Here is a 57,671-nt window from a genome sequence, read left to right as displayed (position 1 = left end):
CGCTGGCCGAGGCCGAAACGCAGCTTACCATGATGCGACAGCTTTGCTACTACACGCTCGATCTGCGCGACCGCGGCCTGCCGCACACCAAGGAGGCGGCGATGTGCAAGTGGTACGTGCCGAAAACCGCGTGCGAGATCATCTATCAGTGCCTGATCCTGCATGGCCACTACGGCTACACCACCGACCTGCCTCACCATCAGCGCTACAACGATGTTCTGGGCCTGCAGATCGGCGACGGTACCGCGCAAATCCAGAAGCTCGTCATCGCGCGCGAGAAGGTCGGCCGCATGGCGCTGCAATACGACAAGAAGGCCAAGGGAGGCGCGAGATGAGCGTTCCCGTCAATGTCAGCGCCGAGGGCAGCGTCGGCATTATCGAGCTCGCCCGCCCCGACAAGTTCAACTGCCTTTCGCTGGAGGTCCACGAGTGTATCTCCAGGGCCCGCGAAAGCTTTGAGGCCGACCGCGACATCCGCTCGATCCTGATCTGCGCACAGGGAAAGCACTTCTGCACCGGCGCCGACCTGACCGAGGTGAAAGGCAAGATGAGCGATGCGCAGACGCTGGACCACTTCATCGCCTTTGGGATGGAAGGGCTTCGCAGGCTGGAACAGAGCCGTCTCCCCGTGGTCGTCTCGGTGCAGGGCCTTTGCCTGGCCGGCGGGCTCGAGCTGATGCTGTCCTGCGATGTCTGTTTCGCTGCGGAAAGCGCTCAGTTCGGCGACCAGCACGCGCAGTTCGGGCTGATCCCTGGCTGGGGCGGCAGCCAGCGGCTGACCCGGCTGATTGGCTTGCGCCGGGCGCTCGATCTGATGTTCTCGGCCCGCTGGCTGACGGCGGCAGAGGCGAAGCAAGCCGGACTGGTGAATTACGTCGTACTGGACCAAGAGCTGCGCCAGGAGGCGTTAAACTACTGCCTGACGATCGCCACCCGCTCACGGCCCGGCATTGCCGAGATGAAGCGCCTGGCACGCGAAGGCGCCGACATGGGCCTCGACCAGCAGATGCGGCTGGAGCGCGACGCTGCCGTGCGTGCGCTACGAAGCGACGACGTGGCCGAAGGGCTGGACGCATTCGAAAGCCGGCGCGCGCCGGCCTTCAAAGCCTGACAAGAGGTGCGGGAATGGACTTCACGCTCAACGATGAGCAGCGCCAGATCTACGATTACGGCGCCCAGCTCGCGCAGAAATTCGACAACGCCTACTGGCTGGATCACGCCCGCCGGCACGCCTTTCCCAAAGAGATGTTCCAGCAGATCGCCGAGGACGGCTTTCTCGGCATCATGGTACCCGAGGAATATGGCGGCGCCGGTCTCGGCATGACCGAGATGGCGCTCTTCATGGAGGGCACGGCGAACCACGGCATCCCGCTCCTGATGATGGTGGTCGGCCCCACCATGTCGCTGGCGCATATCGCCAGCCACGGGACCGAGTTCCACCGCAGGGAACTCCTGCCGGCCGCGTGCCGGGGCGAGATCCAGTTCTGCTTCGCGATCACCGAACCGGGCGCCGGGTCCAACACGATCAAGGCCACGACGCTTGCCAGGCGCAAGGGCAACCGTTTTGCGCTAACGGGGGAAAAGACCTTCATCACCGGCGCCGACGTCTCCGACTACTGCCTCGTGGTGGCGCGCACCAAGCCTCACACCGAGGTCTCCCGCAAGACCGACGGCTTCACCCTGTTCGCCGTGGACCTGAAGAAGAACGGCGTAGAAATGCAGCGGGTGAAGGTTTCAATCCCGCTCCCGGAAGAACAATGGACGCTGTTCTTCGACGAGGTGGATCTCGGTCCCGAGGATGTCGTGGGCGAGGTGGACGACGGCTTTTCGATCCTGTTCGATTCGCTCAATCCCGAACGCATCATCCTGGCGGCGCTTTGCTGCGGCATTGGCCGGTTCGCCCTACGGAAGGCAGTGGCCTATGCTTGCGAGCGCAACGTCTTTGGTCAGCCGATCGGCGCGCACCAGGGCGTGCAGCATCCGCTGGCCAAGGCCCACACGGCCGTGGAAATGGCGAGCCTGATGACCCGCCGCGCGGCCTGGGAATTCGACAACAAGCTTTCGGCCGGCGCCTCGTCGAACATGGCGAAATATGCCGCCGCCGAGGCCGGGATCGAAGCCGTGGACGCCGCCCTTCAGGCGCATGGCGGGTCGGGTTTCACGGAAGATACCGGGCTGTACGAGCTTTATCCGTTGGTGCGCCTGCTACGCACCGCGCCGGTGAACCGTGAACTGTGCCTCAGCTTTATTGGCGAGAAGGTAATGGGTCTGCCGCGGTCGTACTGATCGCGAAAACCCAGGGAGGAAAGCATGCAACACGGAATGCGCTTCCGGCGGGCCGATGCCGGCGCGAAGGCCAACGACCGGTTCTGGCACGAGATCGAGGGTATGCCGCTCGACGAGGTGCGCCGCATCCAGGAGGAGCGGCTGGTCGAGCAGATGGCCTATCTCAAGGCCAACTCGCCCTTCTACCAAGACAAGTTCGATGCGGCCGGCATCGATTTCGATGAGATCCGCACCATTGAGGATCTGCAGAGGCTGCCCTTCACCTACAAGACCGAGATACGCGAAAGCCTGTCGGCCGAGCCGCCTTTCGGCCGCCACCGCGCCGCGCCCGTGGAAGACATCATCCAGATGCAGGCGTCCTCGGGGACGACCGGCAGCCCCTCCTACGTGGCGTTGACAGAATCCGATGCCGAGATGTGGCACGAGATGACGGCGCGCTGCTTCTTCGCCAACGGCGTGCGGCCCGGCGACATGGTGCTGCACGCCTTCTCGCTCGCCAAGGGCTTCGTAGGCGGCATCCCGGTGATGCAAGGCCTGCAATATATGGGCTCCATCGACGTGCCGGTGGGAGCCGACGGCGGCGCCGACCGGCTCCTGCGCGCCTGCGCCGACACGCGCCCGCGCTGCGTCGTCGGGGCGCCGAATTTCGTGATCCACCTGGCCGAAAAGGCCGAAGAGGTGCTGGGCGTTCCAGCGAGCAGACTGGGCGTGGAACGAGTCGTCGTCGGCGGGGAGCCGGGCGGCGGCATTCCGGCGATCCGCGCCAAGATCGAAAAACTGTGGGGCGCCAAGTGCACCGAGATGCTGGGCGGTACCGACCTGGGCGTGACCTACTGGGCCGAGTGTGACCAGCAGTCGGGCATGCACATGGTCAACATGGACTACGTTTTGACCGAACTGCTCGATCCCGAGACCGGCAAGATCATCCCTTGGGCGGAGGGCGCCAGTGGCGAGATGATCTACACCGCCCTCGGCCGCCGGGCGAGCCCGCTGGTGCGCTTCCGCTCTGGCGATTTCATCGAGGTCTTGGGCACGACCTGCGCCTGCGGCCGGTCGGGTCCCAAGATCCGCTGCACAGGGCGCACCGACGACATGCTGATCGTGCGCGGGGCCAACGTGTTTCCCTCGGCGATCAACAGCATCGTCAACGAGATGGTGCCGCAAACGAACGGCGTGATGCGTGTGGTGGCCGATTTCGAGGGCCACACCACGCAAGAACCACTGAAGATCATCGTCGAACGCGGTCCCGACCGCGACCGAGATGGTGACGCGAACCTGAAGAAGAAGATCGAGCAGCGCCTGCGCGACGCCCTGGTGTTCCGGGCCGATGTCCGGATCGTCGATGCCAACACCTTCGAAAAGCCGGGCGCGGCCAAAGTGGCCTTCGTGTTGAGAAAGTACCCCGATCTGCCATGACGAAGCTGAAATCCGTGGTCGACACCGGGTCGGAAGACTTCCGGGCCAATGACACGCATTACCGCGCCAAAGTGGCCGAGCTGCACGCGCTGCGGCTCAGCCAACGCGTCGGCGGGCCGGAAAGCGCACGGGCGCGCCACGTGAAGAAGGGCAAGTTCCTGCCGCGCGAGCGCGTCGAGCGGCTGATCGACCCGGGCACGCCGTTCCTCGAGCTCGGCGAACTCGCCGGGCTCGACAAGTACGACGGCGTGCCGCCCGGCGCGGGCATCATCACTGGCATCGGCGTGATTGAGGGCCGCCACTGCATGATCATCGCCAACGACGCCACGGTGAAGGGCGGCACCTATTTCGGCATGACCTGCCGTAAGCACGTGCGCGCCCAGCAGATCGCCTGGGCCAATCGCCTGCCGGTCGTCACACTGGTCGATTCCGGCGGCGCGTTTTTGCCTGACCAGGAGAACATCTTTCCCGACGAGGGCCAGTTCGGCTCGATATTTCACAACCAGGTCGGGATGTCGGGCGACGGCGTGCCGCAGATCGCCGTGGTCATGGGCCCCTGCACCGCCGGCGGCGCCTATATCCCGGCGCTTTGCGACGAGGTGGTCATCGTGCGCGGCCAGGGCTTCATGTATCTCGGCGGGCCGGAACTCACCTTCGCCGCCACTGGGGAGAAGGTCGACAACGAGACCCTCGGCGGCGGCAAGATGCACTGCTCGGTCTCGGGCGTGACCGACCATCTCGCCGAGGACGACGCCCACGCGCTCGCCATTACGCGAGAAATCGTCAAGCACCTGGGCGAGAAGCACTCCCCGCGCAAGACGCCGGCGTCGCCGCGCGACCCGGCCTACGCGGTAGAAGAGATCTACGGCATCGTCAGCCGGGACCCCAAAGTACCCACCGAGAACCGCGAGATCGTGGCGCGGCTGGTCGACGGCAGCGATTTCCACGAGTTCAAACCGCTCTACGGCGACACTTTGATGACCGGCTGGGGCCGCATTCACGGGCACGAGGTGGGGATTCTCGCCAATACCGGCGTGCTGTTCGTCGAAGCGGCGCTGAAGGCCACGCATTTCATCAATCTCTGCGTGCAGCGCGATATTCCGCTGCTGTTCCTGGCCGATGTCAACGGCTTCATGGTGGGCCGCGAGGTCGAGCAGATGGGAATCGCCAAGGCGGGCGCCAAGATGATCACCACCATGTCCTCGGCGCGGGTGCCGAAGTTCACCATCATCACCGGGGGTTCTTACGGAGCAGGATACCTGGCCATGTTGGGCCGCCCCTTCCAGCCCGACGCGATGTTCGCCTGGCCGACCGGCCGCGCTGCGATCATGGGGCCGGAACAGGCGGCGAGCGTATTGGCCCAGGTGCGCGCCCAGATCAACGAGCGCGAGGGCAAGACATGGACGAAGGAGGAGGAAGAGGCCTTCAAGGCGCCTATCCGCAAGGAATACGAGGATTTCCAGGGCGCCTACAACTTCGCCTCGAACCTCTGGGTCGACAGCGTGATCGAGCCCTGCGAGACCCGTGAGGTCATGGCGCTGCTGCTCGACATCACCTCACGGCGACCAAAGGTCGAAACCCATTTCGGCGTGTTCAGGATGTGAGGCGGTGACAGTGAAGATCAAGACGCTTCTCATCGCCAACCGCGGCGAAATCGCCTGCCGGATCGCCCGCACGGCGCGGATACGGGGCGTCCGGCCTGTCGCCGTACATTCCGAAGCCGACGTAAACGCGCTCCACGTGCGCGAGATCGGCCACTCGATCTGCATCGGCGGCGGGCCGGCCTCGGAAAGCTATCTACGCATCGACGCCGTGCTGGCCGCGGCGAAGGCCACCGGGGCCGACGCCGTCCATCCCGGCTACGGTTTCCTCGCCGAGAACCCCGAATTCGCCCGCGCGGTCGAGGCCGCCGGTCTGATCTTCATCGGACCGACGCCGGAAACCCTGGAACGGTTCGGCGACAAGGCCAGCGCCAAGGATGCCGCCATCGCGGCCGGCCTGCCGGTGATCTCGGGCGCCGCGGGCGCCCTGTCCGATCCCGATCAAATCGCCGCCGAAGTGCGCCGGATGGGGCTGCCCGTGCTGCTCAAGGCCGTGGGCGGCGGCGGCGGACGTGGACAGCGGTTGGTGGCAGACGAAAAGACCCTGATGACCGACATCGAGGGTGCGCTGCGCGAGGCGAAGTCTACCTTCGGCTCGGAAGGTCTCCTGCTGGAACGGTTCCTCCCCGAGGCCCGCCATGTGGAGGTGCAGATCGCCGGCGATGGCAAGGGCCACGTCGTGCATCTTTTCGAGCGCGATTGCACGCTGCAGCGCCGGCATCAGAAGGTGATCGAGGAAGCCCCCGCCTGGGGGCTGCCCCGCGACCTGCTCGAACGGATCGCCCAGGACGCCGTGCGGCTGGGGGAGACGCTCGACTACCGCGGGCTCGGCACGGTGGAGTTCCTGGTGGCGGGCGAGGATTATTTTTTCCTCGAGGTGAACCCGCGCATCCAGGTGGAACATCCCGTGACCGAGGCGATCACCGGGCTCGACCTCGTGGCGTTGCATCTGCGTATTGCCGAGGGTGCGGGCCTTGGCCTGAAGCAAGACGATCTGACGATTGACGGTCACGCCATCGAGGCACGGCTCTATGCCGAGGACCCGTCGATGCAATTCGCTCCTTCCACCGGCACGCTGACCACGTTGAGCCTGCCCGACGGTCTGCGCATCGACAGCGGCGTCGAGGTAGGCGATGCCGTCACCCCCTACTACGATCCGATGATCGCCAAGCTGATCATCCACGCGCCCGACCGCGAGACAGCGCTGGCGCGGCTCGCGCTGTCGCTGGATCATGTCGCGGTCGAAGGCGTCGAGACCAACCGCGCCTTCCTCGCCGCGCTCGCCCGCAACGCCGATTTCGGGAAAATGAACGTCCACACCCGCTGGATCGACGAGCGGCTGGACGATCTGACCGCGGCGGCGAAAGTGCCGGGCGCCCGGCTCTGGAAGGCCATGGCAGCGGTGCTTTTCGTCACCCGCGGGCGCTCAGACGGCGCCGCCGAACCTTGGTCGAACCGCGACCTCTTTACCAACTGGCGGCTCGGCCTTGGCGGCGACGCAATGGAGGCGGGCCAGCGCGTGATGCTGACCGACGCAGCGGGAAGGTTTGAGGAGCTCTGCGTCGGTCCGGTCCGCTCCGGCGACACCTACACGGTCTACGGCAGCGACGGTACCGCCCTCACTTTCTCCTGCCGTGAGATCGCGCCGGGCCGGTGGCGCGTGGCGCGTGGCGAGACGGTAGACATGGCAACCGCGCGCCTTCATTCCGAGGTGATCGAGATCGACGCTGCGCCGGGCCGGCTTGTCTTCCGCCCGGCACCACCCTTGGCCTCGGCCGGCGGCGACAGCGCTGCCGAAAGGATCGTCGTCTCGCCACTAACCGGAATGATCGTCGACGTCAAAGTGTCCGAAGGCGACGCGATAACGGAGGGCGATGTCGTAGCGGTCCTGGAATCAATGAAGCTCGAGATCTCCATCAAGGCATCTGCCTCCGGCATGGCCGCGAATGTTGCGGTGTCCAAAGGCATGATGGTGGATCGCGGTCAGATGATCGCCGAGATCATACCACCCGAAAAGGAACAGGCATGAGCGATTTTCCCAAGTTCGTAGAGTTTCGTGAAGAGGGCCCGCGCGAGGGCTTTCAGATCGAAAGCAAGACCTACCCGATCGAACAGCGGATCGAACTGATCGACATGCTCAGCGATACAGGACTGAAGCGCATCCAGGTGGGCAGCTTCGTCAGCCCCAGATACGTGCCGCAGATGTCTGATACGGGCGAGCTGTTCCAGCGCATCAAGCGCAAGTCCGGTGTGAAATACACCTCGCTCTGGCTGAACGAGAAGGGGTTCCGCAAGGCGTTGACCGCGCATGAAGTCGATATCGACCCGCGTCTTTTATTCTATCCGTCTGAAGCTTTCGCACAGGCAAACAACAACTGCTCCTCAGCGGAGATGCGCGAGCGGCAGCGCGAGTGGGTGCGGCTCTACAAGGAAGCGGGCTACACCGTCGATGCGGCCTATGTGATGACCGCGTTCGGCTGCAACCTGCAGGGACCGATTCCGCAGGAGCAGGTCCTGAACGACTTCCGCTTTGTCCTCCAACTTTGCGAGGAAGAGGATATTCCGGTACCTATCCTCGTGATCGCCGACACGATGGGCTGGGGCAACCCAGAGGCGGTCAAGCGCATGGTCGGCGCCCTGCGCGAGCTTGCGCCCGGGGCGCGCATCGGAATGCATCTTCACGACACGCGCGGGCTGGGCATCGCCAACATCCATGCGGCGTTGTCGATGGGGGTGGATATGTTCGAAAGCTCGGTCGCCGGCCTTGGCGGCTGCCCCTTCGCCGGCCACGGCAACGCCCGCGCCGCAGGCAATGTCTGCACCGAGGACGCGGTTTTTTTGTGCCACGAGCTGGGCATCGAGACGGGCATCGACCTGGACAAGCTGATCGCCGCCGCGGTCAAGGCCGAAGAGATCATCGGCGCGCCCCTGATGGGCCGGGTGATGCATTCCGGCGGACTCGACAAGTTTCGCAAGGCGAAATGAGGAGATTGATATGGGAAAAACGCTGGACGGAAAGGTCGTGCTGGTCACTGGCGCGGGCGGCGGGATCGGCCGCGAGATCGCGCTGATGGCGGCAGCCGAGGGAGCGTCGGTCGTAGTCAACGATTTGGGCGCGTCACTGAAGGGTACTGGCCACACTCTCACTGCTGCGCAAACGGTGGTGGACGAGATCAAGGCCGCCGGTGGCGACGCCATCGTCGATGGCGGCAGCGTAACCGACCCGGACGCGGCCCGGGCCATGGTCGAGGCCGCCGTGAAGGAATTCGGCCGCATCGATGCAGTCGTGAACAATGCCGGAATCCTGCGCGACGGCTTCTTTCACAAGATGAGCCACGAGGACTTCGATGCGGTGGTGAAAGTACACCTCTACGGCGCCTTCAATACCTCGCGCGCCGCGACTGATTATTTCCGCGAGCAGGAAGGCGGCGCGCTGGTGCACATGACCTCGACCTCGGGCCTGATCGGCAATTACGCCCAGGTGAACTATTCGGCGGCCAAACTGGGCATTGCGGCCTTTTCGAGATCCGTCGCGCTCGACCTCAAACGCTGGAACGTGCGGTCCAACTGCATCGCGCCCTTCGCCTGGAGCCGGATGATTTCCTCGATCAAGACCGACACGCCGGAACAGGAGGCGCGGGTCGATAAGATCAAGAAGATGACGCCCGCCAAGGTCGCGCCGATGGCCTGCTATCTGATGAGCGATCAGGCCGCAGAGATCTCGGGCCAGATCTTTGCCGTTCGGATGAACGAGATCTTCCTGATGAGCCAGCCGCGGCCGGTGCGTTCCGTGCATTCCGGCGACGGCTGGACCGCCGAAACGATCGCCGAGCATGCCATTCCCGCGCTCAAGTCGCATTTCACGCCGCTTGAAGTTTCGGCGGACGTCTTTTCCTGGGATCCGGTTTGATGAGCAAGCGCAAACAAAAAATTACGTCGAATATCGGCTGGAGCACACCCGATAAGATCTGCGTGCGCGGACTCGACCTGCCGAACGAGATCCTGGGCCACATGAACCTCGGCGATCTGGCGTTTCTCCAGTTGACGGGCCGCAAGGCCACGCCCGACGAGAGCCGGGTATTCAACGCCATCGTCATCACGCTCGTGGAACATGGTATCACGCCGTCCGCCCTGGCCGCGCGCATGACCTATATGGGCGCGCCGGAATCGCTTCAGGCCGCAGTCGCGGCGGGGCTCTGTGGGTTGGGCACGGTGTTCGTCGGCTCGATGGAAGGCGCCTCAAAGATGCTGTACGAGGCACTGCCGCAGGACAAGCTGGGCACCGGCGCAGATCTGGATGCTATCGCCGCTGAAACGGTCGAAAAATTCCGCGCCCGCAAGGCGATCGTGCCGGGGCTGGGCCATCCGGTGCACAAGCCGGTCGATCCCCGCGCGCCGCGGCTTTTCCAGATTGCGGCCGAGAACGGCAAGTCCGGCGAATATGTCGCGCTGATCCAGAAAATTCAGGCCGTGGCCGAAGATAAGTCAGGCAAGATGCTGCCGATCAACGCCACCGGCGCAATCGGCGCTATCTGCTGCGAGTTCGGCTTCCCATGGAAGATCGTGCGTGGCTTCGGGGTGATGGCACGCGCGATCGGGCTGGTGGGCCATATCCTCGAGGAGAGCGAAAATCCGATTTCCTACGAAATATGGCAGCGCGCTGAAGAGGAGATCCTGGAGACTAGCGGCACTGGCGCGCACAGAGCTAGGTGACGAATGCAGACCTCCGCCCCCGAAAACCATGACGATCTGCGCGCGGCGCTGCGCGCGCTCTGCGCGCAATTCCCACCCGAATATCACCGCCAGCATGGTGCGGATGAGACCTACCCCGAAGAGTTTGTTGAGGCGCTGACCCGCGCGGGCTGGCTTGCCGCGATGATCCCCGAAGAATATGGCGGCTCGGGGCTAGGGCTAACCGAGGCCTCGATCATCATGGAGGAGATCAACCGCTCGGGCGGCAACGCTGGCCATTGCCACGGCCAGATGTACAACATGGGCACGCTCCTGCGGCACGGATCGGGAGAGCAGAAGCGGAAATACCTGCCCGGCATCGCCAGCGGCGAACTGCGGCTGCAATCAATGGCCGTGACCGAACCCACCACCGGCACCGATACTACCAAGCTCAAGACCACCGCGGTCAAGACGGGCGACCGCTATGTGGTCAACGGTCAGAAGGTCTGGATCAGCCGAATCCGGCATTCCGACCTAATGATCCTGCTGGCGCGCACGACGCCGATCAATGAGGTCAAGCGCAAGGCGCAGGGCCTGTCGATCTTCATGGTCGATCTGAAAAAGGCGATTGGCAATGGCATGAGAGTAAGCCCGATCGCGAACATGCCGGGGCACGAAACCTACGAGGTTTTCTTCGATGAGCTCGAGATCCCAGAAGAGAACCTGATCGGTGAGGAAGGGCGCGGCTTTTATCATATCCTGGATGGCTTGAATGCTGAGCGCACCCTGATCGCTGCGGAATGTATCGGCGACGGCTACTGGTTCATTAATAAAGCCCGCGCCTATGCGGGGGAGCGGATCGTGTTCGACCGGCCCATCGGCCAGAACCAGGGAGTGCAGTTCCCAATTGCCAAGGCTTTCGTCAACCTCGAGGCAGCCAATCTGATGCGTTTCGAAGCCTGCCGCCGCTTCGATTCCGGCGGCGATTGCGGGGCGCAGGCCAACATGGCCAAGCTGCTTGCCGCCGATGCGTCCTGGGAGGCGGCCAATGCATGCATCCAGACCCATGGCGGGTTCGGGTTCGCCCGGGAGTACGATGTGGAACGCAAGTTTCGCGAAACCCGTCTGTACCAGGTGGCGCCGATATCGACCAACCTGATCCTGTCCTATGTCGCGGAACACATCCTCGGCATGCCAAGGTCGTTTTGAGGCGCCTCGTGCTGGCGCGGCAATCTGGAACGGGAAGAGCGCGGATGACAACCGAAGTCGACATCGATCATCTGCGAGGCTGGATCGGCACTGAGGAGAGCGCTTCGGAAACCATTAGCGACGTACTGCTGGCACGGTACCGCGCGACCTTGGGCCGGTGGCTCGCGCCCGCCGAGGCAGGGCACGGACCACTGGGCCTCCACTGGTGCCTCACACTGCCTCCAGCCGATTTCGAGACGCTTGGAGCGGACGGACACCCGGCCCGGGGCGGCTTTATGCCTCCTGTGCCTCTGCCTTCGCGCATGTGGGCCGGCGGCGAGTTGCGGCATCTGAGGCCGCTGCCTGCGCTGGGAACCGTCAAGCGCCGGTCGGTCATCGCCGATGTGACCCTGAAACAAGGGCGCAGTGGCCCGCTGGTGTTGGTTGCGGTCAAGCACAAATATGTCGCTGACGGCGAAACCGCGGTTGTCGAGACCCAGAACATTGTTTATCGGGCAAGCACGGTGCCCGGGCCCGCGCCCGCTGTTCCGCCCGAGGCGGCAAAGCGCGTGCAGGAGGTCCTGACGCCCGATCCCATTTTGCTGTTCCGCTATTCAGCAATGACGTTCAACGGCCATCGTATCCACTACGACCGTCCCTATGCCTGCGAAATCGAGGGCTATCCAGACCTGGTGGTTCATGGGCCGCTGCAGGCTACATTACTCATCAATCTGGCCGCGAAGGCATGTGGCCGCATACCGGCAGTTTTCAGCTATCGGGGCTTGGCGCCATGCTATAGCGGCAAGATGTTGATGCTGTGCCAACAGGGGACGCCGACCGAAGGCACGGTGTGGTGCGAGACAGCCGACGGACTGAGAACAATGCAAGGCACATATCAGTCCTGATCGCTTTAACGAACGATCGAATTCACGGGAGAAGATGTTGAGCGGAACGGAGACGAGCCGGAAGCGTTCTGGCGAACATGGCACTGCCGAACTGGCTGAATTCGCGTCAGCGCTGTCCATACGGGATATTCCCGAACATGTCGTCGAACGGTGCGTAGACCTCTTTGTCGATTGGGCCGGATCGGCGCTTTCAGGCGCACGCCATCACGCGATCCTTGCGGTTGACGATTTCGCCAAGGAAATGGGCCCCAACCATGGCCGGTCAGAAGTGCTCATCTCGGGCCGCATGACCTCACCGCTATTCGCCGCGATGGTTAACGCTGCCGCTTCGCACGTCTCTGAGCAGGACGATGTGCACAATGGTTCAGTGTTCCATCCGGGGGCGGTGGTGTTTCCCGCCGCACTGGCCGTGGCCCAGAATATCGGCGCAAGTGGCCGCGACTTCCTGACGGCATGCGTCGCCGGCTATGAGACAGGCATTCGCGCCGGCGAATATCTGGGCCTTCCGCACTACAAGATCTTTCACACCACGGGAACCGCGGGCACTCTCGCTGCGGCCGCTGCTGCTGGCCGGCTGCTTGGGTTGGGCTCTGAGCAGATGCTCAATGCTTTCGGCTCGGCCGGAACCCAGGCCGCGGGTGTATGGGAGTTTCTCAGAGACGCCGCCGACTCCAAGCAGCTCCACACCGGGAAGGCTGCAGCCAACGGGATGACTGCAGCAAGTCTCGCAGCGCGGGGGTTTACCGGCGCACGTCGCATCTTGGAGGGGGAACAAGGCATGGGCGCAGGAATGTCACGAAACTGCGACCCCGCAAAAATCACAGCTGGTCTTGGTGTGAGATGGGCGCTCGCCGAGACCTCCTTTAAGTTTCATGCGTCATGCCGCCACACGCACCCTGCCGCCGACGCTTTGCTAAAAATTCTGCATGAGCACGATCTGCGCGCCGATGATATTCAGCATGTCACCGCTCACGTTCACCAGGCGGCAATCGACGTGCTGGGGTCGGTCGTGCGGCCCGCCACTGTGCATCAGGCGAAATTCTCGATGCCTGCTACGCTGGGGCTCATTGCCGTGCATCGGCGCGCCGGGTTGGACGAATTCGATACGGTCCTGGAGGATGAAGCGGTCCGAGAGCTCATGCGAAGGGTCGACATGATCTTCGACCCGGAAGTGGAGCAGAACTACCCGGCCACCTGGATGGGGAAAGTATCGGTAACGATACGAGGCGGGACGGTTTTGACAGCCCGTGTCGACGAGCCGAAAGGAGACCCCGGTAACACCTTGACGCGCGACGAGATCGAAAAAAAAGCGCGTACTCTAGCACAGTATGGTGGCGCCCTCGATGGCGATGGGTGGACTCGCGTCTCCCGCAAACTTTGGTCGGTTGCTTCACTCGATGAGATCGGATCGCTGCTTCGCTGATTGACTGCTGTTCTTCTTACTTCGGCACCACTGGATACGAATGTCGAACCCAATCAGACTGTGTTGAAGGTCTGGGGGTCTTCCTCAATTTGTGTGGTTCACCCCGCTGTTAGGCCGTGTGGACGAATTGACTCAGATATAGGTTTGAGGGTTCCGTCGCGGAATCCGGTCTGATTCATAGATAGCCGACTGATTCTGGAGGTCGGCGATGTCCACAAGGATGACGGAAGCAGATTGGGCGCACACGCTGGAGGTGTTCCGGGCCTGCCTGCCGCGACGCGGGCGCAAGGCGGCGGACGACCGGCTGTTCCTGGAAGCGATGCACTTCTTCAGGGTGGAGAACGTGCGCTGGCGTGCGCTCCCGGAGCGGTTCGGTCCCTGGAATTCCGTGTGGAAGCGCTTCGACCGGCTGAGCAAGGCGGGCGTGTTCGAGGCCTTCTTCGACACGCTGGCTTCGATGAGCACATCGGCGCATCTGATCCAGAGATCCAGATGTTCGACAGCACCATCGTGCGTGCCCATGTCTCAGCGGCCGGCGCAAAAGGGGGCAGCAGGGTCAAGCGCTCGGCCGCTCGCGGGGCGGGTTCACGACGAAAATCCATGTCAAATCAGATGCATCGGGAACCATGATCGGTTTCGACCTGACTGGCGGCGAGAAAGGCGACGCGCCGCACTTCCCCATCCTCCTCGACATCGGGCCGGACATCGTGCCCCGCGCCGCCATCGGCGACAAAGGCTATGCCAGCAAGGCGAACCGGGCCGCCGCACGAGCAGAGGCATCGCCCCGGTCATTCCCTACAAGGCCAACGAGAAGGACAAGCCCGCTTTCTTCGCAAAGGTCCTCTACAGGGCTCGCGCTCGCATCGAACAGGGCATCGGCGTCGTCAAACGCTTCAAGCGCGTCGCCCTGCGGTGCGAGAAAACCGCCCGTAACTATCGATCCATCGTCAGCTTCGCAGCGGGACCATGCTTGATCAAATTCGTCCACACGGCCTAGCGCCCTGGCGTCTGCTCATGAGCTTGTCCTGCCTGATCGCAATGGACCCGAACGAAAAGAACGTCATGCAAGCCTAGACGCCTTGCTGAGGGCGATTTTTACGCCCTATTCCGAGACCGAGGACAAGGACCGTCAGTTCTCGGAGCGCTTCTACGGCCGCTTTGAGCGCCGCATACCACTCGGCTACGAGGTCGAGGACGACAAGGTCAGCGCCGATTTCAAGAATGGCGTGCTGACCGTCGCCCTGCCCAAGACCGAGCGTGCGCAGGCGAAGGCGAAGCGCATCGCCATCAACGGCAAGCACTGACTACGGTGCTGGAGGCGGTCTGGCCGCCTCCAGCATCTCCTTCTCTTGCGAGGGAAACACGAACTATGCACAACAATACGGTTCCCACGGCGAACAATCACCGGCCCGACAACGACAATTGTCCGGTCGGTTCTTTCGCGTTGTCCTTCGGACGCTCCACTTTCCCGCGCGATGCGGTTGCGCGCATTTACAGGCCGGCGCGGTCGGCGATGACATCCGCACGGCCTCGTCGGGCCTGGCGGCTATCGTTCGAGCGCCGGAGTGCGCCCTTCATCGAGCCACTGATGGGCTATACCGGCTCCAGGGACACGCTCACCCAGGTAGAACTCAGCTTCCCGACCCGCGAGGCTGCGATCGCTTACGCGGAACGTCAGGGTCTCACCTATGTGGTGCAGGATACTTCATGCCCTGATCGGCACGATCCTGCCGCACGGCGGACAATGGAGGAGCAGGCCTTTTTCGACATTGTCCAGAACCGGCTGCAGCATGCCTGGTTGCAGGCAAGTCAGACGTATGGTGTGTCGGCGTGCCGATTCCGACGAAGCCGCCCCTTTGTTCCGATTTGATTGCGCCCCCGGATTCCGAGATGATCTCGCCCCCTGGGGCCGGGGCCTGGCTGGCAGTTTGAGTTGTCCTTTCGTCAGGGGTCCGAGTCAAGCATTTCGGGCTTCCTTCCGGCGCATGCTGTCGCCGGTCAGATCGATGCGATGCGCGTTATGGACGAGGCGGTCCAGGATGGCGTCGGCATAGGTTGGGTTTCCGATTACGTCATGCCAGGCCGACACGGGCAGTTGGCTGGTGATGATGGTGGAGCGCCGTCCGTAGCGATCCTCGAGTATTTCGAGGAGATCGTGGCGGGCCTGGTTGTCGAGCGGCTCCAGACCCCAATCGTCGAGGATCAGCAGATGGACGCGGGCGAGCGTGCGCTGCAGACGCGCATAGCGGCCGTCGCCTCTTGCGAGCGCGAGATTGGCGAACAGACGCGGGACACGCTGGTAGAGGACGGAGCGGTCGTCACGGCAGGCCTTGTGGCCGATCGCACAGGCAAGCCAACTCTTTCCCACGCCCGACGGCCCGCAGATGGCCAGATTGTCATGGGCATCGATCCAGTCGCCGGCGATCAGCTTGACGAACAGGGTCCGGTCGAGGCCGCGGTCGGCGCGATAGTCGACATCCTCGGGGACTGCCTGATGGCGCAGCTTGGCGAAGCGCAGGCGGGCTGCAAGCTTGCGGTCGTGGCGCCAGCTCCATTCCCGGTCGAGCAGCAGCGCCAGCCATTCTGCATGCGAGAGCCGTTCGGCCTCGGCATTGGCGGCCAGTTCATTGAACGCTCTGGCCATTCCGGTCAGGCCCATGTCGTTGAGGCGGTCGAGGGTGGGGTGTGCGAGCATTGCCTTCTCCTTCAGTGGTAGTAGCGGGAACCGCGGATGTTGGGATGGTCGATGGGATCGCGTGACGGCTGTGGTCCTGATGCCGAGGCCCGGTCGAGATGGTTGTCGAGGATGGAACGGACGGAGCCGTAGGTGCGCGCGCCGATCTCCAGCGCGCGGCCGCACGCGGCGTTGACGCGCTCGCGGCCGAACCCCTTGACCAGTCGGATGATGCCGAGGCAGGCGCGGAAGCCTTGTTCGGGATGAGGCCGCTCGGCCAGAATCTTCTCGCACAAAAGGGCCGCGTCCGGGCCGATCGCGGAGGCCTCCCTGGTGATCCGCTCGATCGTCCAGTCGGCGAAGCGGCGGTGCGAGGACGGCATGTGCTCGGGAACCGTGGTGTGCCGGCCATTGCCGCTGGAGCGCATGTGAGCGGCAATACGCTCGCCCTTGCGGAACAGCTCGATGGTGGTGGCAGTGATGCGAGCCTCGATCTGCTCGCGCGCGAAGCGCCAAGGCACAGAGTAGTAGTGGCGGTCGATCTCGACGTGATAGTCGAGCCCGGCGCGCCGCACGCGCCATTCGGCATAGACATATCGCGTCGCCGGCAGCGGCCGCAGTGCCGGACGGTCGATCTCCTCGAACAACTGACGCCGTGTGCGCCCGACCCGGCGCAGAACCCGGCGGTCATTGAGATCGGCGAGCAACTCGCCGATCGCCGCGTTGACCTCGGCAAGACTATGGAACACGCGGTGCCGCAGACGACCCAGCAGCCACCGCTCGACAATCCGCACAGCGGCCTCGACCTTCGCCTTGTCGCGTGGCCGGCGCGGCCGCGTCGGCAACACCGAACTGCCGTAGTGATCGGCCATCCCGGCATAGCTCCGGTTGACCTGGGGATCGTAGCGGCAGGCCTTGATGACGGCGACCTTGGCGTTGTCGGGAACAAGCAGCGCCGGCGCGCCGCCAATGGCTTCCAGCGCGTTGACGTGACAGCCCAGCCAGTCGGCCAGCGTCTCGCTCCAGCGCGCCTCCGCGTAGGACAGGCTTGATGCACCCAGCACCGCCACGAACAGATGCGCCTGGCGTGTCTTGCCCCTCAACCGATCGACGACCACCGTCACCGTGTCGCCGGCATAGTCGACGAACAGCTTCTCGCCCGCGCCATGGTTCTGGCGCATCGTCACCGGCAGGTTCGCCGCCCACCCCCTGTAGAGGTCACAAAAACGGCTGTATCGGTAACCGTCGGGATGGCGCTCGATATATTCGTCCCAAAGGATCTGCAGCGTCACATGCTTGCGCTTCAACTCGCGATGCACATGCGCCCAGTCGGGCTCGACGCTGCGGCGGTGACCCGTCTTCGTGCCGGCCGCCCTGTAAAGCGCGGCTTCCAGGTCGGTGTCGGTGATGTCATCACCCAGCGGCCAGCTCAGTCCGGCAGCCTCAACCCTTCGCAGCGTCTCACGCACCGTCGAGGGCGCTGTCGCTCGGCACTTAATGATGAGAATCATGCTTCAATGATCTCAGATGCTTACGCCGGCACTTAATTTGCGAATGGGCAGTTAATTCGATAATGCCCATTGGCTTTTGCCACTTAATGTGAGAATGAGACTCGTTATGTTTTCCTCGCGAGCCTGCCATGAGCGATCGGTTCCCTGATGAGATCGACGAAGCGCTTTGGGATGAAGCTTGCCGAAGGGCAGATGCGCTCCGTGAATTCCTGAGGCGCAATCCTGACGGCACGACCGCGGCAAACGTTTCGGGGTTCGCTGCCGAGATGGATGTGAGCCAGGCGACGGCCTACCGGCTGATCAAGCTGTTCCGCGTCGGTGGGACCGTTCTGTCTCTTGTCGATCGCAAGCGCGGACGTCCTGTGGGTCATCGTACGCTGGACGAGAAACGGGAAGAGATCGTTAGCAAGACAATCAAAAAGCTCTACTTGAAGCGGACCCGACCGACGATCTCGCAGTTGGTGCGGGACGTGCAGACGAACTGTATTACGGTCGGGCTGAAGCCGCCACATCGCCGAACGATCGTCGCCCGCGTGAAGGACATCGACCTGCAGAAGCGCGCAAATCGGCGTGGCGAACAGAAAATCGTCAAGGCGACAACGGCCGTCCCCGGATCATTCGAGGTCTCCCGTCCCCTGGCAGTGGTCCAGATCGACCATACCAAGGCAGACATCTTTGTCGTTGACGAGGAGACGCGGCAGCCTATCGGACGGCCATGGCTGACGCTGGCTATGGATGTCTGCAGCCGGATGGTGACCGGCTTTTATCTCACGATGGATGCGCCGTCCCGCCTGTCCACCAGCATGTGCCTGCTACACTCCGTCTTCGACAAATCGGCATGGCTGCGGGAGCGCGAGATAACGGAGCCCTGGCCCGTCGCCGGTCTGCCGGACATGGTGCATGTTGACAATGGTGCCGACTTCCGAAGCCGGGCCTTCAAGCGAGGGTGCCAGGACGCGGGCATCGCGATCGAGTGGCGGCCACCCGGTGAGCCGCGTTTCGGCGGTCATATCGAGCGCCTGATCGGCACTCAGATGGGCAGGCTGCATCTCCTGCCCGGAACAACGTTCAGCCACGAACAGGAGTTGGGCGCCTATGACTCGAAGCGACATGCGGCACTGACTCTGAGGGAGCTCGAGCGCTACATCGCTCTCGACATTGTCGGCGCTTATCATCAATCGATCCACAGCAGTCTGGGTCGACCGCCGATCGCGGTGTGGCGGGAGCACGAGGGCGAAATCCCGCTTCGGTTCCCGCAAGATCGAATGCGCTTCTGGCTGACGTTCCTGCCGGAGCAGGAGCGGACGTTGATGCCTGACGGGATTCATCTGTTCAAACTGCGCTACTGGTCGCCGGCATTGAGCGCCGACGTCGGACGTTCTGACCGGCGCCTACTCGTAAAATACGATCCGCGCGACATGGCGCGCATCTTCGTCCGGCGGCCATCTGGAAACTTCGTCGAGGCCCGTTATGCCGACGTGACCCTGCCCTCGATAACGCTGCACGAGGCACTCACCGCCCGGCGTACCTTACGTGCAAAGGGCCGTCGCGAAGTCGACACCCGCGCCATCGTCCACACCGCCGTCGCGCAGCGAGAATTGGTCCAGGCGGCAACCAATAAGACGGCGGCTGCGCGACGCGGGAAGGCTTCTTCGAAATCGAAGGTGGATGACCGGGGATTGGGCTCGCTCCGCGGCGTCGACTCCAGCAAACCTGTACCCTTTGTTGAGGATACAGAATGAGCTGGAGTGAAACATGAGCGATCAAATCTCCCACCTGACCGCCGGCGCCGGCGCACTGCTTGCCGAACCTGACGAGCGGCGCATTCGCGCGATACGATCGCGCCGATGGGTGCTCTACCCACGTGCCAAGCAGGCGCTCGATCGGCTGAGCCGGCTCCTCGACCATCCACGCGGCACACGCATGCCTTCTGTCGCGATCTATGGCGACAGTGGCATGGGCAAGACCATGATGATGAAGCGGTTCCGGGACGAACACCCGCCGTGCTTCAACCCGGTGACGGGTACGCTGAAGACACCCGTTCTGGCCATGGAGATGACGAGCCGGCCCGGCGAGCGGCGGTTCTACGCCGAACTGCTCACCCTTCTCGGCGCACCACAAAGGCCACGCGCCGACATCGCCCAGATGGAACAAGCGGCGCTACGCATCATGGAGGCCATTGGTGTTCAGGTGCTGGTGATCGACGAAGTGCACAACATTCTCGCCGGATCCTATCGCGAGCAGCGCATTGTCCTGAACACGCTGCGTTTCCTCAGCAATCGTCTGCAGATCTCCCTGGTCTGCTTCGGCGTTAACGAGGCGCGCGAGGCGATCGGTGGCGACGTCCAGCTTGCACGCCGGTTTGAGCAGTTCACCTTGAGCAGGTGGGCGGCGAACGAGCAGTTCGAGACGCTGGTGGCGTCGATCCTGCGCAATACGCCACTGCGTCGACCCTCGGTTCTCACGCCGAAATCACTGCGACGGATTCTGCAGATAACCGAGGGCATTACCGCCAGCATCTTCCACATGATCAACGATCTCGCGGTTGACGCCATCGAACGCGGACAAGAGCATATTGCAGACGAAGCTGTCGAAAACTGGGAGCCGGAGTTCGAGGCCGAGGCGGCGTTCGCATGACGGAGACCGCGCCGCCACGGCAGTTGCCGGTGAGATTGCCGCCCTACCCTGACGAGCTTCTGTCGTCCTGGATCAGTCGCCATGCCGCCTTCTACGCGGTCCCGCCGCTCGTCATGCTCCAGCATTGCCTGCCGGAGGCCTCCTCATTGCGAGCAGTCGATCTCCATCTGAGCGGCGATCAGGAAGTCCGCCTCGCCAGTATTTTCGCCGCCAAACCGGCTGTTTTACGTCGAATGACCTTCATCAATGTGCCGAAGTCGTCGCATCGACTAATCGCCGCGAGGCCGGCACAGACCTGTGCACGTTGCAGCCCCGGTAGCGCGGAACCAGCGCCAATCCTGCGAAACCAGCTGCTGGGGTGGCGGATTACCTGCGCGCATTGCGGAACACTACTACGAGGGTTCGGCAAAGATGAACTTCCCTCCCCTTTCCGGCAAAATCACCGTGCGGCTCTGCGGGGTGAAAAGCTGCTCGACGACGAAGCCGAACGCGGTATTCGAACCTGGACATCGGCGACCGAAATCGCCCGGCTTCTGTTGATGCGGCGAGTGATCTGGCCCCTACCGCGCGAGCATGAGCTTTGGCGCTACCGGGTGCTCGGCGCCATCATTCCCGATCTCGACCATGTCGTTGCCAAGCAATTGCAGAATCTGCCCACACCTGCAAAGCCGATCCTGCCGCTTGATATGCGGCCGGCTCTGCTGGCCGGCGTTGCGATCGTCGAGCGCGCCGGCCCGGAAATGCTCCGGATGCTGCGTGGGCACATGATGGGCGACAACCGGGCCCGATTCTCTGACGCCGCAGAGAACATGATAGCTCAAGCCGGCACGCTGCGAGCTTCTAGGCAAATGCAGTTAATTTGAGAATCTGGCTGCAGGGATTCTCACGATTAAGTGCCTAACTCGGGCAAAACCACCGCATTCTTGCATTTAAATGCCAAGCGACAGGTAAACGTGCCGATGATGGATGCGATGGTCAACTTCAATCTGATCGAGCATCTCTGGGGCGCAACGCTCGACCGGCCCGATCTGGGCATGGGTTACAGCCGGGTATTCTCGCCCCATCATCGGCCTTATCCAACGCAGGACGGGCACATCTGTGTGATGGCGGCGATGGACAACCAGTGGCTGCGTCTCTTCGACGCCATAGGCCGGCCCGAGCTGCGCGACGATCCACGATTTGCCACAGCAGAGTTGCGCACCGATCACATTGACTAGTTATATTGGTTCCTCGCCGAGGCAATCGCGGGGAATACAACCGCCGAGTGGCGCCGCCGGTTCGACGCGGCCGACGTGCCGAATGGACCGGCCAACAGCCTGGAGGATCTGCTGGTTGATCCCTATCTGGTTCAAACCGGGTATTTCGAGCGCCACGAGCACCCGACAGAGGGCGCCGTCGTGACGCTCCGGATACCGGTCCAGTTCTCGGACAGCCCCGGCCGGGTGCGCCGGCTGCCACCGCGGCTGGGCGAGCACACGGAGGAGGTTCTGTCCGAAATCCGCCTTCCGCGCGCCGACGCCTGACGGAACCAGGCCAGGCGGGCAGCCGGTGCCCGGCTGGCCAGGATCGGTTCGCGGCCAACCGGACCCGCCTGTCCCAAGCTTCCGGCTCCGCCCATTTTACTGCGCGGTATAGCCGCCATCGACCACCATTTCGGATCCGGTCATATAGGATGCCTCGTCGGACGCCAGAAACGGCACCGCCCCGGCTACTTCTTCCGGTTGGGCCGGGCGCTGCATGATCGTTGTCCCAAGTATATCCTTCTGACCGTCCGGGTCAGCCAGTCTGAAAGGAACCATCGCCGGAATCAAATGTGCGGAAGATCCTGTACGTTATCCATCCAGGATTTCTTTCGAGATGGTCATTCATGCGTCCTTTCGATGAAGCATGGACCGGATCAGTCATACACAAAAGGTCGGACACTCTCGCTGCCGCCCATCTGCGCCATATCGCCGAAACCCAATTCGCCCGCGCCGTTCGCGCATCAACTCGTCGCCGAGATCGGGACCGGCGAGGCGCATCTACGCCAGATCAATGTGGCCGAACGTATGCACGGCTCGCCCGGACTTCAGCTGCATAACGGACGACCAGGCTGAGTGTCGAAGGGCAGGATTCAGATGCACCCACCGGCTGACTTCTGCGCGTTTTTGGTGGCCTGGCCCGACACAGGAGCCGGGCCGACCACGATCTGGTATCAGTTCCTTTTCAGCGCGGACCGGAAGGCTTCCAGGATCTCGGTTCCGGGCTTGCCTTGGGCATCGAGTTGCTCGGCCCATTCGGACCCAACCGTCGACAGGATCTGGTTCAGCTTTTCGACATCTCCGGCGGGCAGGTCAACGAAGGTCACGCCCGCCTCGGCGATCTGCTGCTTGACTTCAAGGTTCTGGCGGTCGGCAGTTTCGCATCCTTCCCTAGTCAAATCTTCGCCGATCTCGGTGATCGCCTGCTGGACGTCTTCGGGCAGACTGTCCCACTTTTCCTGCCTGATCACGTAGGTCGCGACAAAGGAACCAAAGTTCATCCCCTGCGTACCCCAGTCAAGGAATGTTTCCATTCCGTAAGGGGTGACACTGGGATAGGGGAAGAGCCCGGCGTCGATCGTCCCGCGCGACAGCGCCTCGCGCACTTCGGGCGCCGGCATCTGCACCGGCACGCCGCCGATTTTCTGGACGGTCAGGTCAAGCGCGCCGCCAGTGCTGCGGATCTTCAGGCCGTCCATGCTGTCCAAACCGGTGATCTCACGGCTCGACGTCAGCAGGTTGTAGGGCGGCAGCACCATCGCCATCAGCAGGCGCACGCCGTTCGGCGCGAATTCGGCCTGGTCTAGCGCGCCGCCGGGCTTGGCGATCTCCCAATAGGCCATCGTGCCCTCACACGACGTCGAAAACGCCTCGGGCAACTGCCCGACCGCCGAAAGGGGCATCTTGTCGCTGACATAGGAGGGGCCGACATAGCCGATATCGGTCACGCCGGTCTGGGTCAGCGAGAGCAGGTCCTTGGCCTTGCCGAGTTGCTGAGCCGGGAAGTACGCGAACTCGGTTTTCCCGGTCCGCTCGCTCACCCGTTCCATGAAAGGTTCGATCAGGCTCTGGGCAATGTAATGGCCGGTGGGCAGGCTGTCGGCCGCGCGCAGTTCGATCTCCTGCGCTGCAACCGGCTGCACGGCGAGCGGTAGCAAGGCAACGCTCAGGGCCCAGCCCGCTGTCCGTAAGGGCGATGGGAATTTGGATATTCTGGTCATGATTTCATTCTCCTCCTGTCTTTTAGGGTTATGGACTGGCGCTATTGCGCAGGCCGACGTCGTCAGTTCATTGTCGAGGGCAGCCACAGCACCAGCACGGGAAATGCAGTGAGCAACGCGATCACCAGCAAATGCGCCAGAACATGCGGAAACGTCCCGCGAAAGATTTCGCCCAAGGGTCGCCGGGTATATCGGGCCACCACAAAGACATTCATGCCCAGCGGCGGAGTGACCATGCCGACCTCGGCCGTCACCACGACGATCACCCCGAACCAGATCGGGTCGAAGCCCAGCGACAGGACCAGCGGCAAAAGCACCGGCACCGTCAGGATGAGGATGGCGATCTGGTCCATGAAGGCACCCAGAAAGACGTAGATGATCAGGATCACCACCATCACCCCCATCGGCGAAATACCAAGGCCGCCGATCCATTGGGTCAAATCGTTGGTCACCCGCGTGAGGGTGAAGAAATAGCCAAAGATATGCGCGCCGAGGATCACGAAAAGGATCATGCAGGTGGTCTGCGCCGCCCGTCTCAGGCAACCCCAGGCTTGGCTGAATCCCAGTTTGCGCTCGTGCAGCGCCAGCAGCATCGCGCCGAAGGCGCCGATCCCCGATGCCTCGGTCGGCGTGGCAATGCCCGAGTAGATCGTGCCGGTGACGGCCAGGAACAGCAGCAGCATTGGCCCGACACGCGACAGCGACGCAAATTTATCGCGAAAGCTGTAAGGCTGGCCGGCAGGCGCGACCGAGGGATCAATCCGCACCAGAACCGCGACCGTGGCCATGATGGTCAGAGCGACCAGAATCCCCGGTATCACCCCCGCCACCAGCAGCTGTCCGACCGAGACATCGGCAATGATCCCATAGAGAATCAGCGCCACAGATGGCGGAATCAACATCGCCAGTGTGCCCGAAATCGCCACGACGCCGCTGGCCAGCTTGGGGTCGTAGCCTTCGTCGATCATCGCCGGGATCGAAGTGGATGCCAGCGTTGCCGCCGCTGCCGTGCTCGACCCCGAGATCGCGCCAAAGCCCGCCCCGGCTACCGCGGTAGCCATGGCCAGGCCGCCGCGGAGACGGCCGACCCAAATGGTTGCAGCGCGAAAGAGATCTTGCGCCACGCCCGAGATGATCACGAATTCGGCCATCAGGATGAACATCGGGATGGTGATGATTTCGTAGGAATTCGCGGTACTTAGGGGTGCAGTCTTCAGGATGCCGCCCAGTACCGCCATGCCGCCGAACAGATAGAGCCCTACAGACCCCGAAATCGCCATTGCCAAGGCCACCGGCAGCCCGATCACAAGCAGCCCGGCCAGAAGCGCAATTACCAGAGCCACCGTCACAGGACGTCCTCCCCTTGGAGCGCGGTGGTCTCGGGCGGGGGCGGCATTTCAACCAGATCGTGGCGCGAGAAGATGGAAAACGCGTGCCCGACCACCCGGTAGATCAGGCGCAGCGTCAGCAGCGCGGTGCCAATCAGGACGACCAGATAGGCCGGCCAGGTCAGCCATGGGACCAGCGCGGCGATCCGGTCCTGCCCGGCATAGGCGCTCTGGAAGCGGCCCCAGGCCTCGAACGCGATCAGCGCCATGACAACTGCCCCTGCAGCATAGCCCACCGCCTGCCCCAGATGGCGAACCCGTCGCGGAAGTATGTTTTGGAACAGATCGATTGCCACGTGCCCGTGATGATGGAGTGTGTCGGGCAGCATCAGGAAGAATACCGTGACCACAAGGTAGAGACCGATCAGGTCGTAGGACCAGCCCAGTGGCATCGAAAGCGCGTAGCGCATCGCAACATCCACGACCACGATCAGCATGATCACCGCCAGTGCGACACAGGCCAGCGCCGCAAACCCGGTCTCTAGCACGGCCAGCCCCCGCGAAACGGCCAACAGGCCGCGCGCGCCCCCCCTTTTCTTCGGCGGTTCCATTGCGGCCACCCCCCCCCTTTTTTTTGGCGCTATTTCGGGCCATTTCCATCGGCGATTTCCACGCCGGAAACGAGCCGCCTTAGCCTCATTGTGGCGCCAAACTTAGCAAGGCCCCCTTGCATGTCAACGCTCCCCGTGCAAAAAAACTAGCAATACAGTCTTTTAGTCTTTTGTAGCGTGCGGTCGGTGCAGCCGATCCGGTGCCGGGGGGGGGAATCATGTTTCAAATGCTCGACGGGGTGCGCGTGGTAGAGCTGGGCCATATTCTCCTGGCCCCCTACGCCACCCAGTTCCTGGGCGATTTCGGCGCTGATGTGATCAAGGTCGAAGCGCCGGAAGGCGACTATTATCGGCGCCTCGGCGCCTCGCGCGTGCCGGGTATGACCGCTCAGTGGATGGCGGTGAACCGGAACAAACGCAGCATTGCGCTTGATCTCAAATCCCCCGAAGGGCGTGCGGCGCTGCTGGAGATGCTGAGTCAGGCGGACATCGTGGTTCACAATATGCGAGTGCCTGCGATCGAGCGGCTGGGTCTTGGATATGACGCCGTGCGGGAGGTCAATCCGCGCATCGTCTACTGCGCCGCGATCGGGTTCGGGCAGGACGGGCCCTATGCCGACTTGCCCGCCTTCGATGACCTGATTCAGGCCCGGTCGGGTCTGGCCGAGGCCAACGGGCGCAACGCAGGTGCCCCCGCCTTTGTGCCGATGGTGGCCGCCGACAAGATCACCGGGCTGGCGCTGGGTCAGGCGATGCTGGCCGGCCTGTTCCGGCAGCGCACCACCGGCGAAGGGTGCTACATCGAAACGCCGATGTTCGAAACGATGATATCGGTGATGTTGAGCCAGCATTTCAACGGGGCGGCCTTCCGGCCTCCGGAAGGCGGGTTCGGCTATGCGCGGGTCATGAGTCCATTCCGCAAACCAGCGCAAACCAGCGACGGTTTCATCGCGCACGGGATCTACAAATTCGATCAATGGCAGCGGTTTCTGCGTGCTGTGGGTCGCGACGACGTGGCCGACGGCCCCATGATGACCGACGCGGCGACCGCACAGCGGCATTTTCCCGAACTCTATGAACTTGTTGTAACGCATATCCTGCCGCAGCGGACCACCGCAGAGTGGCAGGCGCTGTTCGATGCCCTCGATATTCCCAATGCCCCAGTGATGGCGATGGAGGACCTGCCCGACGATCCGCATGTCCGCGCCGTTGGCCTGATAGAAGATTATGACCATCCCCAGCAGGGGCCGATGCGCCGGGTCCGAAGCCCTTATACGATGCGCGGCGTCGAGATGGGCCCCGATCTTCCGGCACCTGCCCTTGGCGCACAGGGCACGGCGATCCTGGAAGAGTTCGGCTTCTCACCGGAAAGGGTTGCTCAACTGATAAAGGCCGGTGTCGTTGTGCAACCCGAGCAGGACTCGTCGGTAAACGACGGTCTGACAGGAGCGGTGCCTCGGTCCGGCGACCAGCCTTGAGCGGCACCCGGACCACCGGCGTCGGCCACTGTCCCCGCCCGGAGGAAGGCTCGGCCAGGGAACTGCTTCGGCAGCGTGACGGCATCCCCTTGTATCTCAAGCTCGCAAGCCTATTTCGCGAAAAGATTCGCTGCGGCGATTGGCCCATACACAGCCAGTTGCCAACCCTTCCGGCCCTGCGCGACGAATACGGCCTGGCGCGCGAAACCGTCCGCCAGGCTCTTGGGGTTCTGCGCAATGAGGGCATGATCGACAGCACGCGCGGACTGGGCACCTTCGTGACTGCGGCGGCCGAGGAGAGCGAGCCACGTGCGCCCGCCTACGATCCGCTGACGCTCGGGGCACAGGTGCGTATAGATATATTGTCGCGTGCGCCCTGTAAGGAGCTTCCCGATCTTGGCCGCGACCTGACGGGGATGGAAACGCCGCTGGTTCATGTGCGCAAGCGCCATCACGCCGGGCAGCAGCCGTATTCGCTGGTCGATCTGTGGCTGCCGCAACGCTATTTCGAGATGCTGCCCGAGGGCGCTGACGAAACGCAGCTATATTCGCAACTGCTGCGCGACCACACCGGCATGACGGATCTGTCGGGCGACCAGATCATCACCATCGTTCGGGCCGACATCGCCACCGCGCACCTGTTGGGCATCACCCTCAGCGAGCCGGTGGCCCATGTGGTCTCGCGCTTGTTCGATCCCGAAGGCCGCCCGGTCATGGCTCACCTCGTGCAGATCCGCAGCGACGTCTTTTCCGCCGAGCGCCAGTTCGGCAATCTCGCCACAGGAGATCCCGGCTCCTGGCGCCCGCATATGGCGGAACCCGCCCCGCCCGAGCATTCGGGCGAACCACACCCACGTCAGAAGAAGGAGTGATCGCATGGATTTCGATCTCACCGAAGAGCAACGGGCCATCCGCGACGCGGTGGCCAGGATCTGCTCGCGTTTCGACGATGCCTACTGGCTGGAACGCGAACGAACCGGGACCTTCCCCGAAGATTTTGCGGCCGAGATCGCAAAGGGCGGTTTCTATGGCGTCACGATGGAAGAGCAGTATGGCGGATCGGGCCTGGGTATCACAGAGGCATCGCTGGTCATGCAGGAGATCGGGCGTTACGGCGCGGCGGCCAGTTCCGCGGTGCATATCAATATCTTTGGGCTGCAACCGGTGGTCGGCTTCGGCACCGACGAACAGAAGGCTCGAATGCTGCCGCCTCTGATCCGCGGAGAGCACCGCTCCTGCTTCGGCGTAACCGAACCGGACGCCGGCCTTGATACCACGCATATCTCGACCTTTGCGCGCCGACGCGAAGACGGTGGGTATGTGGTCAACGGGCGCAAGGTCTGGACCTCGACCGCACAGCGCGCAGATCACATCCTGCTGGTGACCCGGACCACGCCCATCGAGGACTGCGAGCGACCGACCGACGGCATGTCAGTGTTCTACACCGATTTCGACCGCAGCAAGATCGACGTGCATGAAATTGCCAAGATGGGCCGCAAGGCGGTCGACTCCAACGCTATCTTCATTGATGGGCTGGAGGTGCCCGAAGAGGACCGCATCGGCGCGGAAGGTGAGGGTTTCAAGGTCCTGCTCCACGGGCTGAATGCCGAGCGGATCATTGTCGCCGCGGCTGCGGTCGGGTTTGGGATGTACGTACTGGAAAAGGCGGCCGCCTATGCGCGCGAACGCGTCGTCTTCGACCGTCCAATCGGCCAGAACCAGGCGATCCAGCATCCGCTGGCCTCGGTGTGGATGCGCCTTCAGGCGGCGGAACTGATGACCTACAAAGCCGCCACGCTTTACGATCAGGGCAAGCCCTGCGGGCTGGAGGCCAATACCGCGCGCAACCTCGCCGGCTCGGCGGCCTACGAAGCGGCATTCCGCGCGGTGCGCACCCACGGCGGCTTTGGCTTCGCGCAGGAATACCACGTCGAGCGTTACTTTCGCGAAAGCGTACTGAACTTCATCGCGCCGGTCAGCGAGGAGTTGATCCTCTCCTACGTGGCCGAGAAGGCATTGGGGATGCCCAAGTCCTACTGACTCTTCGCCCGTATCGCGATCACTCCGGGTCGTGCCCACCCTCGACGCTGACGAGCGCCGACGGTGGGGCGGCCAAGGCCCTTTTCAGAACGCGTTAAGCCCGGTCAGGTTGCGCCCGATGACCAGTTTTTGGATTTCGGTGGTGCCATCGGGAATCGGCATGACCTTTGCATTGCGGAAGTGCCGTTCAACGGGGAACTCTTTGGTGATGCCGTTGCCGCCGTGGATCTGCACCGCTTTGCCGGCGATTTCGACGGCCATTTCGGTTGCATACCATTTCGCCATCGAGGTCTGGGTGTCACAGCGCACGCCCAGGTCCAGAAGTTGCAGCCCGCGCTGGCACAACAGGCGCGCGGCATCCAGGTGCGTGGCCATGTCGGCCAGGTAGCCTTGAATCAACTGGTGCCCGCCGATCGGCTTACCATGTTGTTGGCGATCCTGCGCATATTTGACGGCACATTCCAACGCCGCCTGCGCTATGCCAATGCTCGTCAGGCCGACAAACACGCGAGCGCTCTCAAACAGTTTCAATGTCTGGAACAGGCCGCCGCCTGCATTACCCAGAACATGGTCAGCGCTGGTTTCGGCACGGTCGAAAAACAATTCGCAGGTCGATGCACCGACAAGCCCCAGCTTGCGCAATTCGCGGCTCTCGTAGTTGCCGGTATCGCGGTCGACGATGACCATGGAAATACCGTCGTCCAGATTGCAGACAACGATGGCGAAATCCGACTGGGCCCCATTGGAAATCCAGAGCTTCTGGCCAGTGACGAAAATCTTATCGCCCTCGCGGTCCGCACGTGTCTTGACCTCGCGTACGTTCGAACCGACCTCTGGTTCGGAAATACAGGTGGCACAGATCCGTTCGCTGCGCAGGAGCGGCTTCAGATAGGCCTCTTTCTGCGCCACATTTCCCAAGAGGTTGACCGCGAACACGGCATGACCCTGAATCAGCACCGCGATTGCCAGATCGGCCCATATCCGGGCCAGTTCCTCGTATAGGATGCCATAGGTCATGCGGTCGATTCCGGCACCGCCGTCCTCTTCGGGGATCAGGCCGCTGATCAGCCCGAATTCCTCGACCTTGGCGAACAGGGACTTCAGGGTTTTCGCATCGGGGGGGTGGCCGAGGTTCTCGTATTTCTCGGCCAGCGGCGCGAACTCTGCCTCGGCCATCTTGCGGAAGTTTTCCAGCAACATGCGTTGCTCATCTGTATAGATTGCCTGAGCGGCGGCGATCACGTTTTCCATGGTTCGTCTCCTTGTTTCAACGGCCCAGAATGGTGACGCAGGCGGCCGCTTCTTCTACCCCGTGCAACCCCCCGCCGTTTTCGGCGATGGCGTTCTTTGCCCCTTCGACCTGACGCGCGCCAGCTTCGCCGCGTAGTTGCGTGACCAGTTCGAAAACCTGCCCTATCCCTGTGGCACCGACCGGGTGGCCCTTGGATTCCAACCCGCCCGAGGGGTTCACCGGAATGCGTCCACCGATCTTTGTCTCGCCGCGCAGACTGGCGGGACCGCCCTCGCCGAATTCGACAAATCCGAGGTTCTCGATCTGGATCACTTCGCCCACGGCCGTGGCGTCATGCACTTCGGCCACCGATATATCCTCGGGGCCGATCCCGGCCTGTTCATAGGCCTCAAGCGCGGCAAGCCGGGTCAGGTGGTTCTTGTAATCTTCCGGCGGACGATCGGTGCCCGAGCGCAGGATCGCGGCCTTGACCTTGATCGCGCGCGCGGGATCTAGGCCCAGACGTTTTATCCCCTCGCCGGTGCATAAAACGGCCGCAGCGGCCCCGTCCGAGATCGGGGCGCACATCGGCAGGGTCAGCGGATAGGTGATCGGCGGCGCGGCCAATACCCGATCGACGCTCATGGCTTCTCGGTATTGCGCCAGTGGATTATGCACGGAATGCGCATGGTTCTTGGCGGCGACGGCGGCGAACTGTTCCTGAGTTGTGCCAAAGGTCTTCATGTGCAGCCGGGCGAAGCCTGCGTAGACATCCATGAACACGCTGTAGGGCTTGGGCGATTTCGATCCTTCGGGTTCCTCGACCCCTGCACCCAGATCGGCCAGCCGTTGCGCGACCTCTTCGCTGTTGCTGACGTCCCAGCCGCTGTCGAAGGCCGAAAACATCAACGCACGGTCGTCAGAATACATCTTTTCGGCGCCCACGGCGAGACAGCAGTCGCCATTGCCGGCCTTGAGGAAATCGACTGCCAGTTTGAACCCGGTCGAGGCGCTGGCGCAGGCGTTTTCGACATTCACCACCGGAATGCCCTGAATGCCCATTTCACGCAGCGCGATTTCGCCGCGGATCATGTGCTGGCCCTCCATGTGGCCCTGCACCGCGTTCGAGAAGAATGCGCCGTCGATACGATCTGCCGTCACTCGGGCATCGGAAAGCGCGGCGGCGACGGCCTCGCCGGTCATGTCCTTGATGGTTTTGTCCCGGAACTTTCCGAACGGCGTCATCCCGATGCCAACGATGTAAATGTCCTGCATCGTTTGTCCTCCTGACCTAGTATCCGCGAAACTGCGGTTTTCGTTTTTCATTGAACGCCGACAGACCCTCGTGCATGTCCCAGGATCGCATGTGCGCGCGCAGGTTCAGCATCTCTTCGGAAAGCGCGGCGGTTTCGTCCACGTCCAGCGACCGATTGGAAACCGTCTTCATGCGGCGTAAGACCGCCGGGCTTTTTTCTGCCAGCCTGTCGGTAAAGGCCTGCACCGCTTGTCGCAGGTCTTCGTCCGCGACGACCTTGTTCACCAGTCCCCAGTCCATCATGTCCCGTGCCGAAACGTTCTCGCCCGAGAACAGCAGGTATTTCGCGCGGTTCAGGCCAATCCTACGCGGCAGGATCGCCGCACCGCCGGCCCCGGGAAAGACGCCAAAGTTGGAATGTGCGTCGCCCAGTTGCGCGCTTTCGGCGGCAAAGACCAGATCGCAGGCCATCACCATTTCCAAACCGCCCGCCATCGCCAGCCCGTTCACTGCGGCGATCACCGGTTTCGGGCCATGTCGCATAAGCCCAAACGTGTGATCGACAAGATCCAGAAGATCCGGCTCGCCTGGTGCATGTTTGGCGCCAGCAACTTCTTTCAGATCGGCACCGGCGCAGAATGCCCGGCCAGAGCCGGTCAGGACAATTGTACGCACCCCATCGTCGGCCAGCGCCGATTCCAGTGCTGCCGCCATCTCGCGCAGCATCTGCGTTGACATTGCGTTGAGCTGTTCGGTGCGCTGGAAGGTAATCCATTCAGTTTTTGCGACCCGCTCAACGAATAGCGTCTGCTTTGCCTCACTCATGCTAAGCTCCTGATAATTATACATATTATTGGTTTTTCGCCTTGTCTTTTGCGGCGATTTACGCTGCACTCGGGCGGACCCGCACGTGGAAAACAAAAGAACTGGAGATTGATATGAGCACTGCACCCCTGGCCGGCCTGAAAATCCTCAGCCTTGCCGAACAGTTTCCCGGTCCCTATGCCACAATGCTGTTGTCCGACATGGGAGCCGAGGTGATCATGATTGAACGCCCGGGCATCGGTGATCCGGCCCGGCAATTTCCGCCCTTGTTCCGGGCACTGAACCGAGGCAAGCGCAGCGTTGCGTTGGATCTGAAATCGGCCGAGGGGCTGGCACGGTTTCGCGAACTGGCCAAGGAATCGGATGTCATCGTCGAAGGGTTCCGCCCTGGCAAGCTTGCGGCCTTGGGTGCCGGTTTCGAGGACATGCGTAGTGTCAACTCGCGGCTGGTTTATGTATCGATTTCGGGTTACGGGCAGGACGGCCCCTATCGTGACAGGGCTGGCCATGACCTGAGCTATGAAGGGGTTGGCGGTTTGCTGGCCGATCAGGCCGATGCAAAGCAGCCCGGCCCTGTGCCGCCGATCCCCCTTGCGGATGTTGGCGCGGCGTTGTTCGCGGCGATCGCAATCCTGTCGGCGGTGGTGTCGAGCCAGCGCACAGGGCAGGGGCGTTACGTGGACGTGTCCATGTCGGATGCGGTGGTTTCGATGTTGACCGCATTCCTCGTTCCCGCCGCCAATGGAACACCGCTGGGCGAATTTATCGCCGAGCCGGGCTATGGCGTGTTCACCTGCAAAGACGGCAAGCTCTTGACCTTGTCCATCGCGCATGAGGACTGGTTCTGGAAACCGTTCTGCGATGTGATCGACAGGGCGGATCTTGCGCCGTTGACAGGCCGCGACCGTGTCGCCCGCAAGGCCGCGCTGCGCGAAGAAATCGCGGCGATTCTGGTTGGCAAGACGCGCGCCGAATGGGGCGACCTTCTGGATAAGGCGGGGGTGCCATGGGGTCCGGTCAATTCCCTGGTCGAAACGTTGGACGACCCCCATGTGCGTGCGCGCCAGCTGCTGCGCAAGATTACGCATGACGGCGGCAAGGCCGAGACTTTTATTGTCCAGCCGTTGAAATTTGATGGCTTCGAAACCGCAACACCGAATCTGCCCCCTGAACTCGGGGCAGATAATGACAGCGTTTTTTCGGACGACGCCACCTAGAGGCGGCGGTTGGTCGATGTCTACTCTAGCAGGCAAACGAATACCCACCATTCACTGGATAGGTCTGTCCGGTGATCCAGCTGGCAGCATCCGAGCAGAGGAACAGGATCATTCCGGCGGGGTCTTCCGGCTCGCCCAGACGGCGGATCACGTATTGCGACAATGCCCGCTTCTCGGTCTTTGCATCCGGGATCAGGTCGGCGACAGCCGGAGTTCTTGTGCCCCCCAAGGCGACGCAATTCGCGGTGATCCCGAACCGGCCGCCGGCCTTTGCAATTGCCCGCATGAAGCCGGCCGCACCGGCCTTGGCCCCGGAATAAACCGCCAGATGCGGTTCACCGACACGGCCGGCGTCGGAAATGACGGTCACAATGCGCCCATAGCCACTGTTAACCATCAACGGCATGGCGTGACGGGTGCAGTTCAGCACCCCATCGAAATTGGTGGCCATCCAGCGGCGCCATTCATCGGGATCGGATTCCCAAAAAGGGACCAGATCGTCGAGCCGCGATGTCGGCCCGGCGTTGCCCGCATTGTTGACCAGAATATCCACGCCGCCAAATGTGGTCTGCGTTTCGGCAAACGCCGCGCCAACCGCGTCGAAATCCGAGACGTCGAAGGCGAGCGGCAGAGCCTTTGCACCCGCTGCCTCCACTTCCGCGGCAACGCTTTCGGCCCGTTCGGCGTGAAAATCGTTGACAACGATGGCACCGGCTCCGTGTTCCGCCAGATAAAGCGCGACTTGCCGACCAACGCCTTGCCCCGCTCCGGTTACAAATGCGGTACGACCTTTGATGGAAAGCAGGTTACTCATCTTCGCTCCTTTCTATCCCAGCCATCTCTTCCGGCGGCGATAGTGTTTGATATCTCGATAGCTTTTGCGCTCGCCCGATGCGGTTACGCCGAGATAGAATTCCTTGATGTCCTCGTTGTCAGCGAGCTTGTCGGCAGGGCCGTCCATCACGATCCGGCCGTTCTCCATCACATAGGCATAGTCGGCGATCGATAGCGCCGCGGCGCTGTTTTGTTCGACCAGGAAGAAGGTCGTGCCTTCTGACTTGAGCTGCTTGAGCACTTCATAAACATCCCGGACCATCATCGGGGCCAATCCCAACGACGGTTCGTCGATCGCGATGATCTTGGGGCTGGCCATCATGGCCCGGCCGATCAGCAGCAGTTGTTGTTCGCCACCAGACATGAAGCCAGAGGTGCGGTTGCGCAGGTCCGCAAGCCGGGGCATCAAGGTGTAAACATGGTCCAGGCGCTTTTTCAGCTCGGCGGAGTTGGGCACCATGTGCCCGCCGACGATCAGGTTTTGCTCTGACGTCAGATGCCGCAAAACGCGCCGCCCTTCCATCACATGGATGAGACCGTTCTTCACGACTTCCGAGGCTTCCATGTTCTGAATGGGAGTTCCGTCCAGAACGATGGACCCCGCCGAAACGGTTCCATCCTCGGATTTGAGCGTTCCCGAGATGGCTTTAAGCGTCGTGCTTTTTCCTGCGCCATTGCCACCGAGCAGAGCAACACATTGTCCCGCACGGACTGTCATGGACACGCCTTTGAGCGCCAGGATGACGTCGGAATATGTCACCTCTACGTTGTTGAGTTCCAGCATGGTCATATTGCCCGGGGCTAAGGATCAGAACGGGCGCCGCGACTGCGGCGCCCGGATTAATTCACCATTTCTCAACTTGCGGAACGTCGACACCCGTTGCCGCGGTGGTGATTTTCCCATCTTTGACGGTGCCCACATTCACTTTGAGGCCTTCCAATGGGAACGGTGCTTCTGGCGTAAAGGACAAGGTCGGCAGGAACCCATGGGTTTCTTCGGTGGTGATCGGTTTGGCAAAAAGCGCCTCACGTACCATCTCTCCGGTCAGGCCCTCGGCGCCGTTCGCCTCGATCGCGTGATCGATCACGGTCACGGTATAGAGACCCTGAGATACGCCCATTGCGGTCACGACGTTCCAAGGTGCTTCGAGTCCGTAATCGGCAACCAATGTCTCGTAGAATTGTCGCGCGGGAGTGTCCTCATCGGCCGCAATCACCATGCCGTAGGCTTCAAAGTCCCCCTCCATTTGCTCAAGCCCGCCAAGCGCGCTACCCGAGGCTGGAAGCCCGTTATGCGAACTCATCATGATCGGGATGTTCGCCCCGTTGGCCTGCAGCCCACGTTTCGCGGCAACCACGATAGAGGTGTTCGTTTGGATTACCAGCACCTCGGCCCCGGCTCGTACAACGCGGCGCATTTGCCCCGTCAGATCGGTGGGTTGAACTTCGGTATAGATGACCTCGACGAGGTCGATCTCCTCGGGGTGCTCTTCGGCATAGAGTTCAATGCCCTTTGCCATGTCGACATAGGCAGGCGATGCTTCTGAGGCGAGGATCGCAACCTTGAGCGGTTCGTCTCCGCCGCGCTGTTCACGCATCCAGTTCAGAAAGCCGACACTTTCGTGCGAATAGGTCGGGCGTGGGTTGAAAATCCAGGCATCCGGTTGCCAGGCAAAACCGTAGGCCGCTGTGGCCATGAACATCGGGATTTTGTCTTCCGGCAGGCGTTCGGAAAGGGCCGCGACGTCGGGCCCGCCGAGGCCGACAACCGCAATCGGGTCCAGTTCCGATTTGATCCCGGGCCAGAGACTTGCCACCTGTGCCGCGTCATAGCGGGTTTCGTAGTTTTTGTAGTTCAGCGTGACGCCAAGTTCCTTGCCGCGGGTTTCATTCCACCAGGTGAACACAGCCTCACGTCCGCCGGCCAGAATGGGCATGATGTCAGCATAAGGGCCGGAAAAGTCCGACAGCAGGGCCAGATTATAGGTCTCTTCGGCCTGCGCCTTCAAAGGCATGGTCGCCGCGGCCGCCAAGGCAGCCGCAGCCAGAAAGCCGCGAAGACCTCGATTCGATTGGTAAGTCATATTCTTCCTCCCAGGTTTAGAGCCGCTCTATTTCTCAGTAAGGAAACGGCCAGATACGGTATGACGACTTCAGGATGTTCCAGCGGTGCATCAGCCCCTTGGGTTCGAGGATCATAAACAATGCGATCACGCCGCCAAGAACGACATTCATGCCAGCGAACACGATGTCACCGCCAAGGAATGATACCGAGTCGGCGATATTGGGGCCGACCGTCGCGATAATTTCCTGGATGATGCGGATAATGAAGACGCCGATCAGGGCCCCCACGATTGAACCCATCCCGCCGACGATGATCATCGCGACGAAGAAGATCGAGTGAAACAGGGTGAACTGGTCTACCCCCACGAAGCGGATCAGATAGGCCCAAAGCGCCCCGCCGACGCCCGCATAGAAAGCGCCGATCAGGAAGGCATTTGCCTTTGTGGCCGCGACATTGATCCCCATTATACCCGCGGCCACGTCATCATCCCTGACCGCCACGAAGGCACGGCCGAAGCGTGACCGAACGATCCCGAACGCGCCCGCCACCATGATCGCGGTGACCGCGAAATTCAGATAGAACTGCGAAGATTCGCTGACAAATCGCAGCCCGAAAAGCTCGGCCGGGGGCACGGTGATACCGTTCGATCCACCCAGCCAGGTAGACGGCAGGTTCAATACGGCAAAGTGGAACAGGAACTGAGCTGCAATCGTGGTCAGTGCCAGATAGAACCCCTTGATCCGCGCCGCGGTCAAGCCAAAGAGAAAGCCGAACAGCGCAGCCGAGAGCCCGGCCAGAGGAATGGTCAGCAGAAACGTAAGGCCGGTCTTCGAGGCCAGTATCGAGGCCGTATAGGCCCCGACCCCCATGAAAGCCGCCTGACCCAGGTTGATCTGGCCCGCATAGCCGGTGCAGATCTGAAGCCCGACGGCGATGACGGCGCTGATCATCATCATATTCAGGATAGCGATGATACGGCTGCTCACCAGGTAAGGCGCCAACAGCAGTAGAGCCATGAATACGACGAGGGCCAGAAACTGCCAGCGCGTTCGGATCAAACGTCTGTCACTGCGATAGCTTGTCGGGAATACGCCGGAAGGGTCCATGGATTACACCCGTTCAATTGTGCGCCAGCCGAACAGGCCGGTCGGTCGGATCAGCAGAATGGCAAGCATGATGATATAGGGGACAACGCTGCCCAGTGACCCTCCGATCAGCGGGTCAAGATAGTTGGTTGTCAGGCTCTGGACGATGCCGATAATCACGCCCGCAAGGATCAGCCCGCCGATGGATTCCAGCCCGGCAAACAGCGCCACCGGCAGGGCCGCGAACCCGATATCCGAGGCCAGGAAGGTCAGCGATTTGCCGCTGAGAAAGATCATCGCACCAATTGTGGACAGGATTGCCCCGAGAACCCAGGCAAAGGCAATCGAGCCTTTCACCGAAATGCCCATCGAGGAGGCCACGACGTGGTCTTCCGCCACGGCGGTCATCCGCAGGCCGGACCGGGTCCGGTTGAAGAACCACGACAGGCCGACGGCGGCGACAATGGTGATGATCCCGCCTATCAGGAGGTTCATCGGGATCAACATGTCGCCGAGGAACAAGGGTTTCAGCGGGAAAATGATCGGGAAGGGCCGCACGGCGGGACCGAACACAAGCAGCACCAGACCGCGCAGCAGGATCAGAAGACCGACGGTGACCATGACCATCGAGAAAACCGATTCACCGATCAGCTTTGTCAGGAAAATCCGTTCGATTGCGTACCCGACCAGCCCGGCCAGAACCAGCGAAAGGGGTATCGACAACCAAAGGCTAAGCCCCGCTTGCATCGTTGTGAACCAGACGATGAACCCGCCGATGATCACAAGCTCGCCCTGCGCGAAGTTGAACACCTTGCTGGCGCGATAAATCACAACAAAGCCCATGGCCACCAGCGAATACAGAAGGCCGATCAAAGCCCCGGTAATGATGTCATTGATGAAATAGACCATTGTCGCCGACCTCCTTTAAGATTTGGACTGCCGCTTGGCAGCCTTCGATGCGTTTTCAACATCCGACACGCGAACCGTGGTCTTGAGAACGCCTTGACGACCGTCCTGATAGGTCACAGCGATTTCGAGATCTGTCTCGTCATCGCCAGCATAGATCGCCTCGACGAGCTTGGCATACCGTTCCTCCAGAAAGGCCCGGCGAAGCTTTCGGCTGCGGGTCAACTCGCCTTCATCCGGGTCGAGTTCCTTGGGAAAATTCGCAAAACGTGCCACGCGCGAGCCTTCGGGCAGGAGCGCATTGATGCGCGCCACTTCGCCTTTGATAAGGTCCAGAACTTCGGGTTTCTGCGACAGATCGGTGTAGGTCGAAAAGCTGATCTTGTTCTCTTCCGCCCAACGCCCGAGAACTTCCATATCGATATTGATAAGCGCGCTGACGAAATTCCGGCGTTCGTCGCCCAATGTCATGAGGTCCTTGATGAAGGGGCTATACCGCAACCGCGTTTCGATGAACTGCGGCGGATAGCTGTGACCGTTTGCCAGGCGGCGCATGTCCTTGACACGGTCAAAGAACAATAGCTCGCCGTCGTCGGTCATCGAGACCGCATCACCGGTCTTGTACCAACCGTCTTCGGTCAGCACCTCTGCGGTCTTTTCGGGCTTGCCGTGATAGCCGCCGAAGCCCGATCCGCCACGCACCTGAAGCTCCCCTTCGTCCGAGACCCTGTATTCCAGCGGTTCGCCGTAGTTCGTGTTGCTTTGCATCCAGCTGCCGCTGGTTTCCAGCTGATAGCTTTCGCCGACATGCGCGGTCAGAAGGCCGATTTCGGTCGCGCCATACACGTTGCGCAGCTTAACCCCCATCGCGTGGAACATACGAAAGACGTCAGGTGCCATCAGGGCGCCGCCGCTCATTGCGTTTTTGGCCTTACCAAGGCCAAGATTGTCGCGCAGGTGATGCAGCACCAGAGCTTCGGCAAAGGGAAGCTGCAGGCGTGCGGCAAGGCTGGGGCTACGCCCTTCCAGCCGCTCGACGTAAACGTTGCGGCCAACCTTCATGCCCCAATTGTACATCGCATTGCGGAACTTGCCCGCGCCCAGCATCCGGGCCTGAACGATGGAGGCGAGGTTTTCCCACTGGCGCGGACTGAACACCAGTGCATCAACCGCCAGTTCGCGAATGTTGGTCAGTACGTCTTCAGGGCCTTCGGGAAAATTGACGACCATGGGCGCGATCAAACCGATCGACAGGCCGAAAATCTGTTCCGTGACCCAGGCAGGCGAAATGTAGGTCAGGTATTCGGTGCCCGGCGCGATTTCGATTGCCCCCATCACCCGCGAGCAATTGTCGAACAGGTAGCGATGGCTGATGACAACGCCCTTGGGTTTTCCCGTGGTCCCCGAAGTATAGGACAGCAAGGCGGTATCGTCCGCCCGTCCACGTTTTACGTGTTCTTCAAATCTGGCGGGTTCCTTGGCGTGGATCTGACGCCCTGCCGCGCTCACACTTTCAAACGAATGCAACAGGGGATGATCATAGCCCCACAGACCGGAATCGTCCCAGTAAACGACCGCCAGGGCGCCCGAGTACTTGCCCGCAATCTCGATGCATTTATCGACCTGCTCCTGATCCTGCGCCAGAAAAACCCGCGTTTGCGAGTCTTCGGCCAGATACAGAATCTCTTCAGCGTTTTGATCCGGATAGACAGACAGGACTTTGCCGCCTAACGACTGGACGGCGTATTCAGCCCAGAAATGTTCGGGTTCGTTTTCGCCAATCATCATGACGGATTCGCCAGCCGACAAGCCCAGGTTCTCCAACCCGAGAGCCAGGGCGCGAACCCTGTCAAGAACATCGGCCCAGGTGAATTCACGCCAGATGCCCAGGCGCTTGTGCCGTTCGGCGAGGTTGGTCGGTGTGGATGTCGCTCGCGCGAGCAAAACCTGCGGCAGGGTTTCGCTATGTGTCACTGCTGGGTCCGAAAAGACCATTGCTGTCCGTTGTTTGACCATGCCGCTACCCCAGATATGCCTTTATGACAGCCGGGTCCTTCTGGATTTCTTCCGGGGTGCCTTCGGCGATGACCCGCCCGAAATCCAGCACCACGATCCGGTCGGCAAGGTCCATCACGACGCCCATGTCGTGCTCCACCAGAACTACCGGAATCTTGCGCGCCTCGCGCACATCGAGAATGAAGCGCGCCAGGTCTTCTTTTTCCTCCGAGTTCATGCCGGCCATCGGTTCATCCATCAGCAGGATCGACGGTTCCTGCGCCAATGCACGGCCCAGATCGACACGCTTGCGCAACCCATACCCCAACGTGCCCACGGGCCGGTTGCGGATTGCCTCGATCTCGAGAAAATCGATGATCTCCTCTGCGGCTTCACGATGTTCCGATTCCTCGCGCATCACGGGACCGAACTGGAAAAAGGCCTGGACTACATTCGATTTCATCAGCATGTGGCGGCCGATCATAATGTTTTCCACCACCGTCTGCCCGGCAAAAAGATGGGTGCCCTGAAACGTCCGCGCCAGACCGCGCCGGGCGATCTGGTCAACACGCAGGCCGGTCACGTCCTGCCCGGACAATTCGACACGGCCCTTCTGCGGACGGTAGAAGCCCGCAGTCACGTTCAGAAGTGATGTTTTTCCGGCACCATTCGGACCGATAATTGCAAGCAATTCATCGTCGGCCACGGAGATGCTCACATCGTCGAGCGCGGTCACACCGCCAAATTTCAAAGTTGCGCCACGCACCGCAAGCGGTGACGATACGTGCCCGTTATTCGTGGTCATGTTACAACCCGTGCTTTTCCCCAACACCTCATGGAGGCACGCATAGCCTGACCGCACGGTTTTCCGTTGGTTACGAGTTTTCCTCGCATCGTTCCTCCTCCCACCTCTTAATTCAGAGGTTTGCCTGGTCTATTTTACCAAGTCTCTCCGCGCAGCCTAACAGATGTTTGAAAAATTGGTCAACAACTGAATCCGCTACCAAAGGAAACCGATCAGACAGCCGCGTACTCTGCGGAAAAGCTTCGAAGACCGTTTTGATCCTGACACCAGACTGTCCCGGAGGTGCCGGTCTCTTCATTGTGCAGTTGCAATTCGCAGGGCAGGGTGAGTGGCGCGAGGCCGCGGAACGAAAACCGGTGGGGCGATGTTTTCAACGCATCCGCCGCCAGATTCAGAAGCAGCGTGGCCTGCAATGGGCCATGCACAACAAGCCCGGAATAGGCTTCGGTTTCGGTGGCGTAGACGTAATCATAGTGAATGCGATGGGCATTGAACGTCAGCGCCGAATAGCGAAACAGAAGAACAGGATCCGGTGTCAGCGTCGATCTAAGCGTGGTGGGGTCACCCGCGTCAGCTGCGCTCTCGCCCGTGCGGGGGGTGGAAATCTCACGATAAACGATCGTTTGCTGCTCCCGGATACAAAGCCGGTTGCCACTCAGATACTCATGTTCGACGGTCACAAACACCAATGGTCCACTACGGCCCTGCTTGGCCACAATATCCCTGATCGAAGAGCGCCGGGTGATGGTTTCGCCGATTTTCAGCGGCGCGATATGTTTAACATCGCCGCCGGCCCACATCCGGGCGGGCAGCGGGACAGGGGGTAGGAATCCACCCCTTGCGGCATGGCCGTCTTCTGACAGGGCGGTCGCTGGCACGGTATCAAGGGAAATGCACCAATGAATTCCCAGCGGGACATCGCCTGATCCGTCCCAAAGATGCGGACCGAGCGTGGCGCGGAATTTGTCGATCAGCCCCTCCGTCAGAACGTCTTCTTTAGTCTCGGTGCGTCCCAGCCAGGGCGCCAGCGCGTCAAGGTCGATCTCACCCATAATCCTGGCCTTCAGAACGATCTTGGCATGCCGAGGATATGTTCTCCGACATATGACAGGATCAGGTTGGTCGAGATCGGGGCGACCTGATAGAGGCGCGCCTCGCGGAACTTGCGCTCGACATCGTATTCCCGTGCGAAACCGAAGCCGCCATGGGTCTGGATGCAGGCATTGGCCGCTTCCCAGCTGGCCTCCGAAGCCAGCAGCTTGGCCATATTCGCCTGTGCTCCGCAATCCAGCCCAGCATCGAACCGCCTGCAGGCTTCAAAGCGCATCAGATTGGCGGCCTCGATGTTCACATAGGACCTGGCGATAGGGAATTGCACGCCCTGGTTCTGGCCGATGGGGCGGTCAAAGACCATGCGGTCGCCGGCATAGGTGCGGGCCTTGTCGACGAACCAGTATCCATCACCGATACATTCCGCCGCAATCAGGGTACGTTCGGCGTTCAGCCCGTCAAGAATATGGTAAAATCCGCGCCCCTCGGTCCCGATCAGGTTCTCGGCGGGGATTTCCAGGTTGTCGAAAAACACTTCATTGGTTTCGTGGCCGGGCATATTGGCGATGGGGCGGACCTCCATGCCGTTGCCGATCGCCTCTTTCAGATCGACCATGAAGATCGACAGGCCCTGCGATTTCTTCTTGACCTCGGCCAGCGGCGTGGTGCGTGCCAGCAGGATCATCAGGTCGGAATGCTGGATACGGCTGATCCAGACCTTCTGGCCATTGATCTCATACCGGTCGCCCTTTTTCACCGCCGTGGTCTTCAGTTTGGTGGTGTCGGTGCCGGTGGTCGGTTCGGTCACGGCCATGGATTGCAGGCGCAATTCGCCGCTGGCGATGCCGGGCAGATATTTCTGTTTCTGCTCCTCCGAACCATGCCGCAGCAGCGTGCCCATATTGTACATCTGCCCGTGGCAATGGCCCGCGTTGCCGCCGCAGCGGTTCACCTCCTCCATGATGATCGAGGCTTCCGTCAGGCCCAGACCCGAGCCGCCGTATTCTTCTGGGATCATCGCGGCGAGCCAGCCCTCGCGGGTCAGCGCATCGACGAATTCCTCGGGGTAGGTTTCATCCTCGCCGAACTTGCGATGATATTCTGGCGGAAACTGCGCGCAAAGTGCGCGCAAGGCGTCGCGCAGATCGGTGTGAGTGTCTGGGGCTGACGTCTGCATCGGTTACTTCGCTCCTGAACCCGACGTTTCAAGAATTTCCTGCTCGGCACGCTGCCAAAGCTCATAGGAAATCGGGTTTTCGCTCTCTTCGAGGATATGACCGACCAGACCGATGGCGCGTGCCATGACGCCAAAGCCCCGCACGATCTTCCAGGGGAAGCCAAATTCACAGCAGATTGCTCCGATCGCCCCGGTGGCGTTAATCGGCAGCATCTTACCCGATTTTTCTTCGGCAACGGCCTGAATTTTCTGGATCAACTCGATGTATTCACCGGACTTGCCGTTCTCGGCAGCGATCTGGAACAGGCGAGGTGTGCGCGGATCGACCGGCTTGTGCACCGGATGTCCGAGCCCCGGCACGATCATCTTGCGGGCGCGGAATTTTTCCACCGTCTCGACGGCCAGCGCATCCAGATCGACACCGGTGCCCAACTTGTCCTGTGGCAGTGCCTCGTAAAGCATTTTCGAGGCACCTTCCATAGAACCGACAAAGACGGTGCCCAGCCCACACAAGCCAGCCGCCACAGCCGCCTGAAGCGATTCCGGCGCCCCCATATAGGTCATCCGCGCCGCCAGGGCCGATGGCGTGATGCCATGTTCGACAAGGGTGATGATGATGGCGTTGAAGACGCGGCTTTCCTCGAGCGTGGCCTTGCGGCCCGTCAATTGCAGAAAGGCCAGATCGCCCAGGTTCATGTGGCCGAGGATTTCGTTCGGCAAGTCGAGCCCGCGCACGCAGATCTTGTCGGGGGTGCTCCAGGCAATGTCGGAGCTGATTTTTTCTTTGCGTTTTCCCATTAGACCGGATCCCACGAAAAGACATCCGCCGAAACTTCGAGCGGTGTGAATTGCGATTTGAGCGCGGGAATGGCGCGCTCGGCGATTTCATCGGCGGTCCAGCCGTCACCGGAGTGGACGGACCGGAGCGGGCGGGGCTGGTTGAACAGGAATATCTCGTTCATCCGCACTGCAAAGATTTGCCCCGACACATCCGCCGCGCGGTCGCTCATCAGGTAACAGGCCATCGGCGCGACCTTGGCGGGGGTCATCTTCTTGACCTTCTCGACCCGCGCCTTCTGTTCCTCCGTGTCGGTCTTGATCGACGATATCATCCGGCTCCAGGCGAAGGGCGCGATGCAGTTTGACCGCACGTTCCAGCGTTTCAGGTCGAGCGCTACCGATTTCGAGAAGGCCGCGATGCCCAGCTTTGCCGCCGAATAATTCGCCTGCGCCAGATTGCCGATCAGCCCCGAGGTCGAGGTCATGTGCACGAGCGCGCCGCTTTCCTGTTCGCGGAAATAGTCGGCGGCCGCGCGGCTGGTATTGAAGGCACCATAAAGATGGACCTTCACCACCGCGTCGAAATCCTCATAGGTCATCTTGTGGAAGTAACCGTCGCGCAGAATGCCGGCGTTGTTTACCACCGCGTCGATGCGACCGAATTCCTTGACCCCGGCTTCGATCATCGCGCGCGCGGCATCGGGATCGGTGACAGAGCCGCCATCGGCAATGGCATCGCCCCCAGCGGCCCTGATCTCTTCGACGACTTTCTGCGCCGCAGTTTCTGTCTGACCGGTGCCTTTCAGGGATGCGCCCAGATCATTGACCACCACGGCGGCGCCTTCGGTAGCTGCCATCAAGGCGATATCACGCCCGATCCCACCGCCGGCCCCGGTGACCAGAACGACCTTTCCGTCAAGTGCTTTTGTCATCTTCTTGCTCCCTCAGCGTGACTTGCGGTATTTGTCCAACCCGCCGGTGTGCATGACCCGGCCCATGAGCGGCACACCGATGATCTCTTCTGCTTTGACCGCCGCTGCGATCAGCTTGTCCAGATCAATGCCGGTTTCGATGCCGAGCTCGTGACACAGGAACACTGCATCCTCGGTGCAGACATTTCCTGCGGCGCGCGCGTGGCCGTGGCCCGCGAAAGGACAGCCGCCAAGACCGGCGACGGAGCTTTCGAACATGTCCACGCCCATCGACAGGGCCGCATAAACGTTGGCGATCCCCAGCCCACGTGTGTCATGGATGTGCATACCGATGCGCGCCTCGGGCGCCAATTCGCGCAGGGCGCCGATCATCCGTTTGACCGCCTCGGGGTTTCCCCAACCCATGGTGTCGGCGACCACGAGGATCGGCACGGGGATGTTCTCTTCTTCGCATAGCTGAAGGATAAAGCGGAAATCGTCCAAGATGCGTTCTTGGGGGATGGGGCCCTCGAGGTTGCAGCCGAAAGCGGTCATCACATAGGCCGCGTCGACGGTATATCCCTCTTCCTTGTAAAGACGGACCCAGTCACGTTGTTTTTCCCGCATCTCGGCCGAGGAACAATTGTTGTTCGATTGGGCGAATGCTTCGGAAGGATAGAACAGCAGACGCGGGTCGATATCGACCTCATGCGCGGTCAGGGCCTTGCGAAACCCTTTGTCGTTCAGCCACAGCGATGTGTAGTTCACGCCCGGTTTGCGCTTGATACGCTGGAACAACTCGCCGGTGTCCGCCATCTGAGGAACGTATTTCGGGCTGACAAAGCTGCCGACCTGAATGCGTTTCAAGCCGGTTTCGCTGAGCATGTCGATCAGTTCGATCCGCTCTTCGATCGGGTAAATCTTCTTTTCGATCTGAAAACCCTCACGCGGGCCTTCTTCACGAAATTCTACGAATTTGGGAAAGTCGCTCATTTCATCACTCCTCGGATGGCAGGATCTCGGCGATGACCTGGCCGCGATCGACCATGTCCCCATTCGAGACGGATATATTGCTGGCGATCCCGGCCGCGGCCGCCCGGATCGAGATTTCGAGTTTCATGGATTCCATGACCGCGACCACGTCGCCTTCGGCCACGCTCTGACCGTCGGAGACCTTGATTTCGACAATCATGCCGGTCAGCGGAGAGGTCACGGCGCGATCCGCCGCGGCATCGCCGCCGGCAAAGGCAAGGGGCGCGGCGGGCCGAAAGACCAGGCGGCCTTCGGGCGTATCCAGTTCGATCACGCCCGCGTGCAGGCGCGCGTCGATCAGATGGACGGTGTCGCCTTCGCCGACACGCCAACGGCCCGGGGTCAGTTCACGTGCCGACAGTATCAGCGCCTCGCCTTTCTCCGAACGGATGGTGTACTTGGCACCCGGTTTGACAGGACTGACGCGCAGTTCTTCGGATACCTCGTCAGAATCGGTAAGCGTCACGCGCTGCCCCGCTTCAATCGCATCGCCGCCCAGTCCAAGCCGCCAGCCGGTAAAGGCATCACGGTTGGTCCAGGGATTGGCGTCTGTGTCGCTGCGCGACTGGGTCACGAAGAGAATGGCAGCGGTCGCCTTCCACAGATCTGGGCGGGTCAGGCCGGGTGCCTGTGTCAGCTCATCCAGCCTGCCGTCGATCCAGCGGGTATGCACCTGCATCCGTTCGAATTCATGGTTTCGCGCCAGCGCCGTCAGAAAGGCGCGATTGGTTTCGACACCTTCGACCGCGACATGATCAAGCGCCGTGGCTAGACGTGCCAATGCGGTTTCCCGGTCGGGCGCGTGCACGATCAGCTTGGCGATCATCGGGTCGTAGTAGGGCGTGACGGCATCGCCTTCTTCGACGCCGCTGTCGATGCGCAGGCCCGATGGCAGGCTGAGCGTGGAGAGCGTGCCCGTCGACGGGGCGAATTGCATCGCCGGATCTTCGGCGTAAAGCCGCGCCTCGACCGCGTGGCCGTTGATCGTCAGATCGTCCTGCACCAGTCCAAGGCCCGCGCCTTCGGCAATCCGCAGGTGAAGCGCGACAAGGTCCAGCCCGGTGATCGCTTCGGTGACGGGATGTTCCACCTGAATGCGCGGGTTCACCTCAAGGAAGAAATACTCGCCACCCGCGACCAGAAATTCGACCGTGCCCAGCCCGCGATAGTCCAGCGTTTCGCCCAAGCGCACCGCGTCGCGTGCGATGTCGTCCAGAAGCGTTCGGGGCAGACCCCAGGCCGGGGCTTCCTCGATGACCTTCTGGTGGCGGCGCTGAAGCGTGCAATCGCGTTCGAACAGATGCACCACATGGCCCTTGCCGTCACCTGCGATCTGCACTTCAACATGGCGCGCCTCGGGCAGGAAACGCTCCAACAGCAGCCCTTCGGAGCCGAAGGTGGATTTTGCTTCGCGCAGCGCGCCTTCGATGTCCTCGACCAGCGTGGTCTCGTCAGTGACGAGCCGTTGTCCGCGCCCACCACCGCCGCCGACCGCCTTGAGCAGCACCGGCAGGCCCATTTGGCGCACCTCCTCGGCAATCTGCTCGGGATCGGACCGCGCACCTTCGGCGCCCGAAATCACCGGGACGCTGGCCGCCACGGCGGCCTCTTTGGCGCTGGCCTTGTCGCCGAAACGTTCAAGCGTTTCCGGCGTCGGCCCCATGAAGATCATGCCGGCGGCTTCGACCGAACGAGCAAAATCGGGGTTTTCGGCCAGAAAGCCATAACCGGGATGGATCGCATCCGCGCCCACTGATTGCGCAGCGGCAATCACCGCGTCGATTTTCAGATAGCTCTGGGATGCAGGTCCGGCGCCGATACAGACAGATTTGCCAATCTCGCGGACATGCAGGGCATTGACGTCGGCCTGCGAATGCACGCCGACGGGAATGATACCGCTTGCCCGCGCAGTGCGCGCGATCCGGCAGGCAATTTCGCCGCGGTTGGCGATCAGAAGCGTCTTGATTTTCACGGTTCGCTCCTCACATCCTGAACACGCCGAAGTTGGTTTCGACCTTGGGTCTGCGCGATGTTACATCCAGCATCAGCGCCATGACGTCACGGGTCTCACAGGGCTCGATCACGCTGTCGATCCAAAGGTTGGAAGCAAAATTATAGGCCCCCTGAAAATCTTCGTATTCCTTGCGGATCGGTGCCTTGAAGGCTTCCTCCTCCTCGGGGGTCCAGCTTTTGCCTTCGCGTTCGTTGATCTGCGCGCGGACCTGAGCCAGCACGCTGGCGGCCTGTTCCGGCCCCATGATTGCCGACCGTCCCGTCGGCCAGGCGAACATTGCGTCCGGCTGGAACGGGCGGCCCAGCATCGCCAGGTATCCCGCGCCGTAAGAGCCACCGGTGATGATTGTGAATTTCGGCACCCGGGCCGAAGACATGGCCGTGATCATTTTAGCACCGGCCTTGGCAATGCCCATCTGCTCGACCTCGCGGCCCACCATGAAGCCGTTCACATCGGCCAGGAACAGCAGCGGAATATCACGCTGGACGCAGAGATTGATGAAATGCGTCGCCTTCAGCGCGGCTTCGACGAAAAGCACGCCTGTATTGGCGATGATCCCGACCTCGTGGCCGTGGATGCGCCCCCAGCCGGTCATGATCGTGTCGCCATAAAGCGGCTTGAATTCGTGAAAATCGCTGCCGTCCACCAGCCGCGCGACGATCTCGCGGTTGTCTGTCGGCACCCTGGGATCGCGGCTGACAATGCCGTAGATTTCCTCGACCGGATAGGCCGGCGGGCGCGGCGCGGCGGGCGTCTTGCGGGGCCGGGGCTTTTCGCCCAGATGGCTGACGATCTCGCGGGTGATGGCCAGGGCGTGGGCGTCATCCTCGGCCAGATGGTCGGTCACGCCCGACACCGACGAATGCATCTTGCCGCCACCCAGTTCTTCGGCTTCGACCTTTTCGCCGGTTGCGGCAAAGGTCAATTCCGGTCCGCCCAGATACATAAAGCCCTGACCGCGCACGATCACCACTTCGTCACAGAGCGCGGGAATATATGCGCCACCCGCGGTGCAGGGCCCCATGACCACGGCGATTTGCGGCACACCATCGCCCGACATGCCGATCTGTTGGTGAAAGATGGACCCGAACTGGCCTTCGTCAGGAAAGATGTTTTCCTGATCCGGCAGGAAGGCACCGCCGGAATCCACGAGGGTGATGACGGGCAGACGGTTCTTCCATGCGATCTTCTGGGCGCGCACATGCTTGCGGGAAGTCATGCCGAAATAGGTGCCGCCCTTTACGGTGGCATCATTGGCGATGATCATGCACTGACGGCCTTCGATCACACCGATGCCCGTGATGATGCCCGCGCCCGGTGGCACGCCTTCATATTTGTTCAACCCGGCCAGCTCGCCGAGTTCCAGGAATGGTGTACCCGGGTCGATCAGCCTTTCAATTCTTTCGCGCGGCAGGATTTTGCCTTTGTCCACATGACGTTTGCGCGCCTTTTCGGGGCCGCCGACGCGCTGTTTGAGCCGGAGGGCATGTAGTTCATCGACCTTTTCGCGGTAAGACACGTCGTTGGCGCGGAAGTCGTCGGACCCGGTGTCGAGAAGGGATTTCATTCTTGTCATGGCAGGTCCGGATATTCTCTCAGAACGAAGGCGACCTTGGCGGCACCGGGTTTCTCAAAGGTGTCGGGCGCGACAAGGTGAACGTCGGCCTTGAAGACAAGGGCATCGCGCAGGCGCTGCTCGATTTTCTTCTTGAGCGCCTGGTCATCCGCGGCGTCGCGGTCGGGACCGCGTTCGACGATCACCGTCAGCGCGCCCTGCGTGGTGTGACCCTCGAAATCGGCCACGATGCGCATGACGCCGTTGGTCTCCGGCACCATCTCGGTGATCACGCTGTTGATGGCCGAGGGAAAGACATTGGCCCCGCGCACGATCAGCATGTCGTCGGTCCGGCCGGTGCAGCGGATCTTGGGCCCGGTGCGCCCGCAGGTGCAGTCGGTGTCGAGAACCTCGATGTAATCGCCCGACCGGAATCGCACGAGCGGGCTCGCCCGACGGCCGAGCGCGGTATAGATCATCTCGCCCTCGGCACCCTTTTCCCAAGGGATGATTTCTCCGCTTTCGGGGTCGAGCAATTCGGTAATGATGTAGTCCATGTTGACCATATGCATCCCCGACTGGGCATCGCATTCAGCCCAATAGGTCACACCCAGATCGGTGCCGCCCAGCATCTCACAGCATTTCGCGCCCCAGGCCGCTTCGATCTTGGCCCGGATGGCGGGAATGCCGCCGCCGGGTTCGCCACCGACGATGATCTGTTCGACGCCCAGTTCACTGGCTTTGCAGCCGAGCACTTCGGGCGCTTTGTCAGCCAGGTGCAGCACGAAATTCGGCGCGCCGACGATGCAACGCGGGCGCGTGTCGGCGCAGGCGCGCAGCAGCCGTTCCACGCCACCATCCGCCCCCACAGGCACGTCGATTGCGCCCATGTACTGCAACCCCTGCATCACCGGAATGCCGCCGACAAAACCCTTGGCCAGCGAAAACGCATGCAGCACCATATCGCCGGACCGCACGCCATTGGCAAAGAAACAGCGCGCCGTCATCTCGTGCCACATCTCGGTATCGGCTTCGGTCAGCGCCACGTAAGACGGGCTTCCGGTGGTGCCGGACGAGGCCTGCATCTGGATGATATCGGCCATCGGCGCGGCCCGGTGTTTGCCGAACGGCGGTTCGGCGGCCAGGCTTTCGCGGATCTCGGTCTTGTAGGTATAGGGCAGTTTCTGGAGGTCTTCGATGGTGCGGATATCGTCGAATTCCACACCGGCTTTCGCGAACTTCTCCTGATAGAAAGTCGAGTTTGCCTTGAGATAGGCCATCTGATCGCGCAGCCGCTCTTCCTGAATACGGCGCACCTCGTCGAGCGGCGTGCCCTCGATCGCGTGCCAGAAGCGATCATTTACCTTGTCGGCGGCATCTTCCCGCCGGAAGCGCATTCCAAATTGCATGTCGTTCTCCGTTCCAAGCCGTGGCGATCAATAGGATCGTGGCAGCCCCATGACCTTTTCGCCGATAAAGCTCAGGCACAGTTCGCGGTTCACCGGCGCTGTGCGCAGCAGGCGGACCAGCGGGTACATCTCATAAAGCCCCGTATCTTCGGTAAAGCCCGATCCACCATGCGCCTGAAGCGCCGCGTCGACCGCTTCGATCCCGGCTTCGGCGGCGGCATATTTCGCCATGTTCGACGACGCACCGGCAGGCAGCTTGTTGTCGAACTCCCATGCCGCGCGCCGGGTCATCAGGCTGGCCATCTCGACCGCTGTGTGCGCCTTGGCCATCGGGTGCTGCACGCCCTGGTGCGCACCGATGGGTTGGCCGAACACATTGCGCTCGGAGGCATAGGCCACGCCCTTGTTCAGGGCGAACCGGCCGATGCCGCAGCACAAGGCGGCCAGGATGATACGCTCGGGGTTGAGGCTGTCGAACAGGATCGAGAACCCTTCGTCCACCTCGCCGACCACATCCTCGGGGCCGAGATCCACATCGTCGAAGAACAGTGTCCACTGCTCCTCGGGCAGGGGGATCGAGATCTTCACCCGCTGCTTGTCGACGCCTTTTTTCTTCAGATCCACGGCGAACAGGGTAAAGCCGTCGGTCTTGCGGCTGACCTCGGTATGCGGTTTGGTCCGCGCCACCACGAGGCAGTAGTCGGCCACTTCGGCCCCGGTGATGAAGGTCTTTTCGCCCGACAGGCTGAACCGGTTGCCTCGACGCTTGGCCAGCGTAGTGGCCTTCATCGTGTTCGACCCGGCCCCCGGTTCAGTGATCGCGAAACAGAACTGGATATCACCGCGGCAGGCAGCCGGCAGCAGTTCTTTCTTGTGGAACTCGCTTCCGTGGCTGGCGATATGGGCCAGCGACATGGTCGGCCCGACCACCATCATCAAAAGCGGAATGCCGTGATTGGCGGTGCCCTCCATGAACAGGGCCATTTCGGTCATACCAAGGCCCGCGCCGCCATATTCCTCGGGCACCATGATGCCGAGGAAGCCGTCATCGGCGATCTGGCGGAACATTTCGTGCGGAAACTCGTGCTTGCGTGCGTGTCTCAGCCAGTAATCGTTGTCGAACTTCTGCGCCAGCTGGCCGCCATAGTCGTAAATCTGGCCTAATCGGCCCGAAGCTGCGATTTTGGCCAACTCGCAGAACAATTAAAGAACTTTACGGCTTACTCTGCGCGTGAAGAATCATGGCGACTTGTTCAGCGGCAAATTTGAAGCCTCTGCGGTCGGGAATTCGCTCGGCGGAGATCGGATAGCGTGGCCGCTTGGGATCGATGCCGGTAATCTGGAACCGCTCGCTGCCGGTGCGGAACTCGCGGCCGAAGTCGGAAGGCTGCAAGCCGTAGTGTTCGGCCAGGAACTCGAACCTGTCCTGTTCGAGATTGAATGCCGTACCATCGGAGGCGGGAACGCTGACACGGAATACGAGCTCGAAGGCGAAGCCGGTGTCCATGCCGCGCCATCCGGCGCTCTCGGCTACCAGGCCATGGTTGGCGGCGACCTTCTGGCAGGCCTCGAGCATGTGGGTCTGGATTTCCTCGCATGCCGCTGGCGTCAGCCGGGTTACGATCTTACCCTTTGTCATCCGCTTTTCCGTACTTGATAAACGGTGCCGCGCGAGATGCCGAGATCACGGGCGATTTGCGTCGGACCGTGCCCCTGTTTCAGCCTTTGTCGGATCTCGTTGCGGTCGATTTTCGGTGGCCGGCCCTTGTAGATTCCGCGCTTCTTGGCAGCCACGATCCCCTCGGCCTGGCGCTCGCGCCGCAGATTGGTCTCGAATTCGGCAAACACCCCGAGCATGTCGAAGAATGCCTTGCCGGCGGGCGTCGAGGTATCGACGGGTTGCTCCGTTGCGAAGAGATGGGCGGCCTTCACGTTGAGGCGATCGACGATCACCTGAAGGTCGTGCAGAGAGCGAGCCAGCCGGTCGATCCTGGTGACAACAAGCGTCTCGCCGGGATGGATGAAGTCCAGGATGGTGTTGAGTTGCGAACGCCCATCGAGCGACGTCCCGCTCTTTTGTTCCTCGCGAATGACCTCGCAGCCCGCGGCCTTGAGGGCGGCAATCTGCGCGGCGAGGTTCTGGTCGGCGGTGGAGGTGCGGGCATATCCGATGCGGGTCATGCAAAACTGTTCATTTTGGGTGTGCCGACGCAACGATCTGTTCAATAACGCAGATTGAGCCCAAAATATACATGCTTTTCCGGTCGCGGCGTGTTCATGGCGGATGTTCAGGCCGGGTATACCCAAATTAGCCGCCAGCACTGCCCCGTCGTCTGCGCGGTTTCAATTTCCTGGTCGCTTCCACCAGCCACTCGACAGCGCCGGGCGTCGACTGCCAGACCTTGCCGTTTTCCTCGACGTAATCGGCGGCCTCGTCCTCGCCGCCCATGGTGATATACCCGTCCATAGAGGCCACCAGAGGCTGCTTGCCCGATAGGACGCCAGGCACATGGCTGTTGGCCAGCCAGGCTTCCTCGGCCAGTTTGCCGGCATCCGGGTCGTTTTCCCGGAAGGCGAGAAGCGCCTGCGTGTAAAGCCACGCGGCAGCGCCATCGTCTTCGTATTGCCTGATGAGCTTTTTCAAGGCCTTGATGTCTTCGCGGGCCAGCAGATGCCCGGCCAGCACGTAGCGGATGCCCTGATTGTCATTGGGGTTGAGCTTGAGCATGGCCTGATAATGGCCGATCGCCTCCTTATGACGACCAAGCCGCCAGAGCGCAGCGGCAAGACCTGCCCGCGCGCGCATGTAGGGACGAGTTTCGAGAAAGCCCCAGAAGTGACCGGCATATTCCTCGAACCCTTCCGAACCGAGGGCCATCTCCCCTGCCTCGACACCCTGCTGGTAGTAGTCCAGCACTTCCTCGCCAGACCGCGCTTCCTCTTCGGCTAGCAGCACATAGGCGTCAGCGCAGAGCGGCGACACTTCAAGCGCTTTCCTGGCCAGCGCGATACGTTTGCTGCGAGTGGTCGCCTCCCAAGCCTCATACATGATGTCCTGTGCCGCCTCTGTCGGATCGCTCCCATGGCGCCCGCCGAAAAGGCCGGCCATGAATCCCTCCATGCCGCGCCGGTCCGGCAACGGTGGCCGTATGCTGTCATCTGTCGGCTGCTTGGGAGTCGCCGCTTTCTTCCAGGGCTTCTTTGAGATGGGCATTTTGCTCCCTCCAACTGTGATCACGCCGCCTGCTTCCACTCGAAATCGATGCGGCGCTCGAGATCGAGGTCGAAGCGGCCGTAAGGATTGACATGCCCATAGATCAGCGGTGTAAGGCCACGATAGTCGTCAGGCGTCAACCGCACCGACCATTGTGGCTCGCTCAGCACCGACTGCATCATCCGGGTGTTCACGTAGACCAGCGATGCCTGCAAGAGATGCAGGGCGAGCGCCGAGACCTCCTGATCGTCGAGCCGGTTGGAGGCAATCTCGCCGCCCTTGCCGAAAAATACGAAGCTGGTGGCGCTGTTCCAGTTTTCGACCACGTTGAGGCCTTCGTGGATTTCGCGGCGGAACGCCTCGTGGCGCAGATAACGGCACAGGAAGATCGTCTTCACCGCTCGGCCGAGTTCGGCAAGCGCCTTGTAGGTCGGATGCATCACCTCGGCACGGGCAAAGCGGCGCAGGATCGCTTCCGGATCGGCGATCCCGCTGTGCATGGCGGCGGCATATTTGACCATTTCGTCGTACTGCCGCTCGATCTCATCCCAATTGACGACATTGGAAAGAACGGGCAGCAAATTGGGCAGTTCAGCTCGTAGACCCGGATGTGGCAGCGCCAGTTTCTGGCGTGCAATCGCCTTCAGGCGCGGCGCTAGCTCAAACCCGAGCAGGCGGCAGAAGGCAAAGCCGACAGCACTCTGACCATGGCTGTCGACATATTGCCGCTGGATCTCCATGTCGGTGCAATGCCGCAGCACACCCTTAATCATCGAAGCGACTTCCGAAGACGAGCACCGCTTGAGCTGCGAACAGATGCAGGTCGAACCCTTCTCGACATGCCAATAGATCATTACACCCCGGCCGCCGTAGCGGACATGCCATTCGGTCATCAGATTGCCGTCCCATGCGCCGAACTTCTTCGAATCCGACGCGCAGGCCGTGCCGGTCTCGCCCCAGATGGCGGTGTTGCGGACAGCCAACGTTGCATTGGCGACGCGCCCGCATGCAGTTTCGAGCGCCTCGCGGTGGATGAAACGCCGGCCGACGTGCAGCAACTCCTCGTAGCTGACATCCGAACATCCGGCTGCAACCCGTTTCAGACCGGCATTCGTGCCCAGTCCGTAGAGACACAAGATCAGGCGCCGGTCGAGCGCACCGCGTGGAAGCGCCACGCGAGAAGCTGACGTTTCAAAGGCGTCCAGGAAGCCGGTGTCGAGCGCGGCCTCCTTCAACACATCCAGGAGCTCCGTCATCGGCCAGCGTCGGCCGATCTCGGACTTGACCGATTGAAGGCCGTGCGGTTCCGGCAGCGGATCGAACGGCGTGATCGAGATGCGGTTTTCACCGCGCCAGAGAATGCGCACCTTGTCGTTACGGGGGATTTCGGCGTTCAGCAGCCGCAGTTCCCGTTCGAGCTCCGCCTGGATTTTGCGCGTGAAGGCCGGCGCGTCCGGTGTCAGGTTCAGCGCGCCGTAGTAGGCCGCGCGCCTGGTCTCGAAATCCTTGGGCAGGTCATCGTCGGGATTGCGATAGCGATCGGCGCCCACCACCCAGATTTCCTTGGCCCGGATGCGGTCGCGCAATTGGCTCAGCACGCAAAGTTCATAGCTGATCCGGTTGATGCGCCCGTCCTTGCCGACGATCGCACTGCGCCATTTCGGCGGGATGACGCCGTCGATCGGCACGCCGTTCCTGGGAACGATGCGGCATCCGCCGGCGAGCGTCCGCCTGATCCAGTCCAGAGCTTCGAGCACCGGCCGATGCACGGCATTGTTCGAGCGAAACTCCAGCACCGAAAGCAGCCTCGGCAGGATCCTTCGATAGTGATTGGCATAGGAGCCGCGCATCACTTGATAGATGCGGCGCTCGAGCGTGCCTTTCGCCCGATGCTCCTTGATGATCGCCGCAAGTTTTTCCTTGCCCGCCACTGGAAAGATCACATCGCAAACCCGGCCGTCCGGCGTCTCAATCGCTGCACCCGCGATATCGACCAGAAGCCGCTCCTTGCCGTAAACCTTCTCGATATCGCGGGCGATCCCGGCAACGACTTTGCGTCTCGACCGCACACCTATCTTGTGCACGGTCTCCACCAGAAGATCGATCATGCCGTCGATGATCTGCGCTTGCCGCACCATGAGGAAGACAGCATAGAGGCCGAGTTGCCGCCTTGGCGCATGGCGGCGCATCTCGGAGGCTTTTTCAGCGCCGACCCGCCGGACAATCTGGTCGATCCAGGTCTTGCCGGCGCCCGTCAGCAAGTCCCGCGGCAATTCCAGCTTCTTGATGAATGCCAATCGGTCGGCGAGGCCAAGCATATTGTCCAGCGTCGCCGCCCCGGCATCGCCCTTGATCGTGTGGAACCCCGTCGGGCTTTCCGGATCGGCGAGAGAGGCTTCCATCAGAGCGGCCGTTTCTGGAACAAGCCGATCCTCCACACGGCCGAGAAATGTTTCCAGGAAGCGTTGCCGTTCGGAGCGCACCAGCCGCTCGATCTCCTTGCGCGAGGAGCCGTAAATCTTGTGGTCGCGACACCAGAGAAAGGCAGCATCGAGCATCGCGCCGACCGATGCCGCCCCTGGGCAAACCTCTGTAGCCATCCACTCGACAAGCGCCATGCGATCCGAGCGTTTCATACGCCGAAAACCCAGGTGACGCAGTATTTCTGCACAATGGCGACGTCCCGAGCGCCCCGAAAAATCGTAACCGTCAAGATCGGTCTCGCCGCCGTCAAGCTGGTCGGCCAGATACGAAACCGACTCACCGGGAACCTCATCCGCCGTGGTGGCGAAATATCCGAAGGCTGCGAAGAACTTCAACTGCACCGCCAGTCCGAGCCTCGAACCGGCCGGCTTGGCGTTCACAAAGTCGATGTCGGCAAACGACAGGCTCCATTCCCTGGCCAACGACTCAGGCGAAACACGCAGGCCCATAAATCCGCTCCCTGTTCCAGGAGCAAATTGTCAGGCGAGGAAACCATGGTGGTCAATCCGTTCGCGCAACGTTCCACAACTTGGCCAAAATCCCAGCTTCGGGCCGATTAGGCCTGGTACGCACGAAGGCGCGGTCAGGCTCGACCCGAGAACTGAGCGCGTCATTGCCGAGCAAGTGGATGGCTTCTGGCTCAAGAAGGAGAAGCCAAGCCTTGCTGCGCTGTTGCGGCGTATCCGGGAAGTCTGCCTCACCGAAGGCCTCTCCCCGCCTCACCGCAGCACCGTCCAGCGGAGGGTCTCGGAACTTATTCCAATGTCAGCGGCCCGCAAACGCGGGGAGCGCGAGATCGAGGCCGCATCCACGCCAA

At 61.7% G+C, this 57,671-nt stretch carries 50 protein-coding genes and 4 pseudogenes (2 of these 54 only partly in view); 25 read left to right on the top strand and 29 right to left on the bottom strand.

What is annotated here, in order from left to right; translation table 11 throughout:
- The 16 genes and pseudogenes from GTW25_RS20600 to GTW25_RS15560 all read left to right on the top strand — a co-directional run.
- A protein-coding gene (locus GTW25_RS20600; protein WP_252913155.1) for an acyl-CoA dehydrogenase family protein crosses the window boundary here: on the top strand, positions 1 to 335 show its 3' portion. The gene continues 847 nt to the left of window position 1, outside the view; 335 of the gene's 1,182 nt are visible here — the last part of the coding sequence; its start codon lies off the left edge, out of view; it ends in the stop codon at positions 333 to 335.
- Entirely contained in the window at positions 332 to 1,111 is a 780-nt protein-coding gene (locus GTW25_RS15625; protein ID WP_252913154.1) for an enoyl-CoA hydratase/isomerase family protein, read from the top strand. The genes GTW25_RS20600 and GTW25_RS15625 overlap by 4 nt, the downstream gene beginning before the upstream one ends.
- Before the next feature lie 14 nt (positions 1,112 to 1,125).
- Positions 1,126 to 2,286 carry an acyl-CoA dehydrogenase family protein gene (locus GTW25_RS15620; protein WP_252913153.1) on the top strand — a complete coding sequence of 387 codons (1,161 nt, stop codon included), beginning with the start codon at positions 1,126 to 1,128 and terminating at the stop codon, positions 2,284 to 2,286.
- Positions 2,287 to 2,310: 24 nt separating this feature from the next.
- Positions 2,311 to 3,702 (top strand): phenylacetate--CoA ligase family protein, encoded by a 1,392-nt coding sequence (locus GTW25_RS15615; protein ID WP_252913152.1) that lies wholly within the window; start codon positions 2,311 to 2,313, stop codon positions 3,700 to 3,702.
- Positions 3,699 to 5,306 carry an acyl-CoA carboxylase subunit beta gene (locus GTW25_RS15610; RefSeq protein WP_252913151.1) on the top strand — a complete coding sequence of 536 codons (1,608 nt, stop codon included), beginning with the start codon at positions 3,699 to 3,701 and terminating at the stop codon, positions 5,304 to 5,306. The genes GTW25_RS15615 and GTW25_RS15610 overlap by 4 nt, the downstream gene beginning before the upstream one ends.
- Before the next feature lie 4 nt (positions 5,307 to 5,310).
- Complete coding sequence (locus GTW25_RS20595; protein ID WP_252913150.1) at positions 5,311 to 7,332, top strand: acetyl/propionyl/methylcrotonyl-CoA carboxylase subunit alpha; 2,022 nt, start codon at positions 5,311 to 5,313, stop codon at positions 7,330 to 7,332.
- The gene (locus GTW25_RS15600) at positions 7,329 to 8,288 is read left to right on the top strand and encodes a hydroxymethylglutaryl-CoA lyase (RefSeq protein ID WP_252913149.1); all 960 of its coding nucleotides are present in this window, start codon (positions 7,329 to 7,331) and stop codon (positions 8,286 to 8,288) included. The genes GTW25_RS20595 and GTW25_RS15600 overlap by 4 nt, the downstream gene beginning before the upstream one ends.
- A gap of 10 nt (positions 8,289 to 8,298) precedes the next feature.
- Positions 8,299 to 9,213 carry an SDR family NAD(P)-dependent oxidoreductase gene (locus tag GTW25_RS15595; RefSeq protein ID WP_252913148.1) on the top strand — a complete coding sequence of 305 codons (915 nt, stop codon included), beginning with the start codon at positions 8,299 to 8,301 and terminating at the stop codon, positions 9,211 to 9,213.
- A complete protein-coding gene (locus GTW25_RS15590) occupies positions 9,213 to 10,016 on the top strand; it encodes a citryl-CoA lyase (RefSeq protein WP_252913147.1) in 804 nt (267 codons plus the stop codon). The genes GTW25_RS15595 and GTW25_RS15590 overlap by 1 nt, the downstream gene beginning before the upstream one ends.
- Before the next feature lie 3 nt (positions 10,017 to 10,019).
- Positions 10,020 to 11,183, top strand: a complete 1,164-nt coding sequence (locus tag GTW25_RS15585; RefSeq protein ID WP_252913146.1) for an acyl-CoA dehydrogenase family protein — start codon at positions 10,020 to 10,022, stop codon at positions 11,181 to 11,183.
- 44 nt (positions 11,184 to 11,227) lie between these two features.
- Entirely contained in the window at positions 11,228 to 12,067 is an 840-nt protein-coding gene (locus GTW25_RS15580; RefSeq protein ID WP_252913145.1) for an HTD2 family dehydratase, read from the top strand.
- A gap of 37 nt (positions 12,068 to 12,104) precedes the next feature.
- Positions 12,105 to 13,490, top strand: a complete 1,386-nt coding sequence (locus GTW25_RS15575; RefSeq protein WP_252913144.1) for an MmgE/PrpD family protein — start codon at positions 12,105 to 12,107, stop codon at positions 13,488 to 13,490.
- A gap of 208 nt (positions 13,491 to 13,698) precedes the next feature.
- Positions 13,699 to 13,917 (top strand): annotated as a pseudogene (locus GTW25_RS20720) (transposase); the annotation flags it as partial.
- Between the two features lie 169 nt (positions 13,918 to 14,086).
- Positions 14,087 to 14,487: pseudogene (locus GTW25_RS20715) on the top strand (transposase).
- Positions 14,488 to 14,596: 109 nt separating this feature from the next.
- Positions 14,597 to 14,794: pseudogene (locus GTW25_RS15565) on the top strand (Hsp20/alpha crystallin family protein); the annotation flags it as partial.
- A gap of 65 nt (positions 14,795 to 14,859) precedes the next feature.
- On the top strand, positions 14,860 to 15,360 hold the full coding sequence (locus GTW25_RS15560; RefSeq protein WP_372493194.1) for an NADH dehydrogenase ubiquinone Fe-S protein 4: 501 nt from the start codon (positions 14,860 to 14,862) through the stop codon (positions 15,358 to 15,360).
- Positions 15,361 to 15,447: 87 nt separating this feature from the next.
- Here GTW25_RS15560 and istB read toward each other — a convergent pair whose 3' ends face one another.
- A complete protein-coding gene (istB, locus tag GTW25_RS15555) occupies positions 15,448 to 16,185 on the bottom strand; it encodes an IS21-like element helper ATPase IstB (protein ID WP_252913142.1) in 738 nt (245 codons plus the stop codon).
- 11 nt (positions 16,186 to 16,196) lie between these two features.
- Positions 16,197 to 17,675 (bottom strand): IS21 family transposase, encoded by a 1,479-nt coding sequence (istA, locus tag GTW25_RS15550; protein ID WP_372493193.1) that lies wholly within the window; start codon positions 17,673 to 17,675, stop codon positions 16,197 to 16,199.
- Positions 17,676 to 17,803: 128 nt separating this feature from the next.
- Here istA and GTW25_RS15545 point away from each other — a divergent pair, with 128 nt between their 5' ends.
- The 4 genes and pseudogenes from GTW25_RS15545 (at position 17,804) to GTW25_RS15530 (ending at position 21,835) form a co-directional block, all read left to right on the top strand.
- Entirely contained in the window at positions 17,804 to 19,417 is a 1,614-nt protein-coding gene (locus GTW25_RS15545; protein ID WP_252913141.1) for a TnsB C-terminal domain-containing protein, read from the top strand.
- 13 nt (positions 19,418 to 19,430) lie between these two features.
- A complete protein-coding gene (locus tag GTW25_RS15540) occupies positions 19,431 to 20,312 on the top strand; it encodes a TniB family NTP-binding protein (protein ID WP_252913140.1) in 882 nt (293 codons plus the stop codon).
- Complete coding sequence (locus GTW25_RS15535) at positions 20,309 to 21,175, top strand: TniQ family protein (protein WP_252913139.1); 867 nt, start codon at positions 20,309 to 20,311, stop codon at positions 21,173 to 21,175. Before GTW25_RS15540 ends, GTW25_RS15535 begins: the two co-directional genes overlap by 4 nt.
- Positions 21,176 to 21,205: 30 nt before the next feature.
- A pseudogene (locus GTW25_RS15530) lies at positions 21,206 to 21,835 on the top strand (CoA transferase).
- Between the two features lie 96 nt (positions 21,836 to 21,931).
- On the opposite strand, the gene GTW25_RS15525 reads toward GTW25_RS15530, so the two are convergent.
- The 4 genes from GTW25_RS15525 to GTW25_RS15510 all read right to left on the bottom strand — a co-directional run bounded on the left by GTW25_RS15525 (position 21,932) and on the right by GTW25_RS15510 (position 25,492).
- Entirely contained in the window at positions 21,932 to 22,111 is a 180-nt protein-coding gene (locus GTW25_RS15525; protein WP_027264377.1) for an SDR family oxidoreductase, read from the bottom strand.
- 395 nt (positions 22,112 to 22,506) lie between these two features.
- The gene (locus GTW25_RS15520) at positions 22,507 to 23,553 is read right to left on the bottom strand and encodes a TRAP transporter substrate-binding protein (protein WP_036051585.1); all 1,047 of its coding nucleotides are present in this window, start codon (positions 23,551 to 23,553) and stop codon (positions 22,507 to 22,509) included.
- A 62-nt stretch (positions 23,554 to 23,615) separates the two neighbouring features.
- Positions 23,616 to 24,902: a TRAP transporter large permease gene (locus tag GTW25_RS15515; RefSeq protein ID WP_027264380.1), complete on the bottom strand. Its 1,287-nt coding sequence runs from the start codon at positions 24,900 to 24,902 to the stop codon at positions 23,616 to 23,618.
- The gene (locus GTW25_RS15510; RefSeq protein WP_083545805.1) at positions 24,899 to 25,492 is read right to left on the bottom strand and encodes a TRAP transporter small permease; all 594 of its coding nucleotides are present in this window, start codon (positions 25,490 to 25,492) and stop codon (positions 24,899 to 24,901) included. The genes GTW25_RS15515 and GTW25_RS15510 overlap by 4 nt, the downstream gene beginning before the upstream one ends.
- A 218-nt stretch (positions 25,493 to 25,710) precedes the next feature.
- Between GTW25_RS15510 and GTW25_RS15505 the strand changes: the two genes are divergently transcribed.
- Genes GTW25_RS15505 through GTW25_RS15495 form a run of 3 tightly spaced genes read left to right on the top strand, consistent with a single transcriptional unit; the run spans position 25,711 to position 29,010 of the window.
- Entirely contained in the window at positions 25,711 to 26,970 is a 1,260-nt protein-coding gene (locus GTW25_RS15505) for a CaiB/BaiF CoA transferase family protein (protein ID WP_071974357.1), read from the top strand.
- Positions 26,967 to 27,842 (top strand): GntR family transcriptional regulator, encoded by an 876-nt coding sequence (locus GTW25_RS15500; protein ID WP_027264381.1) that lies wholly within the window; start codon positions 26,967 to 26,969, stop codon positions 27,840 to 27,842. Before GTW25_RS15505 ends, GTW25_RS15500 begins: the two co-directional genes overlap by 4 nt.
- 4 nt (positions 27,843 to 27,846) lie before the next feature.
- A complete protein-coding gene (locus GTW25_RS15495) occupies positions 27,847 to 29,010 on the top strand; it encodes an acyl-CoA dehydrogenase family protein (protein WP_027264382.1) in 1,164 nt (387 codons plus the stop codon).
- 84 nt (positions 29,011 to 29,094) lie between these two features.
- On the opposite strand, the gene GTW25_RS15490 is transcribed toward GTW25_RS15495, so the two are convergent.
- The 3 genes from GTW25_RS15490 to GTW25_RS15480 are packed head-to-tail and all read right to left on the bottom strand — an operon-like array spanning position 29,095 to position 32,321.
- A complete protein-coding gene (locus GTW25_RS15490) occupies positions 29,095 to 30,261 on the bottom strand; it encodes an acyl-CoA dehydrogenase family protein (RefSeq protein ID WP_036051588.1) in 1,167 nt (388 codons plus the stop codon).
- A 16-nt stretch (positions 30,262 to 30,277) separates the two neighbouring features.
- Positions 30,278 to 31,516 carry a thiolase family protein gene (locus GTW25_RS15485; RefSeq protein ID WP_027264384.1) on the bottom strand — a complete coding sequence of 413 codons (1,239 nt, stop codon included), beginning with the start codon at positions 31,514 to 31,516 and terminating at the stop codon, positions 30,278 to 30,280.
- Between the two features lie 16 nt (positions 31,517 to 31,532).
- Positions 31,533 to 32,321, bottom strand: a complete 789-nt coding sequence (locus tag GTW25_RS15480; protein WP_027264385.1) for an enoyl-CoA hydratase/isomerase family protein — start codon at positions 32,319 to 32,321, stop codon at positions 31,533 to 31,535.
- 113 nt (positions 32,322 to 32,434) lie between these two features.
- Here GTW25_RS15480 and GTW25_RS15475 point away from each other — a divergent pair, with 113 nt between their 5' ends.
- Positions 32,435 to 33,538 (top strand): CaiB/BaiF CoA transferase family protein, encoded by a 1,104-nt coding sequence (locus GTW25_RS15475; RefSeq protein ID WP_036051655.1) that lies wholly within the window; start codon positions 32,435 to 32,437, stop codon positions 33,536 to 33,538.
- A 25-nt stretch (positions 33,539 to 33,563) separates the two neighbouring features.
- Here GTW25_RS15475 and GTW25_RS15470 read toward each other — a convergent pair whose 3' ends face one another.
- The 20 genes from GTW25_RS15470 to GTW25_RS15375 all read right to left on the bottom strand — a co-directional run bounded on the left by GTW25_RS15470 (position 33,564) and on the right by GTW25_RS15375 (position 57,303).
- Positions 33,564 to 34,352 carry an SDR family NAD(P)-dependent oxidoreductase gene (locus tag GTW25_RS15470; RefSeq protein WP_252913138.1) on the bottom strand — a complete coding sequence of 263 codons (789 nt, stop codon included), beginning with the start codon at positions 34,350 to 34,352 and terminating at the stop codon, positions 33,564 to 33,566.
- 12 nt (positions 34,353 to 34,364) lie between these two features.
- The gene (locus GTW25_RS15465; RefSeq protein ID WP_027264388.1) at positions 34,365 to 35,156 is read right to left on the bottom strand and encodes an ABC transporter ATP-binding protein; all 792 of its coding nucleotides are present in this window, start codon (positions 35,154 to 35,156) and stop codon (positions 34,365 to 34,367) included.
- A 61-nt stretch (positions 35,157 to 35,217) separates the two neighbouring features.
- Complete coding sequence (locus GTW25_RS15460) at positions 35,218 to 36,456, bottom strand: ABC transporter substrate-binding protein (protein WP_252913137.1); 1,239 nt, start codon at positions 36,454 to 36,456, stop codon at positions 35,218 to 35,220.
- Between the two features lie 34 nt (positions 36,457 to 36,490).
- Positions 36,491 to 37,543 (bottom strand): branched-chain amino acid ABC transporter permease, encoded by a 1,053-nt coding sequence (locus GTW25_RS15455; protein WP_027264390.1) that lies wholly within the window; start codon positions 37,541 to 37,543, stop codon positions 36,491 to 36,493.
- A gap of 3 nt (positions 37,544 to 37,546) precedes the next feature.
- Positions 37,547 to 38,431, bottom strand: a complete 885-nt coding sequence (locus tag GTW25_RS15450) for a branched-chain amino acid ABC transporter permease (RefSeq protein ID WP_027264391.1) — start codon at positions 38,429 to 38,431, stop codon at positions 37,547 to 37,549.
- A 15-nt stretch (positions 38,432 to 38,446) separates the two neighbouring features.
- Entirely contained in the window at positions 38,447 to 40,444 is a 1,998-nt protein-coding gene (locus GTW25_RS15445; RefSeq protein WP_223228100.1) for an AMP-binding protein, read from the bottom strand.
- Between the two features lie 4 nt (positions 40,445 to 40,448).
- Positions 40,449 to 41,159: an ABC transporter ATP-binding protein gene (locus GTW25_RS15440; RefSeq protein ID WP_234163363.1), complete on the bottom strand. Its 711-nt coding sequence runs from the start codon at positions 41,157 to 41,159 to the stop codon at positions 40,449 to 40,451.
- Between the two features lie 281 nt (positions 41,160 to 41,440).
- The gene (locus tag GTW25_RS15435; RefSeq protein ID WP_027264394.1) at positions 41,441 to 42,280 is read right to left on the bottom strand and encodes an HTD2 family dehydratase; all 840 of its coding nucleotides are present in this window, start codon (positions 42,278 to 42,280) and stop codon (positions 41,441 to 41,443) included.
- An 11-nt stretch (positions 42,281 to 42,291) separates the two neighbouring features.
- Positions 42,292 to 43,455: an acyl-CoA dehydrogenase family protein gene (locus GTW25_RS15430; protein ID WP_027264395.1), complete on the bottom strand. Its 1,164-nt coding sequence runs from the start codon at positions 43,453 to 43,455 to the stop codon at positions 42,292 to 42,294.
- A gap of 3 nt (positions 43,456 to 43,458) precedes the next feature.
- Positions 43,459 to 44,253: a citryl-CoA lyase gene (locus tag GTW25_RS15425; protein ID WP_027264396.1), complete on the bottom strand. Its 795-nt coding sequence runs from the start codon at positions 44,251 to 44,253 to the stop codon at positions 43,459 to 43,461.
- The gene (locus GTW25_RS15420) at positions 44,253 to 45,167 is read right to left on the bottom strand and encodes an SDR family NAD(P)-dependent oxidoreductase (protein ID WP_027264397.1); all 915 of its coding nucleotides are present in this window, start codon (positions 45,165 to 45,167) and stop codon (positions 44,253 to 44,255) included. The genes GTW25_RS15425 and GTW25_RS15420 overlap by 1 nt, the downstream gene beginning before the upstream one ends.
- A gap of 12 nt (positions 45,168 to 45,179) precedes the next feature.
- A complete protein-coding gene (locus GTW25_RS15415) occupies positions 45,180 to 46,139 on the bottom strand; it encodes a hydroxymethylglutaryl-CoA lyase (RefSeq protein ID WP_027264398.1) in 960 nt (319 codons plus the stop codon).
- Between the two features lie 4 nt (positions 46,140 to 46,143).
- Positions 46,144 to 48,150 carry an acetyl/propionyl/methylcrotonyl-CoA carboxylase subunit alpha gene (locus GTW25_RS15410; RefSeq protein ID WP_027264399.1) on the bottom strand — a complete coding sequence of 669 codons (2,007 nt, stop codon included), beginning with the start codon at positions 48,148 to 48,150 and terminating at the stop codon, positions 46,144 to 46,146.
- A gap of 10 nt (positions 48,151 to 48,160) precedes the next feature.
- The gene (locus tag GTW25_RS15405; protein WP_027264400.1) at positions 48,161 to 49,768 is read right to left on the bottom strand and encodes an acyl-CoA carboxylase subunit beta; all 1,608 of its coding nucleotides are present in this window, start codon (positions 49,766 to 49,768) and stop codon (positions 48,161 to 48,163) included.
- Complete coding sequence (locus GTW25_RS15400) at positions 49,765 to 51,156, bottom strand: phenylacetate--CoA ligase family protein (RefSeq protein WP_027264401.1); 1,392 nt, start codon at positions 51,154 to 51,156, stop codon at positions 49,765 to 49,767. Before GTW25_RS15400 ends, GTW25_RS15405 begins: the two co-directional genes overlap by 4 nt.
- A gap of 27 nt (positions 51,157 to 51,183) precedes the next feature.
- Positions 51,184 to 52,347: an acyl-CoA dehydrogenase family protein gene (locus tag GTW25_RS15395; RefSeq protein WP_290128071.1), complete on the bottom strand. Its 1,164-nt coding sequence runs from the start codon at positions 52,345 to 52,347 to the stop codon at positions 51,184 to 51,186.
- Positions 52,348 to 52,369: 22 nt separating this feature from the next.
- On the bottom strand, positions 52,370 to 52,795 hold the full coding sequence (locus tag GTW25_RS15390) for a hypothetical protein (protein ID WP_504928256.1): 426 nt from the start codon (positions 52,793 to 52,795) through the stop codon (positions 52,370 to 52,372).
- Positions 52,792 to 53,337, bottom strand: coding sequence for a recombinase family protein (locus GTW25_RS15385; protein WP_252913224.1), 546 nt, complete (start codon positions 53,335 to 53,337; stop codon positions 52,792 to 52,794). Before GTW25_RS15385 ends, GTW25_RS15390 begins: the two co-directional genes overlap by 4 nt.
- Positions 53,338 to 53,464: 127 nt before the next feature.
- Positions 53,465 to 54,265: a tetratricopeptide repeat protein gene (locus GTW25_RS15380; RefSeq protein WP_252913134.1), complete on the bottom strand. Its 801-nt coding sequence runs from the start codon at positions 54,263 to 54,265 to the stop codon at positions 53,465 to 53,467.
- A 125-nt stretch (positions 54,266 to 54,390) separates the two neighbouring features.
- Positions 54,391 to 57,303, bottom strand: a complete 2,913-nt coding sequence (locus tag GTW25_RS15375; protein ID WP_252913133.1) for a Tn3 family transposase — start codon at positions 57,301 to 57,303, stop codon at positions 54,391 to 54,393.
- A 175-nt stretch (positions 57,304 to 57,478) separates the two neighbouring features.
- On the opposite strand from GTW25_RS15375, the gene GTW25_RS15370 reads away from it, so the two are divergent.
- Positions 57,479 to 57,671, top strand: partial view of a TnsB C-terminal domain-containing protein gene (locus GTW25_RS15370; protein WP_252913132.1) — the 5' end (the start) only. Its footprint extends 746 nt past the window's final position; the window shows 193 of its 939 coding nt (coding positions 1-193); the start codon lies at positions 57,479 to 57,481; the stop codon falls past the right edge of the window.

This window comes from Aliihoeflea aestuarii (assembly GCF_024105665.1).
Lineage (GTDB): Bacteria > Pseudomonadota > Alphaproteobacteria > Rhizobiales > Rhizobiaceae > Aliihoeflea > Aliihoeflea aestuarii.
This window is presented reverse-complemented; position numbering and strand designations above follow the sequence as displayed.

Coding starts and splice junctions, on each gene's coding strand:
- GTW25_RS15625 (WP_252913154.1), top strand. CDS start 332: ATGAGCGTTCCCGTCAATGTCAGCGCCGAGGGCAGCGTCGGCATTATC.
- GTW25_RS15620 (WP_252913153.1), top strand. CDS start 1,126: ATGGACTTCACGCTCAACGATGAGCAGCGCCAGATCTACGATTACGGC.
- GTW25_RS15615 (WP_252913152.1), top strand. CDS start 2,311: ATGCAACACGGAATGCGCTTCCGGCGGGCCGATGCCGGCGCGAAGGCC.
- GTW25_RS15610 (WP_252913151.1), top strand. CDS start 3,699: ATGACGAAGCTGAAATCCGTGGTCGACACCGGGTCGGAAGACTTCCGG.
- GTW25_RS15600 (WP_252913149.1), top strand. CDS start 7,329: ATGAGCGATTTTCCCAAGTTCGTAGAGTTTCGTGAAGAGGGCCCGCGC.
- GTW25_RS15595 (WP_252913148.1), top strand. CDS start 8,299: ATGGGAAAAACGCTGGACGGAAAGGTCGTGCTGGTCACTGGCGCGGGC.
- GTW25_RS15590 (WP_252913147.1), top strand. CDS start 9,213: ATGAGCAAGCGCAAACAAAAAATTACGTCGAATATCGGCTGGAGCACA.
- GTW25_RS15585 (WP_252913146.1), top strand. CDS start 10,020: ATGCAGACCTCCGCCCCCGAAAACCATGACGATCTGCGCGCGGCGCTG.
- GTW25_RS15580 (WP_252913145.1), top strand. CDS start 11,228: ATGACAACCGAAGTCGACATCGATCATCTGCGAGGCTGGATCGGCACT.
- GTW25_RS15560 (WP_372493194.1), top strand. CDS start 14,860: ATGCACAACAATACGGTTCCCACGGCGAACAATCACCGGCCCGACAAC.
- istB (WP_252913142.1), bottom strand. CDS start 16,185: ATGCTCGCACACCCCACCCTCGACCGCCTCAACGACATGGGCCTGACC.
- istA (WP_372493193.1), bottom strand. CDS start 17,675: ATGATTCTCATCATTAAGTGCCGAGCGACAGCGCCCTCGACGGTGCGT.
- GTW25_RS15545 (WP_252913141.1), top strand. CDS start 17,804: ATGAGCGATCGGTTCCCTGATGAGATCGACGAAGCGCTTTGGGATGAA.
- GTW25_RS15540 (WP_252913140.1), top strand. CDS start 19,431: ATGAGCGATCAAATCTCCCACCTGACCGCCGGCGCCGGCGCACTGCTT.
- GTW25_RS15535 (WP_252913139.1), top strand. CDS start 20,309: ATGACGGAGACCGCGCCGCCACGGCAGTTGCCGGTGAGATTGCCGCCC.
- GTW25_RS15525 (WP_027264377.1), bottom strand. CDS start 22,111: ATGGTTCCTTTCAGACTGGCTGACCCGGACGGTCAGAAGGATATACTT.
- GTW25_RS15520 (WP_036051585.1), bottom strand. CDS start 23,553: ATGACCAGAATATCCAAATTCCCATCGCCCTTACGGACAGCGGGCTGG.
- GTW25_RS15510 (WP_083545805.1), bottom strand. CDS start 25,492: ATGGAACCGCCGAAGAAAAGGGGGGGCGCGCGCGGCCTGTTGGCCGTT.
- GTW25_RS15505 (WP_071974357.1), top strand. CDS start 25,711: ATGTTTCAAATGCTCGACGGGGTGCGCGTGGTAGAGCTGGGCCATATT.
- GTW25_RS15495 (WP_027264382.1), top strand. CDS start 27,847: ATGGATTTCGATCTCACCGAAGAGCAACGGGCCATCCGCGACGCGGTG.
- GTW25_RS15490 (WP_036051588.1), bottom strand. CDS start 30,261: ATGGAAAACGTGATCGCCGCCGCTCAGGCAATCTATACAGATGAGCAA.
- GTW25_RS15485 (WP_027264384.1), bottom strand. CDS start 31,516: ATGCAGGACATTTACATCGTTGGCATCGGGATGACGCCGTTCGGAAAG.
- GTW25_RS15480 (WP_027264385.1), bottom strand. CDS start 32,321: ATGAGTGAGGCAAAGCAGACGCTATTCGTTGAGCGGGTCGCAAAAACT.
- GTW25_RS15475 (WP_036051655.1), top strand. CDS start 32,435: ATGAGCACTGCACCCCTGGCCGGCCTGAAAATCCTCAGCCTTGCCGAA.
- GTW25_RS15470 (WP_252913138.1), bottom strand. CDS start 34,352: ATGAGTAACCTGCTTTCCATCAAAGGTCGTACCGCATTTGTAACCGGA.
- GTW25_RS15465 (WP_027264388.1), bottom strand. CDS start 35,156: ATGCTGGAACTCAACAACGTAGAGGTGACATATTCCGACGTCATCCTG.
- GTW25_RS15460 (WP_252913137.1), bottom strand. CDS start 36,456: ATGACTTACCAATCGAATCGAGGTCTTCGCGGCTTTCTGGCTGCGGCT.
- GTW25_RS15455 (WP_027264390.1), bottom strand. CDS start 37,543: ATGGACCCTTCCGGCGTATTCCCGACAAGCTATCGCAGTGACAGACGT.
- GTW25_RS15450 (WP_027264391.1), bottom strand. CDS start 38,431: ATGGTCTATTTCATCAATGACATCATTACCGGGGCTTTGATCGGCCTT.
- GTW25_RS15445 (WP_223228100.1), bottom strand. CDS start 40,444: ATGGTCAAACAACGGACAGCAATGGTCTTTTCGGACCCAGCAGTGACA.
- GTW25_RS15435 (WP_027264394.1), bottom strand. CDS start 42,280: ATGGGTGAGATCGACCTTGACGCGCTGGCGCCCTGGCTGGGACGCACC.
- GTW25_RS15430 (WP_027264395.1), bottom strand. CDS start 43,455: ATGCAGACGTCAGCCCCAGACACTCACACCGATCTGCGCGACGCCTTG.
- GTW25_RS15425 (WP_027264396.1), bottom strand. CDS start 44,253: ATGGGAAAACGCAAAGAAAAAATCAGCTCCGACATTGCCTGGAGCACC.
- GTW25_RS15420 (WP_027264397.1), bottom strand. CDS start 45,167: ATGACAAAAGCACTTGACGGAAAGGTCGTTCTGGTCACCGGGGCCGGC.
- GTW25_RS15415 (WP_027264398.1), bottom strand. CDS start 46,139: ATGAGCGACTTTCCCAAATTCGTAGAATTTCGTGAAGAAGGCCCGCGT.
- GTW25_RS15405 (WP_027264400.1), bottom strand. CDS start 49,768: ATGACAAGAATGAAATCCCTTCTCGACACCGGGTCCGACGACTTCCGC.
- GTW25_RS15400 (WP_027264401.1), bottom strand. CDS start 51,156: ATGCAATTTGGAATGCGCTTCCGGCGGGAAGATGCCGCCGACAAGGTA.
- GTW25_RS15390 (WP_504928256.1), bottom strand. CDS start 52,795: ATGACAAAGGGTAAGATCGTAACCCGGCTGACGCCAGCGGCATGCGAG.
- GTW25_RS15385 (WP_252913224.1), bottom strand. CDS start 53,337: ATGACCCGCATCGGATATGCCCGCACCTCCACCGCCGACCAGAACCTC.
- GTW25_RS15380 (WP_252913134.1), bottom strand. CDS start 54,265: ATGGCCGGCCTTTTCGGCGGGCGCCATGGGAGCGATCCGACAGAGGCG.
- GTW25_RS15375 (WP_252913133.1), bottom strand. CDS start 57,303: ATGGGCCTGCGTGTTTCGCCTGAGTCGTTGGCCAGGGAATGGAGCCTG.